The 56,065-nt window shown below is 59.8% G+C and carries 40 protein-coding genes, 2 pseudogenes and 1 riboswitch; of the genes and pseudogenes, 8 read left to right on the forward strand and 34 right to left on the reverse strand.

The window, feature by feature from the left end; all coding sequences use genetic code 11:
* Nucleotides 1-107, forward strand: a pseudogene (locus R0J92_RS18290) (IS5/IS1182 family transposase); the annotation flags it as partial.
* A 14-nt stretch (nucleotides 108-121) separates the two neighbouring features.
* A pseudogene (locus R0J92_RS18295) lies at nucleotides 122-1,091 on the forward strand (IS5 family transposase).
* Nucleotides 1,092-1,369: 278 nt separating this feature from the next.
* Here the strand turns inward: R0J92_RS18295 and R0J92_RS18300 are convergent.
* The 4 genes from R0J92_RS18300 to R0J92_RS18315 all read right to left on the reverse strand — a co-directional run bounded on the left by R0J92_RS18300 (nucleotide 1,370) and on the right by R0J92_RS18315 (nucleotide 6,017).
* The gene (locus tag R0J92_RS18300) at nucleotides 1,370-2,467 is read right to left on the reverse strand and encodes a sensor histidine kinase (RefSeq protein ID WP_411052662.1); all 1,098 of its coding nucleotides are present in this window, start codon (nucleotides 2,465-2,467) and stop codon (nucleotides 1,370-1,372) included.
* Complete coding sequence (locus R0J92_RS18305) at nucleotides 2,460-2,927, reverse strand: response regulator (RefSeq protein ID WP_106164615.1); 468 nt, start codon at nucleotides 2,925-2,927, stop codon at nucleotides 2,460-2,462. The genes R0J92_RS18300 and R0J92_RS18305 overlap by 8 nt, the downstream gene beginning before the upstream one ends.
* A 2-nt stretch (nucleotides 2,928-2,929) precedes the next feature.
* Nucleotides 2,930-5,206 carry a sensor histidine kinase gene (locus tag R0J92_RS18310; RefSeq protein WP_411052663.1) on the reverse strand — a complete coding sequence of 759 codons (2,277 nt, stop codon included), beginning with the start codon at nucleotides 5,204-5,206 and terminating at the stop codon, nucleotides 2,930-2,932.
* A gap of 79 nt (nucleotides 5,207-5,285) precedes the next feature.
* Nucleotides 5,286-6,017, reverse strand: coding sequence for a response regulator (locus tag R0J92_RS18315; RefSeq protein WP_106164617.1), 732 nt, complete (start codon nucleotides 6,015-6,017; stop codon nucleotides 5,286-5,288).
* A 512-nt stretch (nucleotides 6,018-6,529) separates the two neighbouring features.
* Nucleotides 6,530-6,736: riboswitch (cobalamin riboswitch) on the forward strand.
* A 137-nt stretch (nucleotides 6,737-6,873) separates the two neighbouring features.
* Here R0J92_RS18315 and R0J92_RS18320 point away from each other — a divergent pair.
* Both R0J92_RS18320 and R0J92_RS18325 read left to right on the forward strand, forming a co-directional pair.
* Nucleotides 6,874-8,100, forward strand: coding sequence for an aromatic ring-hydroxylating oxygenase subunit alpha (locus R0J92_RS18320; protein ID WP_411052664.1), 1,227 nt, complete (start codon nucleotides 6,874-6,876; stop codon nucleotides 8,098-8,100).
* Between the two features lie 6 nt (nucleotides 8,101-8,106).
* Nucleotides 8,107-9,174 carry a hybrid-cluster NAD(P)-dependent oxidoreductase gene (locus tag R0J92_RS18325; RefSeq protein WP_106164619.1) on the forward strand — a complete coding sequence of 356 codons (1,068 nt, stop codon included), beginning with the start codon at nucleotides 8,107-8,109 and terminating at the stop codon, nucleotides 9,172-9,174.
* Between the two features lie 134 nt (nucleotides 9,175-9,308).
* Here the strand turns inward: R0J92_RS18325 and R0J92_RS18330 are convergent, their stop codons facing one another.
* The 12 genes from R0J92_RS18330 to R0J92_RS18385 form a co-directional block, all read right to left on the reverse strand.
* Nucleotides 9,309-10,898 (reverse strand): 5-guanidino-2-oxopentanoate decarboxylase, encoded by a 1,590-nt coding sequence (locus tag R0J92_RS18330; RefSeq protein WP_411052665.1) that lies wholly within the window; start codon nucleotides 10,896-10,898, stop codon nucleotides 9,309-9,311.
* A 30-nt stretch (nucleotides 10,899-10,928) separates the two neighbouring features.
* The gene (locus R0J92_RS18335) at nucleotides 10,929-11,663 is read right to left on the reverse strand and encodes a TetR/AcrR family transcriptional regulator (protein WP_411052666.1); all 735 of its coding nucleotides are present in this window, start codon (nucleotides 11,661-11,663) and stop codon (nucleotides 10,929-10,931) included.
* Nucleotides 11,664-11,739: 76 nt separating this feature from the next.
* Complete coding sequence (locus R0J92_RS18340; protein WP_411052667.1) at nucleotides 11,740-12,273, reverse strand: biotin transporter BioY; 534 nt, start codon at nucleotides 12,271-12,273, stop codon at nucleotides 11,740-11,742.
* A gap of 39 nt (nucleotides 12,274-12,312) precedes the next feature.
* Nucleotides 12,313-12,903 carry an energy-coupling factor transporter transmembrane component T family protein gene (locus R0J92_RS18345; RefSeq protein WP_411052668.1) on the reverse strand — a complete coding sequence of 197 codons (591 nt, stop codon included), beginning with the start codon at nucleotides 12,901-12,903 and terminating at the stop codon, nucleotides 12,313-12,315.
* A complete protein-coding gene (locus R0J92_RS18350; RefSeq protein WP_411052669.1) occupies nucleotides 12,896-13,576 on the reverse strand; it encodes an energy-coupling factor ABC transporter ATP-binding protein in 681 nt (226 codons plus the stop codon). Before R0J92_RS18350 ends, R0J92_RS18345 begins: the two co-directional genes overlap by 8 nt.
* 89 nt (nucleotides 13,577-13,665) lie before the next feature.
* The gene (modC, locus tag R0J92_RS18355; RefSeq protein ID WP_411052670.1) at nucleotides 13,666-14,778 is read right to left on the reverse strand and encodes a molybdenum ABC transporter ATP-binding protein; all 1,113 of its coding nucleotides are present in this window, start codon (nucleotides 14,776-14,778) and stop codon (nucleotides 13,666-13,668) included.
* Nucleotides 14,775-15,482, reverse strand: coding sequence for a molybdate ABC transporter permease subunit (modB, locus tag R0J92_RS18360; protein ID WP_411052671.1), 708 nt, complete (start codon nucleotides 15,480-15,482; stop codon nucleotides 14,775-14,777). The genes modC and modB overlap by 4 nt, the downstream gene beginning before the upstream one ends.
* A complete protein-coding gene (modA, locus tag R0J92_RS18365) occupies nucleotides 15,479-16,255 on the reverse strand; it encodes a molybdate ABC transporter substrate-binding protein (protein WP_411052672.1) in 777 nt (258 codons plus the stop codon). The genes modB and modA overlap by 4 nt, the downstream gene beginning before the upstream one ends.
* A 526-nt stretch (nucleotides 16,256-16,781) precedes the next feature.
* Entirely contained in the window at nucleotides 16,782-18,197 is a 1,416-nt protein-coding gene (locus R0J92_RS18370) for a hypothetical protein (RefSeq protein WP_411052673.1), read from the reverse strand.
* Nucleotides 18,194-18,613, reverse strand: coding sequence for an ExbD/TolR family protein (locus R0J92_RS18375; protein ID WP_411052674.1), 420 nt, complete (start codon nucleotides 18,611-18,613; stop codon nucleotides 18,194-18,196). The genes R0J92_RS18370 and R0J92_RS18375 overlap by 4 nt, the downstream gene beginning before the upstream one ends.
* Nucleotides 18,614-19,069 (reverse strand): ExbD/TolR family protein, encoded by a 456-nt coding sequence (locus tag R0J92_RS18380; protein WP_411052675.1) that lies wholly within the window; start codon nucleotides 19,067-19,069, stop codon nucleotides 18,614-18,616.
* Between the two features lie 13 nt (nucleotides 19,070-19,082).
* Nucleotides 19,083-19,742, reverse strand: coding sequence for a MotA/TolQ/ExbB proton channel family protein (locus R0J92_RS18385; RefSeq protein WP_411052676.1), 660 nt, complete (start codon nucleotides 19,740-19,742; stop codon nucleotides 19,083-19,085).
* An 897-nt stretch (nucleotides 19,743-20,639) separates the two neighbouring features.
* Between R0J92_RS18385 and R0J92_RS18390 the strand changes: the two genes are divergently transcribed.
* From R0J92_RS18390 to R0J92_RS18400, 3 genes are all read left to right on the forward strand, one after another.
* Nucleotides 20,640-21,107 (forward strand): DUF1036 domain-containing protein, encoded by a 468-nt coding sequence (locus R0J92_RS18390; protein WP_411052677.1) that lies wholly within the window; start codon nucleotides 20,640-20,642, stop codon nucleotides 21,105-21,107.
* 13 nt (nucleotides 21,108-21,120) lie between these two features.
* Nucleotides 21,121-22,392 (forward strand): hypothetical protein, encoded by a 1,272-nt coding sequence (locus R0J92_RS18395; protein ID WP_411052678.1) that lies wholly within the window; start codon nucleotides 21,121-21,123, stop codon nucleotides 22,390-22,392.
* Nucleotides 22,393-22,580: 188 nt separating this feature from the next.
* Nucleotides 22,581-24,209, forward strand: coding sequence for a hypothetical protein (locus R0J92_RS18400; RefSeq protein WP_411052679.1), 1,629 nt, complete (start codon nucleotides 22,581-22,583; stop codon nucleotides 24,207-24,209).
* Between the two features lie 41 nt (nucleotides 24,210-24,250).
* Here the strand turns inward: R0J92_RS18400 and R0J92_RS18405 are convergent, their stop codons facing one another.
* From R0J92_RS18405 to R0J92_RS18455, 11 genes are all read right to left on the reverse strand, one after another.
* Nucleotides 24,251-25,321: a hypothetical protein gene (locus tag R0J92_RS18405; protein ID WP_411052680.1), complete on the reverse strand. Its 1,071-nt coding sequence runs from the start codon at nucleotides 25,319-25,321 to the stop codon at nucleotides 24,251-24,253.
* Nucleotides 25,318-27,975: a type VI secretion system ATPase TssH gene (gene tssH, locus R0J92_RS18410; RefSeq protein WP_411052681.1), complete on the reverse strand. Its 2,658-nt coding sequence runs from the start codon at nucleotides 27,973-27,975 to the stop codon at nucleotides 25,318-25,320. Before tssH ends, R0J92_RS18405 begins: the two co-directional genes overlap by 4 nt.
* Nucleotides 27,976-28,003: 28 nt before the next feature.
* Nucleotides 28,004-29,101, reverse strand: coding sequence for a type VI secretion system baseplate subunit TssG (gene tssG / locus R0J92_RS18415; RefSeq protein WP_411052682.1), 1,098 nt, complete (start codon nucleotides 29,099-29,101; stop codon nucleotides 28,004-28,006).
* Nucleotides 29,098-31,023: a type VI secretion system baseplate subunit TssF gene (gene tssF / locus R0J92_RS18420; RefSeq protein ID WP_411052683.1), complete on the reverse strand. Its 1,926-nt coding sequence runs from the start codon at nucleotides 31,021-31,023 to the stop codon at nucleotides 29,098-29,100. Before tssF ends, tssG begins: the two co-directional genes overlap by 4 nt.
* Nucleotides 31,020-31,667 carry a type VI secretion system baseplate subunit TssE gene (gene tssE, locus R0J92_RS18425; RefSeq protein WP_411052684.1) on the reverse strand — a complete coding sequence of 216 codons (648 nt, stop codon included), beginning with the start codon at nucleotides 31,665-31,667 and terminating at the stop codon, nucleotides 31,020-31,022. The genes tssF and tssE overlap by 4 nt, the downstream gene beginning before the upstream one ends.
* Nucleotides 31,668-31,732: 65 nt before the next feature.
* Nucleotides 31,733-32,230 carry an Hcp family type VI secretion system effector gene (locus R0J92_RS18430; protein WP_106164639.1) on the reverse strand — a complete coding sequence of 166 codons (498 nt, stop codon included), beginning with the start codon at nucleotides 32,228-32,230 and terminating at the stop codon, nucleotides 31,733-31,735.
* Nucleotides 32,231-32,286: 56 nt separating this feature from the next.
* Entirely contained in the window at nucleotides 32,287-33,780 is a 1,494-nt protein-coding gene (gene tssC, locus R0J92_RS18435; RefSeq protein WP_317384050.1) for a type VI secretion system contractile sheath large subunit, read from the reverse strand.
* A 15-nt stretch (nucleotides 33,781-33,795) separates the two neighbouring features.
* Nucleotides 33,796-34,320, reverse strand: a complete 525-nt coding sequence (gene tssB, locus R0J92_RS18440) for a type VI secretion system contractile sheath small subunit (RefSeq protein ID WP_106164641.1) — start codon at nucleotides 34,318-34,320, stop codon at nucleotides 33,796-33,798.
* A gap of 118 nt (nucleotides 34,321-34,438) precedes the next feature.
* A complete protein-coding gene (locus R0J92_RS18445; protein WP_411052685.1) occupies nucleotides 34,439-35,785 on the reverse strand; it encodes an ImpA family type VI secretion system protein in 1,347 nt (448 codons plus the stop codon).
* A gap of 18 nt (nucleotides 35,786-35,803) precedes the next feature.
* Nucleotides 35,804-37,138, reverse strand: coding sequence for a type VI secretion system-associated FHA domain protein TagH (tagH, locus tag R0J92_RS18450; RefSeq protein WP_411052686.1), 1,335 nt, complete (start codon nucleotides 37,136-37,138; stop codon nucleotides 35,804-35,806).
* Between the two features lie 44 nt (nucleotides 37,139-37,182).
* A complete protein-coding gene (locus R0J92_RS18455; RefSeq protein WP_243395038.1) occupies nucleotides 37,183-37,806 on the reverse strand; it encodes a DUF6931 family protein in 624 nt (207 codons plus the stop codon).
* Between the two features lie 268 nt (nucleotides 37,807-38,074).
* Between R0J92_RS18455 and R0J92_RS18460 the strand changes: the two genes are divergently transcribed.
* Nucleotides 38,075-38,608 carry an invasion associated locus B family protein gene (locus R0J92_RS18460; protein WP_411052687.1) on the forward strand — a complete coding sequence of 178 codons (534 nt, stop codon included), beginning with the start codon at nucleotides 38,075-38,077 and terminating at the stop codon, nucleotides 38,606-38,608.
* Nucleotides 38,609-38,729: 121 nt separating this feature from the next.
* Here R0J92_RS18460 and R0J92_RS18465 read toward each other — a convergent pair whose 3' ends face one another.
* The 7 genes from R0J92_RS18465 to R0J92_RS18495 all read right to left on the reverse strand — a co-directional run bounded on the left by R0J92_RS18465 (nucleotide 38,730) and on the right by R0J92_RS18495 (nucleotide 56,036).
* Nucleotides 38,730-40,631, reverse strand: coding sequence for a serine/threonine protein kinase (locus tag R0J92_RS18465; protein WP_411052688.1), 1,902 nt, complete (start codon nucleotides 40,629-40,631; stop codon nucleotides 38,730-38,732).
* Nucleotides 40,628-41,413, reverse strand: a complete 786-nt coding sequence (locus R0J92_RS18470) for a PP2C family protein-serine/threonine phosphatase (RefSeq protein WP_411052689.1) — start codon at nucleotides 41,411-41,413, stop codon at nucleotides 40,628-40,630. The genes R0J92_RS18465 and R0J92_RS18470 overlap by 4 nt, the downstream gene beginning before the upstream one ends.
* Complete coding sequence (tagF, locus tag R0J92_RS18475; RefSeq protein WP_411052690.1) at nucleotides 41,410-42,138, reverse strand: type VI secretion system-associated protein TagF; 729 nt, start codon at nucleotides 42,136-42,138, stop codon at nucleotides 41,410-41,412. The genes R0J92_RS18470 and tagF overlap by 4 nt, the downstream gene beginning before the upstream one ends.
* 3 nt (nucleotides 42,139-42,141) lie before the next feature.
* Complete coding sequence (gene tssM, locus R0J92_RS18480; protein WP_411052691.1) at nucleotides 42,142-45,741, reverse strand: type VI secretion system membrane subunit TssM; 3,600 nt, start codon at nucleotides 45,739-45,741, stop codon at nucleotides 42,142-42,144.
* Nucleotides 45,742-45,805: 64 nt separating this feature from the next.
* Nucleotides 45,806-47,485 carry a type IVB secretion system protein IcmH/DotU gene (gene icmH, locus R0J92_RS18485; protein ID WP_411052692.1) on the reverse strand — a complete coding sequence of 560 codons (1,680 nt, stop codon included), beginning with the start codon at nucleotides 47,483-47,485 and terminating at the stop codon, nucleotides 45,806-45,808.
* Nucleotides 47,485-48,816, reverse strand: coding sequence for a type VI secretion system baseplate subunit TssK (gene tssK, locus R0J92_RS18490; protein WP_106164650.1), 1,332 nt, complete (start codon nucleotides 48,814-48,816; stop codon nucleotides 47,485-47,487). Before tssK ends, icmH begins: the two co-directional genes overlap by 1 nt.
* A 152-nt stretch (nucleotides 48,817-48,968) precedes the next feature.
* Nucleotides 48,969-56,036, reverse strand: coding sequence for a hypothetical protein (locus R0J92_RS18495; RefSeq protein WP_411052693.1), 7,068 nt, complete (start codon nucleotides 56,034-56,036; stop codon nucleotides 48,969-48,971).
* Nucleotides 56,037-56,065: the final 29 nt, after the last annotated feature.

The following is a 56,065-nucleotide window of genomic DNA, read 5'->3' on the forward strand; positions in this document are numbered from 1 at the left end:
AGAATGCGCGCCGCATCGCCACACGCTACGACAAGACCGCTGAGAGCTTCCTTGGCTTCATAGACATCACGTCCATCAGCCTTTGGGTGCGCCTTTTGTCAACATGACCTCGCTGTGCAGCATGAGCAGACCTCCGAAGACGACATACAAGACGACCAATTGGAAGAGCTACAATCAGGTGCTGAGGTAGCGCGGTTCGCTGACCGTCTGGTTCGATCCCTCTATGCAGTGGGAGGCGGTGCCGTCCGGGCGGCACGGACGCCAGCAGTCCTATAGCGACGCCGCGATCCAGGCCTGCCTGACCCTGAAGGTCCTCCTCGGGCTGCCACTCCGCCAGGCGACAGGGTTCGTTGCGAACCTGCTGGAACTGTCCGGCCTTGGCTGGTCCGTGCCTGACTTCAGCCCCCTGTCGCGTCGCCAAAAGGCCTTGGACGTCACCATCCCGTATCGGGGCTCCAATGGCGCGCTTCACCTGCTCGTCGACAGTACCGGCATCAAGGTGGAAGGTGAAGGCGAGTGGCACACGCGCAAGCATCCCTCTCACACATGCAAGCATATGTTGCCGGGCAATGGGTGGCTCGCGACGCAGGGTTTGGCGCAAGATCCACCTCGGGATCGACGAGGAAACATTGGAGATCCGGGCGGTCGAGGTCACCTCCAGTAATGCCGGCGACGCGCCGATGCTGCCGGACCTGCTTGCCCAGCTCCCGGCGGAGGAGGAGATCGCCACCGTCACCGCCGACGGTGCCTATGACACCCGCGCTTGTCATGATGCCATCGCGGCCCGCGGCGCGGCGGCGATCATTCCGCCGAGGAGGACTGCGAGGCCTTGGAAGCCGGACACGGCCGGAGCCCGGGCGCGAAACGGGATCCTGCGAGCATCGAAGCACTTGGGTCGGGCGCTGTGGCGAAACTGGAGCGGATATCACCTCCGCAGCAGGGTGGAGACGAAAATGAACTGCGTGAAGCTGCTCGGCCAGAGGTTAATATCACCGGACTTCGACCGCCAGGTCGCCGAAGTTCAGATCCGTGCAGCGGTCATGAACCGCTTCACCGCTCTCGGCATCCCTGTCACCGTGGCCCTAGGATAAGTGTGTCCGGGGAAAGGGGAACTCTGGCTGCTAGCTGATTTGTGCAACAGCGCCTATGAAAATGCCTGAAGTCTTATCCCCCTAGGAGGCTCTATTGCATAAATCCCGCACGCGATCTTTGCGCAACAAAGCGCCGGGAAGCGGGAAGTGCGCTCACATAACGATTTGTGCAACAAATCTGTCGCGAGGTGGTGTAATATAAATTGAGCTCGACAAGTGACGTTTGCAGCTGGAGTTTCGCATAAAGGCAACCCGCTACACCGAGGGTGCGTCAAAAATCACCTGTCGTGCGCTGCATTCCTGTAATTATTACGCAAATTGAGAGTGAAATTGATTCTTGTGCCTCTCGATACATCCGGGTCACACCATATTGCGCCGTCGTGGCGTTTCGCGATTTTGGCACATGTTGCCAACCCCAGACCGCTCCCCGGAAGGTCGCTGCTGCGCTGAAGACGCTTGAAGGGCTCGAAAATCCGGGTACGATATTCCTCCGGCACGCCCATCCCGTTGTCCCTGATCGAGAATTGTACGCTGGAGCCGTGCGCCTGCGTCGAGACAACGATGTGAGGAGGCGTGTCACTGCGGTACTTGATCGAATTGCCGATCAGGTTTTGCAGAAGCTGCGAGATGTCTGGCGGGAAACAGAAAACTTCGGGTTCCTGCAAATCCAGTTCGATACTGGCGTCGGAACTGGCAATATCCTGCGCGACGGCCATACAGGCGGCTTCGACCAGGCTTTCAGTTGACACTAGTTCAGGAGTGCCCTCGCTGTGCGGGTTTATATGGCTCGCCAAACGCTCAATCAGATCAGACATCTTGGTTACGGAACGTTTCATGAGGTCGAATTCTCGTTTTACCTCGTCGAGATCTCCGGCTTCAAAATCCTCAATGATCTGATCGCTCAGGAACTTGATGGCGCGAATTGGTGCCCGCAAATCATGAACGAGAACATCGGAGAACTGCTGGAGCTCTTTCTGGTGTTCTTCGATGCGCCACCGCATACGAGCAATCTGCAGACCATTGCCGATCATTCGATGCAAGGCGCCTGGCGTGATCGCCGATTTTGCTATGTAGTCAGCGGCACCGCTCAGGATCGCGCTCTTGGCAATGTCTTCGTCGCCCTGTCCTGTCATTATAAAAATTGCGCAATGGGGCCAGCGCCGAAAGAAGACCGACATGAGATCCAGGCCGGATTCCCCTGGCAGCAGGTAATCCAGAAAGATTACCTCAACCTCTTCGTCAGCGAGAGTTCGGGCCTCATCACCATTTTCAGCTTCCAGTATTGTCACGGCAGGGTATAGCGCCGCGAGGTGTCGCCGGATCAGCTTGCGATCACCACCGTCATCATCAACGATAAGTATGCTTTTTTCAACCATGTGGTGAGCTCCGCGTCTCTATCACCGGCAGCTCTACGATCCGCCAAAAGTTATCCATCACAGCCATGAGTTCGATAAACATATAGCCTGCGCGAGATTTTAAGATGTAGCCGGCAACGTGATTGGAATAGGCGGCAGTGATGTCCCGCTCGTCGTCGGATGTGGTCAGAACGAAGAAGAGGGTCCTTTGGAGGCGGGGGTCGTCTCTCAGCGCTTCCAGAAGTTCCAAACCGGACATGCAGGGCATGTTGATATCGCTCAAGACAACGAACTGAACGGGGGGATCCTGATCGCCTTCCCCCTTGAGGAAGGCGAGGGCCTCTTCACCGTTCCTGAAACGTTGAATCTTGTTCGCGATGCGCGCTTTTGAAAAGGCTCGGCGAATGGCCTTGGCATCTCCATCATCGTCTTCGACGAGAATAATCTGAACGTCACGGGAGTCGGAGTGGTGGGATTGCATAGCTACGCTGCCTGATCCTGTTGAGGTTTTTCGAACGGCCAGAAGAATTCGAAGATGGTACCGCGTTCGCCATCAGATAGTATTTTGATATCTCCGCCGGCTACATCGATGTACTTTTTTACAAATGCGAGGCCCATGCCGCTGCTTTCAAGCTGATCTCTGGATTTCAAGGTCTGAAACACCTTGAAAATTCGCTGATGGTAGACGGGTTCTATACCTGGGCCGTCATCTTCGACGCGGAAACGCCAACCCGCCCCGCATTGCTCCACATTGACAGTTATTTGCCCGACATCGCGATCATGGTGCTTGATACCGTTTCCGATGAGGTTGACGAAGATCGTTTCCAGGGGAAACTTCCGCATATGCAGGTCAAGAAATCCATCGGAGAAAGAAATGCTCATGCCGTCAGGCACCTCAAGCAATTGCAGAAGTTCTTCCGCCATGGTCTTGCCGGGTATTCTGGTCTCTGGTTCCGCGACTCTGCCAATCCTTGAGTGTTGCAGCAGGTCATTCAACAAGCGTTCCATCCTGCTGGTGCGACTTTTCAGCAGGTTCATGCTCTCTCGCGTGTCATCCGTCAAATAGGGTTCCAGATCTTCTTCGAGCCAAACCACGGCGTTGCTGATAACCCTGAGTGGGGCCTTCAGGTCATGCGAAGCGACATAGGCGAATTGATCGAGTTCGGCGTTGGATCTCTGCAAGGCCGCGATCAACGCCTCTGAGCGTTCTGTGGCGGCCGCCCGTCTCGTTACATCCCTAATCATGGCAATAAACCGCCCCTCACCTGCATATGTGGCGTGCTGCAATGTCAGATTGAGCACGATACGGGAGCCATCCGATCGAGTCATCGTGAGTTCGCGCATTCCAGCCTCCTCGGCGGCATGCGCATGTGCAGCATCTTCTAGCAACCCTTGCGTAGCCTCTGCGTCAAAACCCAAAAGTTCCAAGAGGCGTGCGCCGCGTAATTCCGGTTCAGAGTTGCCGAGGATACGGCTGGCGGCGGGGTTTGCATCTTCGATGCTCCCGTCCTCGGATAAGGTCAGGATGCCTTCAGAGATATTGCTCAGAACCATGTCGAGGCGCTGTGTTTCGTGGATCAAGTCATTGGTCAGGCGTGTGAAATTCTGCGCTATGTCGGAGATTTCATCGTTGCCGCGGTACCTGTTGCTCAGTGGGTGAAGGGTCTGGCTGCTCTCGTTGATCTCAGACAGCAATACTTGCAGGGGGCGGAGCAATTTTGCAGAGAAGAGGTACCCGAGACCCGAGGCAAGGATGGTCAGCCAGAGCGCGTTGCCGACGTTCCGCCAAAGCTCATCCCGTGCCGCAGAGTACAAGTCATGCAGGTCGACCGTGGTTGCGATTCTGAACGTAAATGGGACCTTTTCATTTCCGGTGTTGACCCGGCTGATGTACACGCCAATTTGGTCTTCAAAGTGAACCAATCTACGTTCTGGAAAACTGGCAAGTTGTTCTAAACTTATCGTGTCTGGTTTGCCTTCGATATTGGCGTAGAAGTTTCTGTCGCCATCAGCGACAGGGATGCCCGCGATTTCAGAATTTTCAACCGAATAAAAGGTTTGTCCCAAGTCTTCGGAGCTGGAAGGGAGAGTAAGCAGACTCGCAATATCTGCGTTTACCACGATCGCCCCGAGCAGGTTTCCGTGTTCGTCAACAACGCGTTTCATCGACCGCAGCATCGGAGGCCCCGATACCCTTTGGTGCTCCCGGTTGCGGGTAACGTTCGAAAACAGAATGTCTGAAGTGGGATCGGCGTGCAGAGCTTTGATATATGGTTCTTCGCCCTTGGATTGAAGGTCGTCTTGAGGAACGACTTGGACATCTCCATTGTCTTGATCTACGCGGGCGAATTCAGACCAGTTGTTTTCTGCCAGGATCAGCCGAATCTGACTGTAGCCACTGCGATTGCCGATGATGCTGATGAAAAGCGTTTCAAGCCGAGCGCGCCAGTCGGCGAGTGTTGACCCATCCAGCGGATCGCGGTTGTCGATCGCTTCGCGGGTCCGGATGATTCCCGAAATTGGCGGGAAGCCAACGATCATCTCGGAATCTTGGCGCATTTTTGTCAGCGTATCAACGATGTAGCGCGTGTGTGTTTCGTGATTGCGCAGTATCAGCTCTTCTGCGTGAGCGTGAATACGTTGAATGGTGTCTTGATAATTGATGGCGAAGAAGACACTGAAAGACGCTCCAGAAACAAGGCATACCACCAGCGCGACTTTTAGCTTTATAGAGATCCACCTTGGCGACACGATAGTCACCTCTCCGGATAAGGAATTCAAACCTGCGCTACAGTAAAACCGCTGCGCCTAACTCATGTGTATGCCGGGGCGGGTACCCCTACTGAAGGCGTTTTCGCAACTCGGTGACCGTAAGGCGACGACCCTCGCCCACGACGCTTTCAAGATCGTCCATAAAGGCGACCAGATCCTTTGCACCGCGTTCAAACATCGACAGGTTCGAGAGCAGCGTCGGGTCGATGGCATCATCGCTGCGCGCTTGCATCTTGACCGCTCGCACGCCCATCATGCTTCGGCGCAGTAGCTCGCGCATTTCTGGCCCACAGCTCACCATGAAACGTTCGAAAATCGACTTTAGCTCTGACTCTGACGCGCGCGCATCCGTGAGCGCCCCGTAAAGCGCACGTCGTTCGATGGCCGACGTCACCGATTTTATCAGCGCATCAACCGTGAGCTCGTCCTTGACGATATAGTCGGCACACCCTCTGCGCATGGCTTCGACTGCAACATGGTAGTCGACCGAGGACGTGAGCATGATCGGAACCGCGCCGACCTGATCTTCGTGCGACAGCAGGATGCCGAGCGCGTCGAGACCTGTATCCATGCCCAGATCGTGGTCGATGAAGACCAGATCGAAGGCGTCCACATCGAGGCATTCACGCATTTCAGCCAGGTTTGCAGCTTCGGTAAAATCTACCATGAGCCCGGCTTTGCGACAGATCTTCAGCAGTCGCATACGATCAATTTCGTCATCATCAATGGACAGGACGTTCAGGAGAACCGGTTTCGCTCCCGACATCAGTGCGTAGTCTTGTACGTTCATTTTCGACATGTTTTGACCTTTTACTCACAACAAGTTGCGGTTGAAGCCGTACTGCTCCTTGCACCGCACCTGAATGTTATCCCCAAAGATAACGTGTTTTCAAAAGAAAGACTTGTCGAATTGAATTAATGAACTCCTGCTTAAATGCGGAAAGCCGTATCATTTAATTCGCCAAACCATCGCATATGTTGCTTTTATTGGAGCGTTTGCGCCCACTTGATGATGGTAAAACGGACGAAAGCACGTCTCGATGTTCTGAACACCGACATCGTGTGCGGCATGGATACGCAGCGCGCCCTTACCATCTGCGGCATGCGGTCAGGACCATCGAAGATCCCTGTGCGACCCCCGTGTTCGCCACGCCGACTGCATCGGCGCGTATTGAGCGCTCCGTTGCGGTCATGTCCGTCTTGGGGGGCAGTGTGGACGACGCCGAGCAAGAATTGTGGCGCGGACGTCGCGCTTGTCTCGAACTCAATAAACAATGTCGCAATTCGCGGATCTGGTTTTTCGAATCTCGGTACAACTCAGTCCCAAGAGGTGCTGCGCGGAGCGATCCGTGTGGAGAATTTGGGAAGCCGGTGAAACTCCGGCGCTGCCCCCGCAACGGTCATGGAACCCGCGCGCGCGACATCAGCCACTGGGTGGAGGACCCCGGGAAGGCGTTGCGCTCCGACCAATTGGTCAGTTCCTGAGCCCGGAAACCAGCCTCAACAGATATCGTCAACCGCGGGCGGCGGTTTGGGCATCTTGCAGGGCGCGGCTTCCTCCGCCGCGGCCTAACGGGTTCCCTGTGCCGTCCGAACAACCAACCAACCGCAGTCGCGCCGCACATGTCGGACGCAGGCGGCAGGGGAGTCAGGAAATGAACAGCAATATCAATGCGCTGATCGCAAATCACCAGCCGGGGCACGGGCTGGCGCAGGCATTTTACAACAATGCTGATGTGTTCCAGACCGATCTGCAGGAGATTTTTTACAAGGAGTGGCTGTTTGCCATTCCCGCCTGCGAGCTGGAAAAATCAGGCAGCTACGTCACCCAGCAGATTGGAACGTACAACGTGATCATCGTGCGCGGTTCCGACGACGTAATCCGTGCGTTTCACAACTCCTGCCGTCACCGGGGATCGGTGATCTGCAAAGCGAAGAAGGGCAACAACCCAAAGCTGGTCTGCCCCTATCACCAGTGGACCTATGAGCTGGATGGTCGCCTGCTGTGGGCCCGAGACATGGGACCGGACTTTGATGCCAGCAAGCACGGTTTGAAGACAGTGCACTGTCGTGAACTTGCCGGGCTCGTCTACATTTGCCTTGCGGATGAGGCGCCGGACTTTGAGCATTTTGCAGAGATCACACGCCCCTACCTGGAGGTGCACGACCTGTCGAATGCCAAGGTTGCATATGAGAGCTCGATCGTCGAGCAGGGCAACTGGAAACTGGTCTGGGAAAACAACCGTGAGTGTTATCACTGTGGCGGCAACCACCCGTCGCTGTGCCGGACATTCCCGGATGATCCATCGATCACCGGTATCGAAGGCGGCGAAACGCCCGCAACTCTGCAGGCGCATTTCAACCGTTGCGAGCAGGCAGGGATGCCGGCGGAATTCTATCTGAACGCTGATGGTCAGTTTCGCGTGGCCCGCATGCCGCTGAAAGAGGGCGCCGAGAGCTATACGCTCGATGGTAAGACCGCTGTGCGACGCTGGCTGGGGCGGGCGCCGTTCGCCGACGCCGGATCGCTGTTGAAGTTCCACTACCCGACCACCTGGAACCACTTCCTGTCGGACCATTCCATTGTGTTCCGGGTCACTCCGATCAGTGCGACCGAAACCGAAGTCACCACCAAATGGCTGGTCCATAAGGATGCTGTTGAAGGGGTGGACTATGACCTCAACCGACTGACCGAGGTCTGGATCGCAACCAACGACGAAGACCGCGAAGTGGTCGAGTACAATCAGATGGGCATCAATTCACCTGCCTACGAGCCCGGTCCCTATTCCCAGGTTCAGGAAAGCGGCGTGCTGCAGTTCGTGCAGTGGTACCTCGATACCCTCAAGCGCAATTGCGCCCCTCAGACCTTGGCGGCGGAGTAACAGAACATGCCGAAAATCAGTGAACGCACAATCTGGAAAGATACTGAGATGCTGGAATGCGTCTCCATCATTCCAGAGATGGAGAACACCGCCTCATTCACCTTCAAGGCGCCATCCGGGGCGTTGTTCGACTTTGATCCCGGTCAGTTCATGACGTTGGAAATCCCGGTTCCGGGTGGTCCGTTGCACCGGACATATACAATCTCCTCGTCGCCGTCGCGGCCACGCAATGTGACGATCACAGCCAAGGCCCAGTCCAACAGTATCGGCACTCGCTGGATGCTCGACAATCTGCGGCCCGGCAGCCGGATCAAGGCGATCGGTCCCGCCGGCCTGTTTACCAATGCAAACAGTTCAGCAAAGAAATTCCTCTTTATTTCTGCGGGGTCCGGCATCACTCCGATGATGTCGATGACCACCAATATGTGGGATGATGGCGATAATCTGGACATCGTGTTTGTGAACTGTGCCAAACGCCCGTCGGAGATCATATTCCGTCAGCGACTGGAGCAGATGGCGAGCCGCTCAGAAAAGCTGGACCTGAAGTTTGTTGTTGAAGAGCCGGACCTCTATCGGCCCTGGACCGGATATCAGGGTGTGTTCAATCAGCTGATGCTGGGCCTGATGGCCCCGGATTATCTTGAGCGCGAGGTATATTGCTGCGGGCCGGAGCCTTTCATGCAGGCGGTGCGGGATGCGTTGGCCGGTCTTGGTTTCGATATGGACAACTACCATCAGGAGAGTTTCCACGCGCCGGTTGCGAATGAAGCCGAACAGCCTGATCTCGATGATGTTGTTCTCGATGACGAGACCTCGGCAGAAATCACATTCGCAACATCCGGGGTGACCGCCAAAGTTGCGGAAACGGACACGGTTCTGGCTGCGGCACGGGCCAACGGGCTGAACATTCCGTCCGGCTGCACATTCGGGGTCTGCGGCACCTGCAAAGTGAAGAAAACCGCTGGCGATGTGCACATGGTCCACAATGGCGGCATTTCGGATGACGACATCGAGGCCGGCTATATTCTGGCGTGTTGTTCCAACCCGATCGGCAAGGTTTCTGTCGAAATCTGAGCCTGCGGACGGTCAAAAGAATCCCCCGTCGCGCCTAGGTGCAGGGCGCGACGGGATTTGTGACGCGGGAAACGACCAGCTCACAGCCGAGCGCGAAAGCCGCATTGGGCGCGACGCAGTCGCCGCAGACGTTCTCAAGCGGTCGGCGAAGAGTGGCCCTGCATGTCGATTTCCAGAAGCAGAGGGCCGTCAAGCGGCAGGATCTGCGTTAGTGCATCACGCAAGTCGTCTGGAGATGTGCGCTTGAAACCAAGTCGATAAGACGCAGCGACGGCCTCAAAGTCCGGTGCGCCCGGATGGCAACCTGTGGCGGTGATGCCTGCACCTTCCATAGCATTTGCGATTTCGAGAAAGGCATTGTTGTTCCAGACAACAAAGAGGATCGGCAGGTTCTCATCGCTTGCCACGCCAAGTTCCGGAAGGGTGAATTGCGCGCCACCATCTCCCATCATCGCCACGATTGGAGCAGTGGGATCCGCCAGGGCCGCCCCGATGGCTGCGGGAATGGCGTATCCCAGCGCGCCAAATCCGGTGGCGCCATTGAACCAACCGCCAGGGCGATCATGATCATAGGCCAGATTGGCAGCATATATTGCTTGGGTTGAATCCCCCACCATAATGGAGCCGGGCAGGGCGTCTCGGAGTGTCTCCACCTGGCCAATAAGCGCACCGTAGCTTGGCGCAAGGGCCTCAACTTCGGCCAAAGCTGCGGCACGGGTTTTGTGGGCACGCTCCGCGCCGTCGCCGGGCACGCGTGCTGGAATTGTGCTGGCAAGCTGCGTCAAACAAGGGCCCACATCGCCCACCGCAGTAGCCTCTGCCGGATGACGGGCGAGCTGTTCTGCGCAGATGTCGATGCGGAGCAGGGACGCCATGTCGGGATAGGCCCCGGTGGCATACATATCGTAGTCCGTCGGGCCGAGCTCGGTTCCAAGCGCCAGCACGCAGTCGGCCTCCTCGATCAGGTTGCGGACGGTTTGCAACGAGGGGCTTGCCGCCACCGTAAGCGCATGACCGTGCATCAAGCCGCGCGCGTTCACGGTCTGGATGACCGGGGCGTCGAGCTTCTCGGCAAGTTCGGCCAGGGCTGCGTCCGCGGTACGGCAGCCCCCGCCAGCGAGGATCACAGGGCGCTCGCTTTGCGCAAGCCGTTGCACGATGGCGGAGAGGTCAGGCACAGCGGCTGTCGTGGGAGCAGAGATTTTGAGCGCATCTGGCCCTTCAAGGTCCATGACATCGGTCGGAACTTCGATATGGACCGGGGCAGGGCGCCCGCTCAGCGCACGGAATGTACGATCCAGCGCGCCTTCGAGGTCATTGGCGGCGCAAACCTGTTCGGCATGTTTTGCAACAGTTTGGGAGAGCTTCAGCTGGTCAGGCAGTTCATGCAGCAGCCCCAGCCCCTTGCCAAGGCTATCGCGCCGGTTGACGCCGGTCACCACGACCATCGGAATACTGTCGGCCCTCGCCTGAGCCATTGGGGTCAGCGTATTGACGAGACCGGGCCCGGTGATGACAAAAACCACGCCGGGCTTGCCCGAAATGCGCGCGTATCCGTCCGCCATGAACCCTGCGCCCTGTTCGTGGCGGGGGGTGATGTGCCGGATGTCGGCGCCCTCGATCCCGCGATAAAGCTCGATCGTATGGACGCCGGGGATGCCAAACACAACGTCGACACCGCGATCCACAAGGTTCTGTGCCAAGGCCTGGCCGATCGTTTGCATGAGTTCTTCCTTGTCGTACTGGTGCTTGGTTCAGTCTGTTGGAGAGAGACCAAGAATTGCAAAAAGTGTCGCTTCGGCGACGTCGGTCAGCCGGTGCGCGGGCAGCATCTCAGGCAGCATCGACCCTTCAAGCCAGAGACCGTCGAGGACCGCGTTGCAGGCGATCGCCTTTTCTTCCACCGTTTTGGGGTCTGCAGGCGCGCCTTGTGCTCGCAGGGCCTCGGTGATCAGAGGTTCCAGCGCATCACGGAAGCCGAGATAGGTGTCGATGTGAATTTGCTTCATGCGCGCGTCATGCGGGACCATCTGGATAAAGCCCGCCCAAATTTGCAACCCTTCACCGCTTGCAACGGGCGCTGAGAGCGTGTCGCGGACACATTGGCGCACACGGTCTGCAATCGGACGCGAGACATCAGTCGCCGACGAAAGAGACAAATGCGCCATTTTGCGCATATGGTAGGAATACGCCGCGTACATCAGATCTTCTTTGGTACGGAAGTGATGGCGGATCAGGCTGAAGGCAACGCCAGCTTCGGCCGAGATTTCGCGAACGGTCGCCGCAGAAACGCCTTTACGGGCAATGACCCGCAAGGTCGCTTCGATCAGCTGCTCGCGACGATGTTCGGGGCTTTCCCGGCGAAATTTCGGTTTACTGTCTGACATATCATGCCCTGCTGTTTGTTGCACAATCGTGCAGCAAACATGGGAGATCAAGTATAATTTTAGTTTTGTGTCTGGATGCACGTCCAGGCAGGGGATCTTCACCCCCTGCCTGAATTATATCCCGTAATATGAATTATGTTAAATCGATGCCTGCGCGATGCGAGCGCGCTTGGCGCCACTACAGATTTGGAATGGCCTTGCGCACCTCGCGCAGGATCAGGCTGGCAAGCACCGCCTTGATGACATCGCCCGGCAGGAAGGCCGCGGATGCGACAAGCGCCTGCCAGACCGAGAGTTCGGCGATGACAGCCAACCAAGGCACCCCAAACAAGTACACGACGCCAACGCCGCCCAGGAGCATGAACACTATCGACGGGAAGAGCGGTGGGCGACCTGCATATCTGTCGAACAAATAGCCAATCACAAAGGCCCCGACCGGAAAGCCGATGAGAAACCCGCCGGAGGCTCCGAAAAAGACGCCTAGCCCGCCACGACCGCCGGCCAGAAGTGGCAATCCGACTGCGAGGAGCGCGAGAAACAGAATGATTGCCAGCCCCCCCCGCTTGGCCCCCAAGAAGGCACCTGCCAGCATCACCCCCATGGATTGAGCGGTGATTGGCACGCCCATCGGTAGGGTGATTTGAGGTATGACACCAAGCGCGGCTGTCAGCGCAGCGAACAGGGCGATCAGTACGATGTCCTTCGTGGTCATGAATGGGGCTCCTAACTTCATGATTAGACGTATTTTTCGTCAGAATCCGCGCGCGTCTATGGCATCCGAAATGTCTTCGGACATCTTCAAAGTACGCACGATAGCGGGAATTGTGAGGGCGAGGATATTGCGCTCAAGGCCGCGTGCGTATTGCGCTTCGCGTACCTCTCGAACGACAGATGCCAGGACTGGAATAAACCGCAACGTCAGCGAAATCGCCAAGCTGATCCCGCGCGTCCGCAGGCCGAGGCGGCTGAGTGGACGCAGGCCAGCCTCTATGCCGTCTATCATCTCGCTGGATCGCGTCGTGAGCGTGAGTAGACCTGCCAACATCAGCAAGACTGCAAATCGTATGATGACGAACAGGCCCACCCACCAGCTGTTGAACAAGGCCTGCGCGATCATGATCAGCACAAAAATCCAAATCACTGGTCGGACTTGCGCCCAGGCGCGTCTGAGCGGCAGACCTGCGGCGGCGTAAAGGGCAAGTGTGACGGCAAGAAATGCTATCGAGAACAGTATGTTATCTACCACAAAAAGGAGACTTCCGGATACAGCCAGGCCAAGAATTTTCCATCCGGGCTTCATGGTATGCAGGCGCGAGTTCCCCTCCGAATACAGGTCAAGCATCCAGCATTGCCTCGACATAGCGGTTCAGTGCCGCGTTCGGGACATCGTCTGCCAACACCCGACCGTTTTCGAAAACAAGCACGCGATCAAAATCTTTCACGAGATCAAGGTCATGCGTGACAACGATCGCGGCTTGCTCAAGCGCGTCGATGGCATTGCTGATGCGCAGCTTGTTGCGCAGGTCAAGCAATGTGGTCGGCTCGTCCAGGACAACATAGTCCGGATTCATCACCAATACGCCAGCAATGGCGAGAAGCTGCTTCTGCCCTCCACTTAGATTATGCGCCGGGTGTTTGGAGTGCGCGCTCAACCCGTATCGCTGCAGAATGTCACGCGCCATCTCGGTGCGTGTGTCCGGCGGAATTCCGAGATTCTTCAGGCCAAAGGCCACGTCTTCTTCAACGATCGGAAAGACGATCTGGTTGTCGGGGTTCTGAAAGACGAACCCAACCTTGCGGCGAATGTCTCGCGCCCGCTTTCGGGTGTCGAGCCCGTCGACTCGGACACTCCCCTCTGTGGGTGTGCGCAGCCCATTCAGCAGGCGTGCAAAGCTGCTCTTGCCGCTGCCATTGCTACCGACGATCGCGATACGCTGTTCTGACAGCGACAGCGAAATATGCCGCAGCACCGGACGGTCATCCAAAGTCAGGCTAACGTTCTGAATTTCGATCATGTGGCGCGCGTCCCATTTGTCCCGGCACGATGCTCGGCTGCTGATCTGCGCTATACGGGATGGAGGCGGACTTGAAAAGTATAGATTATCTATGAAATATCATCTGGCGTGCGCTGTTGAGCTCCGCCGATATCCTGCTGGGCGATCGCGACAGACTTCATAATCGCATAGGCCTCTACGCCCGGTTGCAGGCCAAGCGCCGAGACGGAGCGCTGGGTGACACGTGCCAAGATCGGACCGGCGGCGGTTGCAAGCGTGACCAGTGCGCCGGGCCCGTCCCCAGCCCGGATTGCCGATATCGTTCCGGACAAGACGTTGAGCGCCGAAAGCCCGACTGGTGGCGTGACAGAAAGAATGATCTCATGCGCAGAGATCCGCAGCCGCAATGACGCACCAATTGGCTTATTCACTTTTGGCACGAACAGCTGAATTCCGTTGGACTGCAACTCGCTCAACCCGTCGGCGTGATGACTGACCAACCGGGCCACGATGATTGAGCCGACGCTACGAACGCCTGTCGGGACCACGCGGGGGTCGGACAGGACTTCGGCGGCGGAACCAAGGTGGGTGACCTGACCGCTATCGAGAACCACAACGGTTGTCGCAAGCCGCGCGACCTCGGCTGCAGAGTGGCTGACATACAGGACAGGAAGTTTCAATTCATCTCGGATGCGCTCAAAATATGGGAGTATTTCGAGCTTTCGGGTCTGGTCCAGGGCGGTGAGCGGTTCATCCGCAAGCAGCAGTTCCGGGGCTGCCAAAAGCGCGCGGCCAATGGACACACGCTGCTTCTCGCCACCGGATAGATATGCCGGCATGCGGTACAGAAGCTTCTCCAGCCCGAGAAGATCGACGATCTGTTCGACCTCCCTGCCCTTGCGCAGCTTTGGCGCAAACCGTTGACCGTAAAGCAAATTCTTTTGCACGCTCATATGCGGAAAAAGGCGGGCGTCCTGAAATATATACCCCAGCCGCCGCTTGCGTGGCGGGAGCGCAATCTTGCGGTCAGAGTCGAACAGGACACGCTCGCCAATCTTGATACGTCCATGGTCTGGCCGGATCAGACCCGCCACGGCGTTGATGAGGGTTGATTTTCCAGAACCGGACCGCCCGAACAGCACTGTTAGCCCGCTTGGCGCCGCAAAGTTCGCCTGTAGCTGGAACGCCCCCTGCCGGACAGAGAGATCAATTTCAAAACTCATGCGTGTCTCAGTTTCTGTGCCAATCGGCGGCTTAAGACTTCTGACACGATCAGGGCGGCGAAGGAAATCACGATGGAGATCACCACCAGCCGCAGGGCAGAGGCTTCACCGCCCGGCACCTGCAGGAAAGCATAGATGGCGGATGGCAGGGTCTGCGTCTCACCGGGAATATTGGCAACGAAGGTGATCGTGGCGCCGAACTCTCCCATCGCCTTGGCAAAGGCCAAGACGGCTCCAGCGATGACGCCAGGCAGGGCCAGCGGCAGTGTTACCGTAAGAAATACCATCACCGGATGGGCGCCGAGTGTCGCTGCCGCATGCTCTAGCCCGGGGTCGACAAGCTCGAAGGAAAGGCGCAGCGCGCGCACCATGAGCGGAAACCCCATAAGCCCTGCGGCAAGGGACGCGCCAGTCCACCGGAAGGCGACACTGAGACCGACAGGGTCCAGGAATCGCCCGATCGGCCCATATGGTCCAAAGGCCAAGAGCAGCAGATAGCCTGTCACCACTGGCGGTAGAATGAGCGGCAGATGTACAAGCCCATTCAGGAGGTGTTTGCCGGGAAATTGCCACCGCGCGAGGGCGTAAGCAACTGCGATGCCAAACGGCAAGCTGATCACCATCGCCCAAAATGCCACTTTGAGTGACAGGCGCACGGCCAGCCACTCCTCTGGCCCGAGCCAATAAGGGACGGTTCCACTCAACGGTGTTCCACCGGGGTGAACCCTTGCGCCTCAAACACCTGATCTGCGGTTTGGGATGTCAGAAAGTCGATGAACGCACGGCTTCTATCATTGGTGTTGATTGCGGCAACGGGATAGATAATCGGCGGATGCATGCTGTCTGGTATGGGAAATGCGACGGTCACGCGGTTCTCGGCACGGGCATCTGTTTGATAAACGATCCCGAATGGGGCGGCACCGCTGGCGACAAGCGCAAGCGCGGAACGCACATTGTCCGTCTGGGCGACTTGAGCTTGTAGATCTTGCCAAATATTGGCGGAACTCAGTGCAGCCTTGCCGTAAATTCCCGCGGGTACGGCGTTGGTCTGAGCCATCGCCAGTTTGCCGGTGCCGAGGGCCGTTTGCAGATCAGCCAAGCTGCTCAGCGCCGGTTTGCCCCGCGCCGCGATCACACTCAAGCTGTTGCGTAGCAAATCCAGACGTGTCGTCTCGTCGATACGCCCTTGCCGCGCTAGGTCATCCATCCATCCGACGTTTGCCGAAATGAAGACGTCAGCCGGCGCGCCGGCGCCAATCTGGCGCGCAAGGAGCGATGAACCTCCATAAGAAATTGAAACTTCGGTCGCGGTGTCCGTTTCGTACATTGCCGCGATCTCATCCAGTGCGGTCTTCAAACTCGCAGCCGCAAACACTCTGAGCGGTTCAGCTGTCGCGACACTGGGCAAAACAATCATCGGGATGAGGCATAGAACCCGCATCCAGCGCACCAAGTTATTGAGTTTGAAAGGTGTCATACGCGCGACCGTTTAGTGTTTGCTCGCGAGACTCTAGGGAGAGGTTCCAGTCGGCGCAACACCCAGGCCACGCGCATTGCCTTGCCCCCCGCTGATCGCGCATTCATAACGAGCACGGCCCATGAATACGTTAGTGGTAAGGCCAATGGAATGTGCGGAGGTCCGGCAGATTGCCACCGGTTGGCTGTGGTTCTATGAAAACTGACGCTCGAGAATGGGCAGCGGCGGGAGGACACCCGATCAAAAACTGAAGCGGGGTCCGCTAGAGTCTAAGACTAGGCACCGCAAGAACGGAACGATTGCCCTTTGATAGCCTCGGGTGCAGCAAACACATAAATGCAATTGGATTTTCCGATGCCGATCTCAAGAGCACTACGCCTCTCATCATGGGACAAATGTCAGCTTGTCTTCTTAGCGGTGATTTGGCCCCGCTTGGCAATCGGTTCATTTCCTGCGCGCGGTTGGCTGAGTGACGGGGCCTTTTCCAGTGGCCCAACCTGATCGGGCTGCCTTGGAACGGTGCCGTTCATTGCAGTACGAACCCTGTCAAGGCCATCGCAATATCCGATCCAAGCTGGTCCTGGGCGCGCTGGAGTGTCTCATGGGCAAGTCCGCCGATGCCACTGCGCAGATCGTCAAAGGGGTTCGATGAGGCGAGCGCCAGAATCAGCTGTGATGTATCGCGCCTTGGGCCAGCACGGGTGACCGGCACTGCGAAATCCACGCGATTGTCGCCAAACCGGCTGAATCGCTGAAGGTCCTGAACAACGCCATTGTTGTCAATGACCAGCAGCATGACATAACGCCCACCGGTGCCGCGCACACCTCCGCGCAGCCAGCCACTGGAGGCGGGCGCCGGGTTCTCAAGCCCCAGTCCGAGCCGGGTTGCAGGATAATTCGGCCCCTTGGCCACGAGATCAAGCCCGGCACATTGGCGTGGATCAATCAACTGGCGGGTCTGCACGAGATCCGCGTCTTCGGGTCCGAGAAGCGCTTTGGCGTAGTCTTGCATCACCCGCTCAGACGCGCCGATCATCTCAAGCCCCAGGCCACCCGTGGACGTTCGGCGTGGCAAGGCCACGAGGCAGTCAGGATGAGCCTGCTCGCGAATACGCCTGATCAAGTCGCCTGCTGCCAAATCAACCGCACGGGCCACGGTGGCGCGCGTCTCTGTGTCGTTGCCTTCGCCCTCGGGGAGGCTGGCTGTGTCACCTGCCTCTGATGCGTCGGTCGACGCATGGTCGCTTGCGCCGACATTGGGTGTCGTGTTCCCGTCAAGGGAAGGGGCTTCGGGCGGTGGGGACGGCCAGTCAGGGCTTTGGTCTTCTGCCGCAGCACCTGGCGGTTGCAATATGGCGAGCTGTGGTCCGCTGCGTGGTGCGCCGCCTGTGCTTTGCCCTCGATCAAGCGGAATGATGGGAGAGCTCGCCTCTGGTGTTTGAGTGGACGCAAGCGGGAGCGGCGCCGCACTCACCGGAGGTTGGGCAAGGTCAAGGGAAGCGGGTGCGTCGGGAACGACCGGGGCATCTGGGGGTGTTATCTCTGCGACGTCCCGTCCCAGCTGCGGAACCGACGCCGGGCGCGCGGGCTGCCTGTCCGGGGCGGGAAGCAATGGGGCCTGTTGGTCTGTATCCGATGGAAGGTCGGGCACTTCAGGGGATGGGGCCGACACCCCTTCGGGCTGGTCATCTGGCGCGTCGGTGCCGGGGGTGTCTGCCGCATTTGCGATGCCCTCTGAGACTTGCGTCCCCGCGAGGCTATCGGTGTCAAGGCGCTGCAACGACACGGTAAAGCTGATTTCTGGCGGTGTGGCGGCTGGATCTGGATGCCAGACCAAAACGCCAATGCCTGCCGCTGCGACCACGGCGTGCGCAGAAAACGCAATGAGGGCAACGCCCCACCAATCTCGCGCAGACTCTTGGGCAAATGGAAGCGCGCTCATGGCATCGCATCCTGCGTATCGCGCTGACGGATCGTGACAAGCACAACTTCGATATCCTGAAACACCGGATCTGCCAGAAGCGACGTCAGCTGCCGTCCCGGCGCGGTGCGATCCATCAGGAGATACACCCGGTCAAGCTCTGCAAGTCGGACGCCAAGCTCTGCCTCTGGGAACGGATCCCCATCAAGGGACATCTTATCATCCAGATCAATTTGCAACATTGGCGTCGGCAGTTGGGATATCGGCAAATCTCGCGTTTGCGACAACCTGATCTCCGTCGGTGCAGACTGGTTCCACAATGCGTTCGTGGCCAGAAAGAACATGATCAGCAACAGGACGACATTGACGATGGCCAATGCCATATCGGGCCTGACGCGCTTTGGCGAAGGGGGCAGCAAAGAGTGTTTTTTTGTCACTCATCCCTCCTTTGGCGAAATGCCAAGCTGTACGGTCTCAACCCCGGCGGCATTCAGGGCGGCCATCACAGAGACAATGTCCTGAATGCGCGCAGCCGCTTCGGGTATCAGAACCACCGAGACCGGGTCCGCGCGGCTCGAAAGCCCCGCACTCAGTGCCTCAAGTTCTGAGAACTCAAAGTGCTGTGCGTTGAAACTCAACCCGCCTGCGGTGATCCGCCAGAGCACGCGATCTTGAAGTGACCCGGCAGCACTTGCGGGCTCTGAACCGTTCCCCGCGCCACGCGCTTCGGGGCCAGCCGGTACCTGTCCGAAGCCGAGAAGCGAATAGGGGGTCAATCCCGACGACAGCATGAAGAAGATCAGCAACTGAAACATCGTATCGGCGAGCGGGATTAACGAAAATCGCCGGGTTCGCCGAGCGGGCGGCAGAAGCGTGGCGCGATGGCGCGGCATTTCAAAGCTCCCGTTACGCCGCGTCTGCGATGCTGCCCGCGCGCCCGAAGATTGCCGCGGAAATCATGGTCTCGGCCAGGACACGTTCGCGTTCGATGCGCGCTTCGAACCAGGACGTAATGAAATCGGCAACAAGCGCCAGGACAAGGCCGGCCGCTGTGGTTGTCAGGGCGGTCCAGATCCCTTGCGCGAGGCTCGCCGGATCAGCCGCGCCCTGTACGGCAGAGAGTTCGGCGAACGCGTCGATCATCCCCAAAACCGTGCCAAGAAGGCCGAGCATCGGGGCCGAGGAAACACAGATTTCGAGGAACCGCATATAGCGCCCCATCTGTGCAAGCTCGACGAGCGCGGTCTGGCGGCCCAACTCCTCTGCATATTCGCTTTCTCCGGGGCGGGCCTGCACGCCTGACATCACGGCCGTGAGAATGCGTCCAAGAACGGAATTTTGCGCACGGGCCCGTTCCATCGCGTCCTGCGAGTGTCCCGCTAGCCAAAGTTTGAGCGCAGCTTCGGCGCCATCCCGCCCCCCCGTGCGCAGTTTTCGAAACTGGCCGACCTTGCGCAAGGTCACTGCAATCATGGCAATCGACAGAAGGCCCAGGGAGATGAAGATTGGCAGCGAAATAGGAGAAATAATACCCGACATTACAAAGTCACCGATCAGAAAATTCATAAAATCACCGTCCTGAAGTCCCTTGGACGATAAGGGCAACATATGCACCAATTCATGTATGGCGCATCGACTTTTTTACAGGAAATGCGTGCAAAGATGCATCTGCAGATCGCTCTACCGATAGACCCCGATCAGATAGTCCGTGGCATGTGTCTTGGGCTCTGCGTCGCCCACAACCCATTGAGGTTGAGCCGTGCTGGATGCATGAGAACTGGTCTCCAACGGCACAACCGGAAGCCTATCGCGCGCAATCGGACGCGGGTAAGTCATCGAGGCCGTGTGGTCGTCCGGTAACGGCACTGATAACGGCACTGAGTCGCTGCGCACTGACATGGTGCCCGTGGGCAAGAGATCTTTGGTCGGTGGAGCCGGCGCAGTGTCTTGAACGGGCGCGATGCTGCTACGTGTGCTGCGCCTGAAGAGTGGTTTTACCCCTTCAGAAACGGTTGCATCCGCTGGCTGCGGCGCCCGTTTCACAACGGAAGAGCCATGGTAGGCAGCAAAACCCACCCCCCCTGCAACACAGAGGACGCAAAGACTGGCTGTGATAGCGACGACCTTAAACATACCGCCAAGTATATCGCCTATGACGTGTAAGAGACAGGGGAAATCGCCTCTGTGAGCATCACCCGCGATTATTCGCGCAATGCTCACGCTATGCTTGGCATGCCGCCCGGCGTTCCGCTTTCGATGCTCTGAAACACCATCGCCTGCTGCATCCTTAGGTTTAACTCCCGTCCGGCATCACGACGTCTTTATTTTTGGTGGCGTCAGTATCTCAAACCTCTTATTTCATCAGGATATAAGGTCTTTGCGCCGCGTAGTTTGTTATTTTTGGCAAAAACAGGCGGTCACACTGAGATTTCAAACGCGCATTGTCCGAAGGAGGTGCCTGACATGTTCTCTGCCTTCGCAGCCCGGTTCTTTCTGGCCACCAGGGCCTTATGTCTGGGCGCAATGGTTGTCTTCGCGGGCGCGCAAGTAGTGGTTGCAGAGGAGAGCCCAGGGTTTCATCTGTGCAACAAGACGCCGGATGTGATCAACGTTGCGCTTGGCCGGTACAAAGATGGCACCTTTGTCAGCAACGGGTGGTGGGTTATCGCGCCCGAGCAATGCGCGGACCTGATCAACCGTGCGCTGAGTGCGCGATTCCTCTATGTGTTGGCGACGGATCCCTTTGGGCAGGTTATCCTTGATGGCGCCACTCCGATCTGCGTCAAGCCAGAGTATTTTGAGATCAGGGGCGATAGTGAGTGTCTGACCCGCGGCTACCTCCAAGGGAACTCCCGTGAAATTGACACCGGCACTGCCGATGGTTTCACGCTCTCAGTCTATCCCGACGGTGCTGTTCCCGATGAGATGTAGTCCTTTGCTTCAGGTGCTGACTTTTCTGCGTGCGCGGGGGCCGTCACCCTGTGGCGCGCTGCTTCTTCTGGCCTGCACTTTCTGGGCGGCACCCGCAGATGCGCAATGGAGCGGGCTTATCTATACGACAGAAGAGGGAACCGACACCCAAGAGAGCGCAGAAAGCGCCGCTGAAGACATCGCGCGCTTGGGGCTCTCGGAGGTGCGCTATGTGCAAGACACCGCGCCATACACACGTCGCCAGGAGCTCGAGGAGATGGCCGTGCGGACACCGGGCGGGCTGGTCATCCTGCGTATCGGTGCGGCATCGGGTGCCGGGGAGGGCGACCTTGAAGACCTGATCGAACAGGCCGGGGCCGCTGGGATGTCCCCTGTGGTCGTTCTTCTGGCCCATTGTGCCTCGGCAGATCCGGGGCCGTTGCGCCAACCGGTCGCCGCCCCGTATTCGCTCGTCGCCTCCATATCGCCTTCAGAAACCTGTCCGGCCGGCCCCGATCCGGTGCTTCAGGCCTTGGCACGCGGGGCGGAGCGCGTCGAAGAGGGGCAAGTGCAACCCCTCTCTGATGTATTGGCTGGCCTATGGCACCAGGGTTTGGCTCTGCCCGGTCACGCGGTTTCATCAGCGCGGCCTGCACAGCTGACAATTTCGGCGCCATCACGCGATGAAGGGTTTGAACAGATCTTGCCTGCGGTTTTTCGCTACGTTCCTCCACCGACAGCGGACCTGAGCGAGATTCCGAGTGAGACGCTCGTTGCCATTCCGCCTGCGCCGGGCGCGCCGCAGCCTTCCGTTATTCTTGGCCTGATCGGACCAGACTACAACAGCCCCGATGCCCAAGACGCTCCAGACGATTATAGAGATCTCGCGGCCAGAACCGCGCTCAGGCGGCAAAACCCGATCACGTTTGCCAGTTTGGTGTCCGAGGGCGCCTTTGACCCGCCAGCAGAGGAGACAGCCCGCGCGATTCAGACAGAACTTGCAAGAATGGGGTGTTACCGTGCTGGCATTGACGGCATCTGGGGCAATGGGTCGCGCGGTGCCGTAAACGCATATTTCAACGAGCGCTCCGATGACGCGCGGGCCGTGACGACAGAGCCAGACACCGCACTCTATCGGCAGATCATCCTGGCCGCCGATGTTGCCTGCCCTGCCCCACGCGCCCGCGTGACCTCAACGCCGTCGGCTCCGGCTCCGACCCAGCGTGCGCCGTCAAGCCAGCCCTCTGCTCCTGCATCGGAGCGCCAGATCCGGACCATCACGCCATCGCTCGGAGTGTTCAGGTGAGCAACGGAACGGATCCCGACCTTCGGATTGATCCGGCGTTCAGTGCAGCAGGGCGCCGTGCCCGCGCGCGGCGTCGGCGGCGTATTTTCCTCCGCGCGGGGGCGGCCTTTGGGCTTTGCGTAGGTATTGGACTTGCCGCCGGAGTTATATGGCAATGGCGCTCGATCCCCAATGCTGGGCCAAGTCAGATGACGCGCGCGCCGGAGCCCGCGCCTGTTTCACCCTCCCAGATCGCGCCGCCACCGGATCCGTTTCGCGCCCTCGTCAACCTGCCTCGTGATCCGCTTCGGCTGAGGTTGGCGCAACCGGAGCTTCAGGAGGATCAGAGCCTTCCGGGGCCCGCCGATTTCGCTCCGGAGCGGGCGGGCCCACTGCGCCCGGATCGGCTGAGATTGATCAATGCGGACCTGTCACATCAGTCCTCAAAACTCGCGCTTCATGCCGCGTCGCGGCTTGAGGATTTTGCTCTCTACCAGGCTCAGCGCAGCCGTGCATTAAGCGGAGCGCAGGCCGCCACCCCGGCGCGCGACCACAAGATCTACACGCGGGCGCCGGGCCAGAGCTACGCCCTTGCCGAAGATCAGATCTTGTGGCTTGCCACGCCGCGTTCAGGGGTTGAGGTCCTGACCGAAAACGGGGTGTCCCAAGAAGAGGCACAAGCGGCAATCCGGGCCCTGCAACCGCTGCTGCCAGAGCCAACGGAGGACAACGACACAGCCCCCCTGATGCTGCCGCAAAACAGCATCCTGGCCTTGCGGTTTGCGAGAGGATCAGAACACGCCTCCGCTCTTGCACAGCTCACGCTTTATACGGATGACCTGTACTGTTGCAGTCTTGCCCGCGGCGCTGCTGGGCAGTGGGTGCGCGCTGCCGACCCCTGGGGGCAAGAAGACCTTGCCGTGCGGGCGCGCGCCGCAAGGCGCGATTTGCCGCCGCCCCAAAGCTATCTTGATGCGCTATACACAAGCGCCCTTCAAAGTGGCCTTTCGGACCATGCGGCGGGGAATCTTGTGGTGATGGTCGCACAGCGTTTCGCGCTTGATCGCAAAGTTGGGGCCGGCGATCACATCACTCTGCTCTTGGCGGGACATGACGCCACAGAGGAAGACGATGACCTGGCACAGGTGCTTTTTGTTGGCCTTGGCGGACCTGCCGGACGAGAACAGAGCTGCTATGTCATGGCAGGGGCAGACGACAAGTATCTTTGCGCGGGCACGATGTTTACTCCGCGCGCGCCGACGGATGATAGCGCCACCGACGACGAGGCGGTCCGCAACCTGGTGTCCAGGATTGTCCACGTTGAAAGTGGCGGAAGATCTGATGCGAAGAACCCGCTCTCAAGCGCGCTCGGGCCGGGCCAGTTCATTATCTCTACCTGGCTGCACATGATCAAAACCTACCACCCCGAGCTGATGCAAAACCTGAGTCGGCAGGAGGTCCTGGATCTGCGCATGGACCCTGCCCTGTCGGTCGAGATGGTGTTCAACCTAACCCGGCAGAACCGAGCCTATCTGGTGAAGAAAGGATTTGGCGTGACCAGTGGGCGTCTGTATCTGGCGCATTTCTTGGGCCCGGAGGGTGCGGTGCGCGCATTGGGAACAGATCCCGACCTGTCGGTCGAGGCGACGCTCGGCTCCCAAGTCGTTGATGCAAATCCATTTCTAAGGGGCAAATCCGTTGCCGACCTTATCGCCTGGGCTGAAACCAAGATGACCGGCAAAGCCCCGACCCAAGCAGCGATTTCGCTGCCCGGAAGCGCGGCCTATACGCGGGACGTTGATCAGATACTCGACACTGCCGGGCTGACGGATGGCTAGGTTCAACACCTATCCATCCTAGATCTTCAGCTGCGCGCCTTTCAGATCCGGCTCAACACGTGCCGCATGATATAGGCCTCGGCTTCGTCACGCGGGCTGCGCAAAGAACCGACGGGACTGTCATTTTCCATCCCGCGGCCCGCCATTCTCACCCCACCGGCAGCCATGGCATTTGCACGTTCCGACGCCGGAGAGACTTTGAGGCTTTCCCCCACAAGCTTGCCGCCCATTTGCGAGATCAACGGCCAGGCGCGGTTTGACATCTGCTGCCCGTGACTATCGACGATGCGGATCGCACCGCGCAACCGTTGCCCCATCCAGCGTGTATTGGCCGCTGCGACATTGCCGATCCCGAAACCCATCAGCTGATTGGTCAATGCCGCGCCAAAGGCTTTGTCGAGATCGGCATCATTCACATAGACCCCTTCAAACGTCTCAGCTCCGGTGTCGATGGCAAGGCTCATTGCGGTTGTGACGGTGGTGCTTGCGCCAGCAGCGCCGGCCGCGAGCGAGATCTGTTTGGTGCCAAGGGGCAGCATGAACAGGGCGCCTTTGACGGCGGCTTTGCTAACCGACCCGGTGTCCTGATAGGTCGCTGTCGCCTGAAGCCCAACGCCGGTCCCCGAAGCCACGGCGAGCGTCAGGCCACCGGTCGAAACCGTGGCAATGACACCCAGCGTCAAGATGGATCCATCACGCACGCCCTTGGTGATCTTGATCGCGGTTTCCGCATGGTCGATCGCAGCCTGATTGATATCCTGTGCGCGGCGATAGACCGATTGGTTGGCCGTCATCAGCCGATTGACATCACGACGCAGGCCAAAAAGGTAGGACTGCGCGTCATCGGCAGCACCGAGCATCAGCGTGGCAAAACGCCGGCCTGTGACGGCTTCGACCTCAGCTTTGCGTTGCAACATCCGGTTCACGTCGGTGTCGACCTGCGCCAGCTCGTTTGCCAGATATAGCTTTTGTATCAGGCTCTCGCGCGTGGTCACCACGCGGGTTGTCTCGTTCATCGCCTTGAGACGGGCGTAATGACCGATCAGCCGCAGCGCGGCGCCCTCATCATAACTCCAACGTTGCCCGGAATCGTCTGTAAATTGCTTTCTCATTGTTCGGCCTCGTCAAACCAATAGGTGAAATTACGTTCCTCGACCCCGATGCGTACGCGTGAAAACTGGTCGCCTGCGACCATGCGTGCGAGGATCTCTCGTGAAAGGCGGGGTAGAATTGTGTTGGTGATAATATTGTCGATCATGCGCCCACCAGAATCCGGATCGTGACATTGCGAGACAATATGATCGATCACCGCTTCATCATAGGTCAGCCCCGCATCATGGGCCGACGCGATACGTGTGGCCACCGCACCGAGTTTCAGCTTTGCAATGCCACCGAGCACATCCGCGGCCAGCGGCAGGTAGGGGATGGTCACGATCCGTCCCAGAAGAGCGGGCGGGAAGACGTCAAGCTGGAACGGCCGCAGCGCATGCGTAACCTCGTCAAGATCCGGCACCTGCCTGCCCTGATCCGCCATATCCATGATGACGTCGGTGCCGACGTTTGATGTCATCAGAATGAGCGTGTTGCGGAAATTGATCTCACGCCCGTTGCCGTCCTCCATGACGCCCTTGTCAAACACTTGGAAAAACAGCTCGTGCACATCCGGGTGTGCCTTTTCGATCTCGTCCAGTAACACGACCGAATAGGGCTTGCGCCGCACAGCTTCGGTCAGCCGGCCGCCCTCGCCGTAGCCCACGTATCCCGGGGGCGCGCCCTTCAGCAGGCTGACCGTATGGGCTTCCTGAAACTCAGACATGTTGATGGTGATCATATTCTGAGTACCGCCATAGAGCACCTCTGCGAGCGCAAGCGCCGTCTCGGTCTTGCCCACGCCAGAGGGACCGGCGAGCATAAAGACACCCAGCGGTTTGTCGGGATTCGCCAGCCCGGCCCGCGCAGTTTCGATCCGCCGCGCAATCGCAGACAACGCGTGGTCCTGGCCAATGACCCGCTCTGCAAGAGCGTCAGAGAGACCCAGCACCGCCTCGAGCTGATCCCGCACCATGCGCCCGGTCGGAATGCCCGTCCAATCGGACACCACCTGCGCTACGGTCTGCGCATCGACATGTGCAAAGACCATCCGGTTTTCGGTTTCGCCCTTTTCAAGCGTGGCGAGCTTGGTGAGCATGGTCTCGCGCAGCTCGGCGCGCGAGATTTCATCGTCGTCTTCCGCGTTTTCCGATGCCAGTGATGCGCGCAAGTCTATGATCTGATCGACCAGCCCTTTTTGAACCTCATATTCACTTTGCAACGCGACGCGTTCGGCCTCGGCGGCCTCCTGCTCCGCCGTGGCTTCCTGGATGCGTGCTTCCGCGTCTTCGCCGAGATCGCCCGAGGCCACTTTGGCGGCAATCTCGGTCGTCAGCGCGGCGATCTTCGCCTCAAGATTGGCAATGCGCGCCGGGAGAGAGGATTGCGATACCGCCACCCGCGCGCAGGCCGTATCCAGAAGCGACACCGCCTTGTCAGGCAGCTGACGCGACGGGATATAGCGTTGAGACAGCTCGACCGCCGCGACAAGTGCCTCGTCGGAGATACGCACAGTGTGATGGCTTTGCATCGGCCCAAGGATCCCGCGCAACATGGTGCAACAGGTCGCAACATCAGGCTCCTCGACGCTGACCGGCTGGAAACGCCGCGTCAACGCGGGATCTTTTTCGAAGTACTGACGATATTCGGACCAAGTGGTTGCAGCGATCGTACGCAATGTGCCCCGCGCCAAGGCAGGTTTCAGCAGATTTGCGGCGTCGCCCGTCCCGGCCTGACCGCCCGCACCGATGAGCGTATGGGCCTCGTCAATGAAGAGGATGATCGGGTCCGGGGAGGATTGAACCTCGTCAATCACCGATTTGAGGCGCTGTTCGAACTCACCCTTCATCGACGCACCTGCCTGCATCGCCTGGATATCAAGCATATAGAGCACGGTTCCCTCAAGCGCGGGCGGCACGTCTCCCGCCGCAAGCGCCTGCGCAAACCCTTCCACCACAGCGGTTTTGCCAACCCCTGCCTCGCCGGTCAGAATCGGGTTGTTCTGACGCCGCCGCAAAAGCGTATCAATGATCTGGCGGATTTCCTCATCCCGACCGACAACCGGGTCGAGCCGCCCGGACTTTGCCTCTGCGGTCAGATCCTGAGCGAAACGGCCAAGCGCGGTTTGACCTGTTGCGCCGGGGGCCGTGCTGTCGCGCGCCGCACCAAGCCCTGCGCCATCCATCGGGCGCATATCGTCCTCATCGGACCCGGCCCAGAGGGTACGGGCATCCTGTGCAAGCTGATCGGCGCTGATTTTTCCGAAAACCGCCGAAAGGGCGCATAGTTGCCGACGCAACCCCGCGTCCGACACCAAGGCCGTCAACACATGGCCAGTGCGGATCTGCGCTTCGCCATAAAACAGCGTTGCATAGGTCCAGGCGTGATTAAGCGCATCGGCAAGATATTCCGAAATCCCGGGAATGGTGGTGACATTGCGATCCATCCCACTCACGACCTGATCGAGATCCTTGAGAACGCGCCCGCGATCAAGATCAAGCGCCGTCAGAGTAAGCGAGACATCACTTTTCTGCTCCGACAGCAGCGCAAACAACCAATGCGCCAAATCAACATGGCGATGGCCTTCGGAACGGGCGTGACGCATGCCTTGCAAGAACGCCTCATAGCCAAGGCGATTCATCTTTCCAGCGTAGGACTCAATTGTGATCTCGGTCATAAAAAAGGCTTTCGGTTAAACGTCGTATTCAGTGTGGGCGCGGTGTTTGCATCATGTCGTCGTCGTCATCGGATAAAAGCGCGAAGCGGCAGCCCCGCACCATCTGCCCCCGCTTCTCCGCATCGGGGGCGATACAGGCCATCCAACCAAGCTGCGTTGTCTCGCCCAGCACGGCGGGTGCCAGCTTTGGCTCTGGCAACCAAAGCGCCACATCGACTTCAAATGTCCGGCCAAGATACCAAAGACAGAGATCCGACAGTTCCTGGTGGCCCTCCGCCCCTGGCAAGAAACGATGATACTGTTCCATGTCCGGCAGATGCAGGTGAATGCAGATCTTCGACGTGATCGTACGCACTTGCGCGCCCAGATGAATATCCGCGCCCAAGCGCGAACAGCCCAATCCCATCCGGGTTTGCGCGCCGTCCTCCAGGCGTAGCCAGGTCGGCACCATTTCCTCGATTTGAACGCCAATACCTGCGCCAAAGCAAAGCTCCAGCATCTGCCGGAGTTTGACCGGGCTCTTGACCCGCCCCGCCGACAGCGGCGCAAGCCACGCCCGGGTGAGCGCAGGCACGTCGCTGGTCTTGGCCCCCTCCGGGGTGCCAGTGCCGCTAAAGGCCTGCAACCAGACGCTAAATCGGTCATCCTTATGGTCAAACTGCGTTATCGGGCGCGCATTCGACCAGACGCGAAAGAACAGCTCTTGAAAGCGCGCTGCAAAAATATCTGCAAAGGCGGTGAAGCTGTCATCTCCACTCTCAAACCACCGGGCGACCTCTTCGGTCCAACTGAGCGGAAGCGCCCCAAATGCCCCGAAGAACCCCATAAACTGCGCACGCACCGAGGGGATCGACCCCGCGCCTGTGGTTTTCCGCAGGCCCACCCGCGCCAGATCTTGCAGCGGAAAGGAGAGGAACGGATCCTGCCCGAGCCGCACCAGTGATTGCGCGAGCCGAGCATTACGTCCGATGCGCGGGCTCCCGTCTGGCGCCTCACGTTCAATGCGGCGCAAAAGCGCAAGAAACCCATGCCCTTGCGCCGCTGCGGCTTCCCGCTCGCGGATGTCAGACCAGCCCGGCTCCGCGGAGGCCTTCGGGGGTGAGCGATCAGCCGTCTCGACAGTCATAACAGGGGTCCCTGCCCCGTTCGTGCTGGCCAGGTCTTGATATGGCCGCGCTGGCGGGTTTCGATCACCACCTGCGTAAAGCTGTTTACGGCCGCATATTCGGACAGGAACCGATCTAGGACCGCGCCGATGACGATCACGCCTGAGCTTTCATAGTCCTCCTCGTTAAACGTCAACGTCACTTCCAGCCCGCGCGCCGCGTGAAAGCCATCTGCCATCTCGATCGTGCGGGTGATCGGACGGCTTCGGACGCCGATCAGCCCCCCAACGGCTGCGCGGGCCGTTGAATCGCTGTGATCCGCAAACAACGACAACATCTCGCGCAGCGCACCGGCGGAGTTGTCGCCGCCGCGTCCTTCAAGCCCGAGCTGATTGAGCGACAGATAAGAGATCAATCTCCAATAGGCGTGCCCCTCCTGCCCACGCGGGCCAACGGCGGCCGTGTTTTGGCCCATCGGATAGCGAGGGGGCGTCGGAGCCACCCGCACCGCAAAGCCAATACCCTGATCGTCGTTGAGGTAGAAATCATTCCTGTCTTCGGAAAGCGGCAGCTGTTCTGGCAAGTGGCGATTTGACGCCAGCGTACGGAGGTGCAGCCGCTGGATCTCTTCCCCTCCGGGCGGCTCATACAGCGAAAGATAGGTCTCCGTTCCGCGATATTGCGAGCGCGGCACGCCGTACCGGCGTTCGCGCGCACTCATGCGCCGTAGCCGATGTCTTGCCGTGTAAAAATAGCTCTGGCGCGGATCCGGGCCATCCTTGGCAAGCGCATAGAGTGGACGGACTTCAGCCCGAGTCTGAAGCGAGGAAAAATGCGCCTGCACATCCAGAATATCATGGATCTCATAGTGGGTGACCGGTGTCGAATTGGGCATCACCACGAACTCGGAATGCTTGTGATCGACACGCACGGTCGCGGCACTTTCCTCAAACAGATTGATCGCAGGCACGCAGCGCAAGGCCATGTGGTCCGGGCCCAGACGCGTTGCGAGGGTCTCGTCCGCCTGCGCGAACTCAAACACAACCTGGAACTCCGAGCCGGGCATCGCCTTGATGTAGCGTTGCAGCCCTTCAAGCCGTACCGCCAGAAACTTGCGTGGAAAAATGAAAAACTCCCGCAGCAACGCGTAACCGTCAAACAGCCGCGTATGATTGGGCAAGAGCCGCTCGTCCCTGTCAAACCCGCCTTGCGTCAATGCTGACGGGGGCAGATGAACAAAAACGGGGTCCCCTTGCGGCGACAACCAACGCAAGGAAATGCGAGTGGTGCCCGCAACGAGTTGTTCATAGAGCGCGGTCGCCTCTGCCATTGGCCCGGTCAGATGGATATCCAGCCGGTCCAGAGCAAGGTCACGGATGCGCGCGCCATCCATCTTGCCCGACGGGCCGACGCGCGCAAAATCCACCGCCAGCCCTGCGCGCGTGCCCGGGGCCACATCCTGACCAAGCGCCCCCAAAGGTCCCGGCGCGGCAAAATATTGCAGTCCCGTCAACTCAAGCGGCCAGATCGTAAGCGGACCGGCAAGCGAAAAGCGGCAAGAAATCCTCTTGTCTGCATCTCGAAAGCGCGCGTCCATATAGGCCCCCCGCGGGATCGCCAAACCGTCGACAATTGCGTCGGTATCATCTGGTATCTCCGCCTGCGCGAGCATGACCGACGGGATAGGTGCCAGGGCCTGCGGCAGGAGTTGATCAATCAACGCCTCGGTAAAGGTCGAGAATTCCTCATCAATTTTGAGCTGGACGCGCGCCGCCATAAAGGCGGTGCCCTCCAGAAGGCCGGCGACTGCAGGATCGAGGTTGTCGGCCAAAAGCCCGCCCAGACGGTCGGCGAGCCCGGGGTAGTCCGCCGCGAATTCCGCCGTGCGCTCTCTGAGCAAAGCAAGCTCGCGATTGTAGCTATCGCGGAAGGCGCGTTTCATGCGTTCACCCTCAGCGTTGACATGCGCATCTTGCCCGCACCGAAATCAACCTCAGCGTCGAAATCAACGGGGACATCAACCGGATCCCCGGCGATCTCGGCCTCAACTGCGATCTTGATGCGACGATGGCTATCGGCCTCAGCCTCCAGCACGCTGACATGTAGTGTTTCCGGGACGATGCGCGGTTCGTGGCGCAGCAGGCTTTTTTGGATAGAGGAGATGAGATCTTGTCGTTGGAGCTGCGTCAGCGAGACGCTTGAAAGATCACGAAACCCGTAGTTGACGACAGATCCCGCCACATGTGGCGCGTCCGAGAGATCACACACCGCATCAAGGCGGATCGTGTTCAAAAGCGCATCGAGATCAATGGCAAGATGAGCACGGAGCTGGTCGGCGGTCACGCCTTCGCGGCGCGGGCGCGAACGCCTCGTAATCGCCACTTCGTCGTTTGGATCGGAAAAGTTGCGGCGCCGCGCATCGTGTTCTTCGAACGAAGAGCGAAAGACCTGGAATATCGACACCTTCGCACGGTCATGGGCGTTAGCGTGCTGAAGCTCGGATGCGCCATTTGCCGGGGTCCTGCTCGCCATCATTCTCTTCTGGTCAATATGCTGAATTGGGGACGCGCACATCGACGCGACCACATCATGTGAATACCGAAGCCGGGAACCGGCTTCGGTAAAATTTCATTCTGGAAAAAAGACCGAGGTCACGCAGACCATTCGATGTTTTCAGCGATTTCCCAGCCAGCGGAGCTCTCGGGACCGGCGCCACCATCTTCTTCCTGCAGCGTGTACGTCACTTGGAACGCGCGGAAGTTCAGGGTCAGGGTTTCCTGAACACGGTCGAGACCGTCTTTCATGCCGCCCGTGGTATAGCTGGAGATCATGACGTCTTTGATGTCGATTTTCAGGTAATCGACAGGTGCAACGCCACCCGATTTACGGACCACAAGCTGACCGCCGGTGATGTGCTCACCCGAGCAGCAGCGCTTGACGAGGTCGTGCGTGGCCGCATCAACATACTTGGTGATGGTGATGTCTTGAACATCTACCTTACCGCCGCCACCACCATGGCCCTGATGGGTCGTGCCGGATTGGCTCAGCCCCCAGTTCCAAGAAAGGACATCAATCCAATCTTTGTGTTTATCATCATGGGATTCACCCCGGATGTTGTTTTCAAGTTTCAAAAAGCAATCAATTGCCATCGCGCGGTCTCCTGATTTTCAGCGCTTTAATACTCCTCCTGCTTTACGCAAGGAGGTTACTTACCAGTCGGCAAACGAGACACCAGTGACATACCAATATCCACACCTTCCAACTGGAAATGAGGTTGAAGGTAGAACTTACCCTGATAATATCCAGGGTTGAGTTCATCTTCAACAATCTCAACTCTAGCGGCAGCCAAAGGTTTACGGGCTTTTTCCATTTCGCTCGCGCTTTCGGCGTTCCCGGCAACGTATTTGTTGATCCAGGTTTGCAACTGCTTTTGCAGCTGTTGCCGATCCGGGCTTTGCCCAATCTTGTCGCGAACCATTACTTTCAAATAATGACTGAAGCGCGACACGGCAAAGATGTAGGGAATGCGCGACGAAAGATTATCCGACTGAGTCGCCTGATCATCGACGTATTTCTTTGGCCGATAGAGCGATTGAGCACCGATAAATGCCGCTTTATCCGTATGTTGACGATGGATGAGCCCCATAAGCCCGGCCTTTGACAACTCCCCTTCGCGGCGGTCGGTAACCGACACCTCGGTGGGGCACTTCATGTCTTTCATCCCGTCTCCGGTATCAAAGAGATGGGTTGGCAGGTTGGCCACTTCGCCGCCGGACGTGACACCACGAATGCGCACCGTCCAGCCATGCTCCTTGAAGGCGCGGTTGACGTTGGTTGCCATCGCGTGGGCCGCGTTCATCCATGCGTATTTCTGGCCATCATGGCCGTCGGTCTCTTCAACGAAGTTGAATTCTTCGACAACCGAATTGGAATTCGGGCCATAAGGTTCACGGGCCAAAACGCGCGGCGCCACCAGACCAACAAACCGAGAGGTCTCACTGTCACGCAGGCTATTCCACTGCGCGTATTCCGGCGTTTCGAAAATTTCCGACAGATCTGGCGGAATTGAGATTTCATTCCAGCTGTCGAGACCCAGAAGTTCCGGAGATGTGCCCGAAATGAAAGGCGCCAGAGCCGCTTCGGATATTTTCCCCATTCCCTTAAGCAGATTCACGTCAGGTGAGGAATGGTCAAAATAATAATCGCCAATCAGAACGCCAAATGGCTTTCCGCCCAGCGTACCGAGATTTTGCTCGTAAACGATATTGAACAGGGGCGACTTGTCCCATTTCGCACCGGAATAGCGACGCATCATCGCCTGCAATTCCGATTTCGAAATATTGAGAACTTTCACCTGAAGCGATGCGTCGGTTTCGGAATTATTGACGGTATGCGCCAATCCGCGCCAGCTCGCCTCAAGTTTCTGAAACTCGTCAGCATGCATGATTTCATTGACCTGATCGCTGAGCTTTTCATCAAGCTTTGCAATCATCGCATCAAGCGTATCAATTACGTCTTCAGAGACAAGATCCTGAGAAATGAGAGCTTCACGCGCGAGCGCCCCCACGGCACTGTCCACCTCTTTGGCGGCAACATCGCTGCGTGGTTTGATTGTCTGCTTCAGGATATCGGAAAATTCAGATAATTCATCGAGCCCCGCCGGAGCTTGATCTGTCTGAGTTTGCGCTTGATCATTCATGGGTTCAATCGCCTCTTACTCTTCATCGCTATTTTCAGATACACGCTCAGCGCGATCTGCCAGAGCAGCAAGCAGCTCTGGATCCTCAAGCAGGCGTTTAATATGTTCTTGCGCTTTGGGCTTGGTGCTCATGTAGCGCTGCAAGTTCGCCAGCTGCTCGCGCGCCTCCAAAAGCTTGCGCAACGCAGGCACTTGGCGGGCAATCGCAGCCGGTTCGAGATCGTCCATAGACCGAAGTTGAAGATCGACCCCAATTCGCGCATCGGAACTGTCGTCGAGTTTGTTTGCAACCATAAAGGTCGTGCCAGGTTGAACCGAGGCCATATACTTGTCAAGTGTTGCGCTCGTGACATCACTGAACGTCCGGTCCTCGACTTCCGGTTTCTCAACACCCGGATTATTGCCTGAGAGATCAGACATCACACCTGCGACAAACGGCAACTCGACCATTTTCTCGCTGTCATATGGATCTTCATATTGGATCTGCACGCGTGGCGGGCGATTTCGCTTGATGAACCCGGATCCCGAATCTGATGCCATGGAAAATCAACTCCTGATAAATCTTCATTCGCCTATAGAAGCAACGCTTTCACACGGGATATGTCAATTCATGACCGTGCACGCGAGGGGAACATTCAGTGAAATTTCCCGAATTTTTTCATGGCGCGCTCTTCTCGGCACCGCCCAGGAGATCTGTTAATATGGATTCGAACTCCTGATCGACATAACGCCTTGCCCGCGAAAGCAAAAGCGGCACCGGGCTGGATTTCTCGGCATGGCGAAAATACGCCTCTACACCCAAAAGCACATCGGCGGCTTCTTGCCCACTTGGAATGGGTGAAACTTTAGGCGGGCGGGATCGTGAGTCCCGTGTTGGATCAGTCGGCTGCGTGGTGCTGAGAGTTTCCAGCCGATTGTAGTCAATGACAAAGCCGCTGGCGGGTCCAAAATCGATCTTTGCCTCTGCTGCGCGCCCCGGCAGAAGCGTTGTGATCGCCTCGACCAGAGTTTTACCGATCAAGAGCCGGGCCTGAGTAACAAGCAACAGCGCTGCCGAAGACGGCTCCTCGCGCCGGTAGTAATGCTCTACTTGCTCCAACAATGCGCGCGCGTGGTCATGGCTTTCCACCTTGGGGGCATTTACGGCAGCAGGCATGATGGGCGCGCCCGCTTCCGATGGCGCTGTCGCCGAGGGGTCTGCCGCGCCTCCAGCTGCCCCGCCGCCGTGGGGGGCGTCCTTGACAAGATCGGGCCTCGCCTTCTTCACGGCGGCGATCATTTCGGTCAGCACATCGTTCAGGGGATCAAGCTTTGGGGTCTGCCCCCCAGTGCTGCGCTGCGACGCGACATGGATACGGTCAAGCGCCGCCTGAATGCGACCAATCGCCTCGAGTACGAATGAAATCCGCGCCCCGTTGGCAGGATCACGCAAAAGCCCGTAGAGCGTGTCCGCCTCTAGATCCTGCTCCTTTTGAAGCGGCTTTAGGTGCCCCTCGGCAACCTTGATCCGGCGCAGGCTGACATCTCCCGAAGCGCTCAGCGGCAAAAAGGTCAGCGGTTGCAGCAAGGCCATCTGCGAAGCCAAGTCAGTGATCGCCTCGCGCCGCTCGCGTGCGGCACTTTCAATTTGTGGGTGCAAATCCGGGCCAAAAACTTCCAGACACCCAGCAATCATTTCGAAAGTATCGGCCAGATCACCGATCTCGCCGGCGAGCGCCTGCCATTTTGCGCGCAGCACCAGAAGGCGGAGATCCCTCGACCGCGACAAAAGCGAATCGATCTGAGTGATCTCGGCCTGGAGATTCACATCTGCGACGGGGTCAAATACCTTGTCAGGCTGTTGTTCGCTGCCCGGAAGTTCCGTGCCGGGCGTAAAATAACGCTCGGGCAAACGCCCTTCGGCATCAAAGTAATATTCGCCGTAGGTGTCGTCCCAACTCGCATCGAGATCGGGGCCGCAGGGGGCATCCGCGCTGATTGGGATCAGAATATCATCAACTATCATCGTACCGTCTTGTCCTAATCAGGTTGCGCTGTTCTCATCATCGCCATGTGCCTGCTGATAGGCCCGTGCAAAGGCCTCCAGAAAGACGCTGAGCATTCCGTTGTCGCCACGGGCCACGCGGGCGTCCCAAAGGGCGACATAGGCCTCCCAGGCGCGGCCGCGTTTGGATCCGGGCATCAGTTTTCCGGTCGGCAGTTGCTCTTCGATCTCTTCGGGCGATAGCCCTTCCAGCACCGCCGCGAGCGCAGGCTGGAGCGCGGCAAAGATCGCCTGCTGATGCTGCTGGATATCCCGCAGCGCGGCTTCGAAGCCATCTGCCCCGGTCTGGAATCCGTCTCGGGGCTTCAAATACATGGCCTCCAACGCAGAGCTTGTATCCTGCATGAATTTCAAGGGGTTGTTCCCATCGGCGTTTCGCATCGTGCGCTCACCCGCCCGCGTGAACTGTTTCATATGCGAACGTTCGCGCAAGATCGCCATGACCAGGTCAGCATTGACCCGGCTGCTTTCCCCCAGCATCCGTGCGAGTGCCACAGGATCCACATCCGACACATTTTCAGGGTCAAGCCCCGCCCCCTCGCAAAAGGCGCGCAAGACCGCCACCCCCTGCCCGTCCTCCGTCTCCCGCGCAGGCGGCGCTTCTGGGGCAAAGGGGCGCGGCTCGGCAGGCATTGCGCTGCTGGTCGGGACGGGCTGTCCGGTGTCGGCTCCGCCTCCTGGAATGGGCAGAGGCGGTATCGCGTTGGCGCCAGTAGGCAACTGATCCTGCGGCGCCGCCTCAGGCGTCAGGTTTGGCCAGTCCACTGGCGCAGGCGCGGGCACATCCGTCACGAATTGTGGCGGGAGCGGCGCAGGCGCGGGATCTGGCATCGCGACAAAGCCATCCAAAGGTGGCGCGACATTCGATTGATATGCTGGCGGGCTCGCATTTGGTACGGCAGGTGCCACCCCGCCAAGCGCAGAAAATCCCCAAGGGTCATCCTCTTCGTCTTCGACAGGAACTGGACTGGGTTGTGCACCAGCGGATGGAGCGTTGTGCGCCGCGCCCTCGACAACAATCACATAGGGGCCAACCAGAATTCGCTCTCCCGGCTGCAACGGGTGCGGCGCGGACAAACGATGCGGAACACCCTGTAGATAGGTCCCGTTCGTTGACATGTCGATCAACCAGTAGCGCCCCTGGTCAGGACGCACCGTGAAATGATGGCCTGAAATATGCAGCGCCGGATCCGGCAGCATCCAATCCATCGTGCTGCGCCGCCCCACGGTGAACTCACGCCCATCAAGCAACAGCGAGATCGGCCCGCCATTTTCCAGGCGATCCGTGTTTTCGATGCGCAACATCAGATGCATGAGTTAATTCGCTTCATCCCAGTCATTAAAAGACAGCCCGCCATTCATTCCGGCACGAAGAGGCGTGCAGCCAGATCAATTGTCCGCGCAAGCAACATGGGGCGCGCATTCAGGTCATGGATCGCAAGCGCCGACAGAACCGCTGTATTGAGCGCTTGCGGCATACGATGCGGGGCAACCGGGGCCGGGTCGTTTGGGGCGATCGGCCCTCCGGACCATCCAACCGCAAGCCCCAGGTAGACAGCCGGGCCACGTACCGGGGCGTACAACGCCGCTTGCATGGCCCGATAGCGGTTGGCGTTGTCAGGCGAGCGGATCCAGTCAGCCGAAAGACCAAGCATGGCGCGCGTTGTTGCATCAGCATCTACGAGCGTCAACCGCAGCACTTCATAGGCCCACCAGATTGCAACCTGGGGGACTGCAGCAAAGGCCGCGAAGGCAACGGCATCTTCAGGCGTCGTAGACCCGCGCAACCGGTGTAGAAAGGCCAGCCCTGATTCCTCATCGAGTGGACGAAGCCGGGTCAGCCGCGCCAAATACAGATCGTTTTGATACAACTCTGACGGACTTTCATACCGCAGGCGCCGAACGGGCGGGCGGGTCTTTTCCGACAGCTGCCCTGGCTCCATCCGAATGTCCTCCATGGCAAAATTACTTTTGGCACGCATGCCTCAATCCACGATCAGAAATAGAAGCTGGCTCAAGGGGACGCAAGAGGCGCTGCGTTCCTGCGCAAGAGCGCGCCGCGGGAAAAAAGCTCTGCCAATCGGCGTTGTGGCGGGGTCTTGCGCAGTCAACACCTGCAAAATATGTGTTCTTGGGGCTGCGTCCAATTCAATTTTAGGATGCAGAGCTGCCCACAACTTTGTAAGTGAAGTCAGAGGTCCTTCCGTGCAAATGGAGGAGGCCAATTCATATAGACCGACAGGATTCGCCATGAATATTTTACATAAAACACTTCCCAGTCTGGCGCTTGTGATGGCGTTGGCAGCTCCTGCGGCCGCGCAGGACGTCGCGGCATCGGACGCCAGCAACGATGGCCCGGATATGACGACTTCGGTCTATCGGGATTGGACATTGCGCTGCCAAAAAGCGGAAACGGGTCCGGCGCCCCTTTGCGAAATCACGCAGTCGCTTCAGCAGCAGGAAAACAAACAATTTATCGCACGCCTCGTCGTGGGAACCCCTCAGGAAACCGATAAAACCCACTTGCTCGCTCAACTTCCTGCCGGTGTCTGGTTGCAAGCGGCCCCAAAACTGCGCCTCGAAGGCGGGTTGGACATTGATTTGGCCTATACGCGATGCCAACAGGTTTGCGCGGCAACCACATCTCTGAGCGAAGCCGAGCTTGACGCGTTGCGTGCATCGACCTCCCCTGCGACGCTTGTCTTCCGCATTCAGGCCGAGCAGGATCTGGAATTCCCGATTTCGCTGCAGGGTTTTGATCAGGCGCTTGCCGCGACGCATTGACCACAGCGAAAAAACACGTTCCCGCCGAAGGCCAGAGCACCGGCTGGTGCTTTTTTCGGCGGGGACGGAAACCTGAATGTGCCACCTGACATTCAGGAAGACACATCTGCCATCACGGCTTCTATTCGTTGTTCTCAGGCGCGGTCTCGCTCCGGGACGGCTGCAAGACGATACCGGCGACACGCACTGCCGCTTCGCCGCCGGTCTCACGGATTTCCCGTTCGATCTGCTCCAGCGCCGCGCCGAGATCGCTGCCATCCTGCAAAAGCGCCGTTCCAACAAGCGCCTTGGGCGTCGCGATCGACAACACCAGCTGCGTTTGTGTTGTTGCACCGCGCGGCGCCGACAGCCCGAAGGCCAGAGCGCGCTGCTGGATCTGCTCGCCAAGATTATACACGCGCCCCTCGGCGTCGATAAGAGCGGTCCAGATCTGTGCGTCGCGCGCACCCGCAAGCCTGCCCTTCACGGTTTGGCCAGAGACGATCTCCGTCGTGGCGACCATCAGATCGAGGTCCGGACCGGGTCGCGCCTGGAAAAGCTTTGCGAAATCAAGCGCGGCGCATTGTGCCGGGCTGACCTGAAAATCCAATATCCCTGGCACGATACCGAACTCGGCCTCGTATGCGGAACTTAGCTCTGGCATGGCGTCTGGCTCCTGCGTCATGACCGAAATCATGCCAGCCCGCGGTCCGGTTGCGATGCGGTGGGCATAGGAACACCCCGCCTCAGCATAGCGCGCCAGAAACGCCTCTCGCCCCACTTCTTGGCGCGGCGGCAAGCTGTCCACGGCCGCGCCGACAGCCGGTCGATTGGCAGACGGCGCAATCCAACCCTCCTGCCAACCATACCAGCCCGCGCCGCCAAGTATCACGACAAACACCAGAACCATTGCGAACAACAACCGGACGGGCATCGGATCTCGGGGCGCCACGTCGGCAGGTGCGACTGGTGTCGCAGCCGCCGGGCCGGGCGGCAACACGCCGTCCAACCCCGGTGGACGCGTGAGCCCCGGCACCGCGGGCGCAGGGCGACGCGGCCGCGGCTTCTCGGCAATCATCTCTCGCAAGGCCGCCATATCCGCCGGGCGGTCTGCGGGATCAGGTGCCAACATCTGCGCAAGAATGGGACGCACCTTCTGCGGCAGGTCATGAAGGTCGGGCACCCTTGCCCGAGCGTCGATCGCCTCCTCGATCGATGCGCCCATAGCGAGCGGTTTTCCTCGAAGTGCCGCGATGATCAGGAGCGCAAGACCATAGATATCAGCCCGAGGTCCCGCCTCGCCACCGAACAGCCCCAACTGCTCGGGCGCCACATACTTCAACTTGCCGGCAAACTGGTTATCAATCCGCGGACTCGCGAGAATATCAGAGCGCGCGATACCGAAATCGATCAGCTGCGCATCACTTATGCGCCCTGCCGGCAACATGACATTGTCCGGCGAGAGATCCCGGTGCACCACCCCCAGATCATGGGCAGCCCCGAGACCCTCGGCCAGGCGGTACATAAGCTCATAAGCGGCGCAGACACTAAGGCCACGGTCCGTACTCACGTAATCCGCCAGGGTCAGCCCGTCGATGAACTCCATCACGAGGAAATAGCGATCAAGCTGCACATCGCGCACATAATTATAATATCGCACAATGGCCGGGTGGGTCAGTTGGCGCAGGGTGCGCGCTTCGCGCTTGAACAGCAGCGAAGTCTGCGGGTCACGCATGAGATCTGGCAGCACCACCTTGATCGCAACCGGATCGCCAGTGCCGATTTCCACGCCTCGATAAACCGAGCCCATCCCCCCGGACTTCAGCACCCCCGTCACACGGTAGTTGTTGTTGATGAGCGTTCCGACGGGGAGATTGGTATCCTCTTCTGTCGTCTTAGACGCTGCCACGGGTGCGAATTGGGTCGCCTCGTGCTCCCGGTCGGCGGAAGAGAGATCTATGCGCGTGCGGTCCTCATCCTGGGCCCCTTCAGGGTTCGCCTCTTCGGGGCTGTAGAGACGCGTTTTATCACCCTCGTCGCTCATTCCGACCGCACCGAAGGACGGGTGACTTCGTCAAAAAAGTCCGGCGAGCAGGCCACGACGATGACGGTGACATTGTCGCGCGCGCCGCGCGCCAGAACCTCAGCGATCAAGGCGTCACAAGCGTCCTGTGGCGGGCGCTCTGCCAAAATCGCAGCAATCTCCGCATCTTCGAGATGTTCGCACAACCCGTCCGAGCACAGCAAGAACCGATCCCCCGGCAACAGCTCCCCCGACACAATATCGCATTGCGGTCGGGGCGTCACACCGATGGCTCGGGTGATAACATTCTTGCGCGGGAAGTCCTTCGCCTCATCCTCGGAAATCTGGCCCGCATCAATCAGCGCCCGCAGCTCACTATGGTCACGGCTTTGCTGCACAAGTTGGCCACTCCGCATCAGGTAGGCCCGGCTATCCCCTGACCAAACGACGGACCACTCCGCCTCCTGCGCAAGAAGCGCGACAACGGTGGACCCGATGGTCGCCCGGGAGTCCTGCGCCTCGGCGCGGCGACGTATCGCATCATTCGCGCGGATCAAGCGATCCATCAAGCGGGCCTGAAGATCCGCATGCGACACGGGCACGCCGATCGAGTCGAGCTCCGCTGCAATCGCGGCAGAGGCAAAATCCCCAGCCGCGTGGCCCCCCATGCCATCTGCGACCGCCCAAATTCCAAAATCCGGCCGCGCAATCAGGCTGTCTTCGTTGATCTCCCGGCGACATCCGCGATCTGTGGCAAGGCCGGTCTCAAACGCGAAGACTCCATTTCGGAAGTGTGCGATCATCTGCTTTCCGCCTCCGTTGCGTCGTTGCCCGCAGCACCGTCATCCTCCACGGGGTTTGCGGGCTCAACCGCCATGCCGCCAAGGAGCCAACCCAGCGCTGCCGCATCCGGCAACCCAGGACCGGCGAGCCATTGTGCGGCATAGCCCGGCCCGCCCGCGACCCAGAAATGGCTGCGCAGCAGCGTGGCGCGATCCGCTTCGACGGGGCATGCAGCATGCAACAGCGCATCGAGCTTGCCTTCCGGATGATGCGCCGAAACCCACGGACCTTGGCTCACTTTGGCGCTTTCGCCCGGCACGGCAACCTCAAGCCCCTCCAACAGCGCTTGCCCCCCTGTTCCCGGGGTGGCCCGGTCCAAATGGCTGGAAAACGCAACAAGAAGGTCCTGATCCTCCTGCTGCGTCGGCGGGGCGACATCTGCACCTTCGGCCAGCAACAAGAGCGGATACCGCCGCCCGACCTGATCACGTGAGGGGCGCAAGACCCCCGCCAGCGTGGCGCCGAATACGCCACGACCGATCCAGAACCGAAGCTCACGCGCCTGGTCCCAGAAGGCCGGCCAGTCATTGCCTAGCTCATCGCGCAAATCAGGCAGGACCTGATCGAGCCAGCCGCTCAGCCCATCGGCAACAGCCTCACCAAGCCCGGCACGGAGAAAATCCCCATACCCAGGGTGTTTTCCAATCAAACCGATACGCGCCGCGTCAAGAGGGTCCTGATCCATGGCTCACTCCACTGAAACGGGGCAGGAGAACTGCGAAAGCTCGGGCATCAGGAAAGGCACAGTCGTGCTGTCAAATTCCATACGATAGGTGATCGAGCGGCCCCCCACCTCTTGGGTGACATTCGCAACATTCCCGTTCGTCCGAACCCGCGCCGACCGCAAGAAGCTCATGATATCCCAGCGGCCCTGCGAAAAGCGCAGTGTTGACTCGCGGTTGCGCTCCTCCGGGAACAGGCTCAGCGACACGCCAGAGGCCGGCCCGGGCCAGACCATCTGCGCCGCCGTTGAATTCGGCTGCGTGCGCAATGCGTTGCCATTGAGCGACAAGACCGCAAGTTCCACCGAGGGGGACGAGCTTTCATGGGTCACGGATATCTCCACCTCTGGCTCCGGTGCGCCCGAGGCGAAGAAGGCCAGGCGGATGGCTTCTGCCGCGCTGAAGGAGCGCAACAAGGCCGGCGACAAACGCTGCCCGATCGCGCTTTCTGGCGCCGGTTCAAGCCCGTTCGGCCCGCGCACCACATGCGGTTGCAAATAGGTGCTGAAGTAGTGATCCATACGCCCGCCCGGACCAAAGAACTGGCCAAAGATCTTGGGCGCGACCTGACGACCGTTCCGCCCGAACGGAAAGTAAGGCCCGATATTCTGCTGGCAGAAGGCGGCCACATCATCGTTCAACGCGCGTTGGATCTCGCCGAGTGTGGCATCCTGGGCCACGACCGAGAACTCACTTTGCACCTTGTTGAGCATCGCCGCCAAGGGCGTTGGAAGCCCCGAGTTGTTCGACGTCAGGGTGGCCAATGTCTGCCGCAGTATCGTTTCATCCGCGGGCGTAGGCGCCATGGCAGCCGTGCGACGATTTTCACGCAGCGCCTGAAGGTTCGAGAGAATCCCATCGATCGGCCGTTTAGTCACGTCGCCTTCCAGAAGCCGATGCCAAATCGCGAAATCGCTCGTGATACGGTCCACCTGCGCGCGTTGCGAGATATCGTCGGGCGCTGGTGCGCCGCCTCCTGCGGCAGCCTCGGGACGCTCCTGTTCCTTGCCCTTGGCGCGCAGCTGATCCATCACGACGCGTTGGAACACGCCGGATCCGGCATAGACGCGCGAGAACGCCGCATCACCAAGAGCATTGCCGATACCATCCCCGCCACCGGCAAGTGCAGCAGCGGCCGCCGAGGCATCCATATTGTCGATTTCTTCATACAGACGGCTGAGCCGGGTCTGACGATCCACCTCCTGGACGAGACGCAGCAGCGGTGAATCCACGGACGATGACGCTACGCCGAGCGTATCATAGCGCGGCGGGTCCGCAGACATGCGCGCCATGGTGAGACGCGAAAGTACAGTGTTCCACGCGTCGGCGAACGCCTGACGGTACATCCGGTGGAGATCCCGCAGCAAAGACCCCAACTGGCGATCATAATCCACCCTGTTGGCCGCATCTCCCAGGACCCAGCGGTCCTCTTCTAGGCGGGTGCGGGCGCTGCTCAGCTCTTCAAGGAAGAAGCCCCAGTAGCCCTCGAATGTATAGAGCCCCGAAACGCCCAAATCGTTGAGATCACTGCCATCATTTGTCGCAAGGACCTGGTCCACCTGACCGCCGATTGCCGAGGCCAGCTCTACCCTTGCCAGACCCGCGTTGAGCGCCCGGTCCTGGATCGCCGCCCAGGCTTGCTCATCAAGCGGGAGTGTCACAATGGCATCCCGCGCCTGACGCACGATTGCCGGGTCGATGCCGATGATATCTGTGCGCGTGTCGTCCAGCTCAAGCATCGCGCTGAGGTGTTCATTCAACTGGTCGCGGGTCGCGGTTTCACCAAGCGCACGATACTGGCGCCGCCAGAGCGCATCGAAATACCCCTCGATCGCGCCACCATCCGCCGCGCGCGCAGGCCCCTGACCGCCAAGCAGCAGATAGACCTTGAGCGCACGATAAACGCCAGCCGTATCATCATCCGCAATCAGTTGCGGAATGGTGTTTTCCATCCACAGTACCAGACGCGGGCGCAGCATGCGTTCCAACCCGTCCGAATAGGTTCGCCGCGCCGCCTGATGCAGCTCCTCATACCGCGAAAGGCCCATGTCCGCGATATATTCCGGCGCATCTGTGCCCTCAAACCCGGCAGTCACGTTCCGCAATCGCGCAAGCTCTGACAGCACGGTGGACGGGTCCGGATCCGCAATAACCGTCCGCGACAGCTCTTCCCGCGCGATGTCGGAATAGGCCGCAATGTCTTCCTCTGCGTCCTTCATCAGATCCGCGTTCTTCCAAAACGCGTAGCCAAAGCTTGTCATCAAAGAGAGCGCGACCACCGCGATCACGCTCAGACCACCTGTATGCAAAATCTGACGCCGCCGCACCGCACGCCGGTCAAACCCAACCCAGTCGCGCTCTGCGAAGATCACCTTGCGCAAGAGATCATGCAGAAAGTAGCTTTTGCCCTTGCCGGACATGAAGGCGGGACGGAAGCTGGCAGCGGCATCGCTATCCCGTGCCATCGCGCCCAGAACCTGATCAATGGGCGTCCCTTCTTGGGTGCCCGACGTGAAATAGAAGCCACGCAAGATGGCATTGGACTTATAGCGGGTCGGCTCAAAGACATGCCGCAGGAACTCCGCCATGTTTTCCCGCATCAAGGCGATCTGCCCCGGAAAGCCGAAGATGGCGATCCGTGCCGCCGGATCCGGCTCTGCCGTCATCCGGTCGACCAGCGCATCGGACAGCTGCGTCATCAGCCCGTCAAAGGCCTCGGGCACCTGCTCGTGGGTCCGCGTCTTGCGATCACGCGTGGGGAAGGTGTGCCCCCAGACCAGACGCCGCCGCGACTGGCTAAAGGCGCCAAAATATTCCCGAAATCCCGAGATCAGATCGGCTTTGGTAAAGATGGCATAGACCGGAACGTCAATGCGCAGGGTCTCGTGCAGCTCGGCCAGCCGGGCGCGCACAGTTTCGGCGTGGCGCTGGATACTTTCATCCGTGCCGCGCATGATGTCCTCGATCGAAAAGGCCAAAATGACGCCGTTCACCGGCTGATCCGGGCGGCCTTTTTTCAGAATATCAAGGAACGCCGCCCAGGACGCCTTGTCTGCGGCACCGTCACTGTCATGGGTCGTGTACCGCCCTGCGGTATCAATCAGAACCGCGTCTTCCGCGAACCACCAATCGCAATTTCGGGTCCCGCCAAACTCGGCAGCGCGATCAGTCGCGCCATCCTGCCCCGGAAACTCAATGCCGGCGTTCGCCAGAGCCGTCGTCTTGCCCGCGCCGGGTGGGCCGATGATGATATACCAGGGCAAATCATAGAGAAAATTGCGCCCACCGCTCTGGCGCAGCTTCGCCAAGGCGTCCTGCATCCCTTCCGACAGAACCTTCCCGTCGCTGACCGGTGCTGCGACCAGACTGTCCTCGAGGGCCTGCGCTTTCTTGCGACGCGCCCGCACACGCAAATACCAGATCAACCCGATCAATGCATAAAGCACCACGATCACGGTGCCACGCAAGACCGGCCCCGAGATCGCAGCGATCCCTGTCAGCGGGAACCCGAACCAGATCAAAGGCGCCAGGACGATCAGCGCAAAGGCGATCAAAAACCAACGCATCCAGACAGAGCTGAGGGCTTTGCCAATGAGTGCAAAGAATCTTTTCAAACGGCTAATCACTGTCTTATTCCTCTCGCGGGATCAAAATCTCGACCCGGCGATTTTGTGCACGCCCCTGCGCAGTGGCGTTGTCTGCCACTGGTTCTGACGCGCCTTTGCCTTCGACGTCGATCCGTTCGGGGTCTGAAATCATCTGTGACAGCCACGTCGCAACGGTTTGCGCGCGCGCTTCCGAAAGCTCCTGATTGGTTTTGAACCGCCCCGCTCCCGACATCGGCACGGTGTCCGTATGCCCCACCACGCGGACCTGCCCTTGTTCGCGATCAAGCATTTGCGCGACTGGCGTCAAAAGTTCGTCCGCCGCGTCCTGTTCCGCCAATGCTTCACGCCCGGAGGAGAAGCGCAGGGCTTCGCCGACCCGCACCAAAACCCAGTCCGTGCTTTGATCGACGACCACCTGGCCGGCCTCGATCGGCAGCGCAAGAGAGGTGCGGATACGCTCCATCTGCGACGTCTCCGGCGCCTTGTAGGGCTCCAGCACGGGCTCGGTGCGTTCGATCGTGATCGCGGGCAGCTGTTGGTGCAGCGCGAGAAACAGATCGCCAATGTCTGCGGACCGGCGGGTCAGAAGCACCGAGAACGTGCCAAACAGGACCACCACCATTGATACCGCGATCAGCCCCACCACCCAGACCGGTGTCACGGTCCGGCGGCGCCGTGGGTTCATCGGCATCGCCTCCCATTGGGGCGAGACATCATCATCGGGGCGGGGGTTGACCCGGCGCAGGGTTTCATAGATCGCCCTGCGGATCCGTGCGATCTCAACTCCGCCATTGGGCAGAGTGCGATATTGCCCCTCGAACCCCAGCTCCAGGCAGCACAACATCAGCTCCAGGAGCGGATAGCTCTGTCCGGGCGCTTTCATGGCGTGATCCACCTTCTGGAAAAAGCCAACACCAGAGGAGCGCTCTCCGAAGAAACGAGCAACCATGGAATACTGCAGCCACATCCCGCGATCCGCGCCGGGCAGGTTTTGAACAATGTCATCCGCCGTGGCCGAGAGCGCATATTTCGCGTCTCTCACCTGCTCTTGCGGTAGATTCAGCGCCAATGCGCGGGCTTCAAAGTCATTGATCGCGCGCGCGACGTGATCAAGCAGGGGACCGGACTCCATTTCCACCAGCCCCGTCCGCAGCCGCCCGAGCAGGATCAACAACCCCGTTGATTCCGCCAGCAGCGGGTTTGACGCGGCACCGCCCTTGCTCGCATCTGCGGCGCGCAAGGCATCGGCAAGGGCGATCTTCGGCGCAGCCTCGCGGCCCTGCGGATCCGGCGCGGGCCGGTTCAGCTCGGGGAAGATCCCTTCCTCAGGGCTGGATGCACCGGTTTGCGGTTGATACCAGCCCGCAGGCTGACCCGACGGATACCCCTGCCCCGCGCCATGGCCCGACGGCCCCTGCTGCGGCAAGAATGGGTTCGGCCCAGGCGGATGTTGCCCCGGATAGCCCGCCGCAGACGGCGCCTGAGGTCCGGGCTGCGCGGCGGGAGGTGTGCCCTGCCCCGAAGCCGGATTCAGCGCGCCCCCGAGCCATGTATCCTCGTCATTTGGCGGATGTCGCGGCGCTTGACCTACAGGCGCAGGGCCGGCGGGCGCTTGCCCCGCCGGTTTGCCCTCGCCGCTGGACTTGCGCGGCGGAAAGGCAGGCATCGGTTGGCCAAAAACTGTCTTGTCATCATCCGACATCAAGCACTCTCCGGCACCGCCCACAGCTCAAGCTTCATATCGGGCCAATTGCCCGCAAAATGCAGCCCGATCGCGGGGGCTGAGGAAAAATCGCCCCAGAGCTGCGTGGATTTATCGAGTAGGAAATAGACATTGGTCGAAACCACACGGATTTGACGTGGCGGATTCGGTAGATGGACCAGCCCGACACCCGGCAGGTTGTTGTTGATGATCGTTTTCATCTGCGTGGAGGGGCCGACCTTGCAAAGCTGCGGAAACTGGGTTTGCACCTGGCCGAGTGGCAAGCCCGAGCTGACCTCCAACACAAAGGTCGCCTGTGAAAAGAGGGAGCGGTCATTGACAAGCGCCGCGTAGGAGTTGGCGCGCACCTCCTGCAAGGGCAGGCGAATGGCGCGTCCGACCTCTCGCGCCAGAAGCCGCTGAATGGTTGCGACCACCGGCTGGAAACTGGCCTGAGGATCGCTGTGCGAATAGTCCTCATACGCGCGCGTATGGCGCTCCCCCTGGTCAAACGTCGAAAGCTCCCCGGCGAGGCCAATGAGTTTCTCATAGAGGCGCTCGGGGTGCACATTGGCCATGGATTGAAGATGACGCAACACTGGCAGTTCGCGGTTGAGCACCATCAGCATCAGATAGTCGCTGGACTGCATCCCCCCGCCCGAACTCGGATCCGAGGCATAGCGAGAAAGCGTCTCGAGCTTGGCTTCCATCCAGCCGACCACACGGCTGAGATAGCCATCAAACGCCGGGTGAACCGGCAACCGCAACGCGGCAGGCGGGACCCGGTCGTCCAGGGTCACGATCCCGTCGCGCAGATCTAGAATGCGCCCGATCTTCAGATTCTGATATCCCGGCCGCGGCGTCTTACGCAGGCTGAGCTCGAGACGGGGGTCGGCAATTTCCACAACCTGCTCGGAGCGGCTGGCAGAGATGTTGCTGGCCACCGTGTCCGAGGCCAGCACATAGCGGGTCGCGCTGTCTTGCGCGGCGGGTGCGATGTCCTGCCCGTTTATCGTCGCATCTGGAAGCGTCAGCCAAATGTCCAGACCCGCGCCATCATCCGGGACCTCGACCGGTAGCGGCAACGGGGCCACTGACGGCGCATCGAAGGGCGTGCCATCCGGCATAATTCCGCTCACTTCGTTCAATCCGATCTGGCCCAGCTGCGCCTTGTCGCGATCAAAGCGCAGGCTGGACAGCCCCCAGGGGTATGGGCTCAGCACCGCAGTGCGGGTGCGAGACAGATATTCATGATACCGATCGGCCTGCTGTAGGTGATGGGGCTGCAGGAAAAGCCCTTCTTTCCAGGCAACTTTACTGAAGAGTGACATGAATGGATCTTCGCTCCGAGCAATATGTGCAACTGACGCGTGCATAAATCCGACATGCGCGCGCCCTAATTCATCCTGTTGTAAGAGGTGACCTCGTTGGGTCAACCCCTCCCCATTGTGCAACGCGCGCCCTCAAAAGAGCGCGCGTGTTTTCAGAACTGTAGCCGCATCTGCGCGGTGACGCCCCAACCATCGAGTTGATCTCCGAAGCGGCCATCAACACGAATGGAGGTATCCAGCTGACGCGCGGACAAGAAGGCCGAGCCCGGGTCCAAGATACGGGTGTAGTTCAACCCAAGGCTAAGTTCGCCATACTCGCTCAGCAGGTCGTTGCTCGCATCAAGCGGCGCGCCAAGCTTATTGCCCGCTGCATCAAGCTGATAATAGCTCGCACCGGCAACATCGGCGAAATCGCGATAATAGCTCAGCGTGCCGAAGTAATTGAGAGCGGCAAGACCCGACGGGCGCACAGTGCTCCGGGACAGGGTCAACGAGGCAAAGCCAACCTTGTTGGTGATCGGATCAAACTCCAGCACGCCGTCGTCATCAGGATCAGACTTGTCATTGGAGAAATAGACACTGTCCGCCGTTGTCCGACTATAGGCAAAGCCGAGCGTGGGGATGAAATTGATGCCCTCGCCAAGACCCGTCAGCGGGATGGCATAGCCAAGCGAACCTGAGATCGTTGAGCCCGAGCTGTCATAGCTTTGGTCGTCGGCACCGAGGCGCTCTCCGAACGGACCTGCGGCGGCGCGGTTTTGCAGATCATAGCTGGTGCGGTCCGTCCGCGCCTGCAGATCCGCCACCCAACGCCCTTTGGACGCGCCGAGATAAACACCGCCATAGATCTGGTCGAATTCGATATCGTTGCGGCTGGTCACAATGGACTCGTTTAGCGTGGCCGTCCGCGTATCGAAGAAAAAGACGGGCTGCGTGATCGTACCGCGGTTGACGCCGCCAATCACACCGTAGCTCAGGTTCCAACCGCCGATAACGCCCTTAAAACAGCTATTGTCAAAGCCGAACTGCAAACCGCCATAGGTGGCATCCACAACGGATTCAAACTGTCCGAGCTGAGTTTCAGCCGCCCCGGAGGCAGAAACCCGCCCCCCGGTCGCCCTTGCCCATGCGCCATTGCCGCACAGATCGTCCCCTTCACCGGCGGCAGCAAGGCCTGAAATATAAGGACTTGTGGGTCGGTTGATCACGGACCCCATCAAGGATTGCGCCACCGTCAGACCGCTCGCCAGACCTGCAAAGGCCGGATTGGCACCGGACACCAGAGAGACCTGCCCGCCTGACGTATCATTGGACAACGCATATAGAATAGCGCCTGTCGACGGGAGGCCGGTGGAGCTGACACTCAGCCCTCCATTGGATCCATAACTCAACACCGAAAGCGGCGCGTCCAGCGCTGGCTGATCCGCGCCAGAAAGGTTGTTGAACGCAAAGACCACATTCCCCGAGACCGCGCCCGAGACAGAAATCTGGTCCACACCCTGCGCCCCGGTTGTCGCCAAATCAATATCCACCGCAACCACACCTGAAAGGTCCGCGTTGCCATCAATTGTTAACCGGGTCGAGATGTCATCATCCGCCAGGGACAGGACGCCATCGGAGGTGTTGGTGAAGTTCCCGCTGATCGAAGAGGTGCCCAGGGCCTGCATCTGGCCAATGTTGCGCAGCGTGTCAGCAGCCACCCCCGCATCCGTCAAGGCGAGGGTTCCAAAATTCTCCATATCCGCCGCAGCAAACGTCCCACCAACAATGCCAAACGCGGCATCCGTTGCATCCGCACTGCCATTGCGGAACGTGTCGCCAACAGTCAAATCGCCCGCAACGCTGAATGTACCGAAGTTTGCGGTCTCACCCGTAATCCCAGCCGCAGCGCCCGAAGCCACAGCGACAACACCGCCCTCGGCATTGTTGAGACCGCCGGAAATCTGGCCAGCAAGCGCCGCATTGCCACTGTTGTCGAGATCCCCCGCAAGCGTTCCGGAGCGAAGCTCCAACATCGCTGTATTCTCTAGGTCCGCTGCAAGCGTCCCACCGTCAAACAAGAGGTTGGCGGTGTTCTCATAGAGACCCGACGCAAGCGTGAAGGTGCCGTCTTGCAAGGTGACCAACACGTCGGAGCTCTCCTGGCTGACAGCGCCGCCGAGTGAAAGATCGCCAGACACCGTCAGCGCCGCGCTATCGCCGAGCGTGAGGTTCCCCGAGATATCCCCCGATGCCGATGACACCGAAGCTCCGGCAAGAGCCAGGGTTCCAAGAGACGCGCCCTCGGCAACAAAGGTCCCATCCGTAATCGAGACCTGATCCGCCGTGCCGCTCAGGCTGAGCGTGCCAGCGCTCGTCACATCGGCCACGGTTCCCGCGATGCCCAATGTACCGTCGCTTTCCACCGTGCTGGCCCCGGTGACCGTCGCATCTTCGCCCACCACAACAACGGCGTTCGAAATCGAGAGCGCCCCAGAGACAGAGCCACCCTCCAAACTTCCGGTCCCCCCGTCGAAGGTCAGCGCCGCGCTCGCCCCCACGGTTTGGGTGAAGCTCCCCCCGGACTGCGTGACATTGCCGAGGGTGCCGCTGTTGATTGTGCTGCCTGCGGTTTGGGTCAGGTCGGCTGTGAGGGTGCCGGTGTTCTCAAAGCTGCCCGTGTTTGCCAGACCTCCGGCAACGCTCAGCGTGCCGGCGTTGGACAGGCTGCCGCTGTTGCTCAGCTCGTCCAACCCCAGGCGCGCGCCGGAGTTGATCACGACCGTGCCCGCGTTGCGCAGGTCCGTCTGCGTGGCAGACACAACGGTCCCCGCGCCAAGGATAAACTCACCGTCTTGCAGGTTGTTGAAAACATTGGCCGAACCGTCACCGATGGTGACCGTGTCACCGCTGGCGCCTGCCGTTACGATCTGCCCGGCGTTGTTGATCGCCGTATCCGTATCGCCAAGGTTCGCCGCGATCGTGCCCGATCCGTCAAACCGGATCAGCCCGCCGTCGGCATTGTTGATGGCGCCCGCATCCAGAACCGAAGCCCCGTCCGCCAGCGTGAGTGTTCCGCTGTTATCAAGCGTGTTGCCCAGCCCCTCCAGCGTCCCGCCGGCGCCAATGGCGAGCGTGCCGCTGTTGTCAATGCTCTGCGCCGTCAGTTCAGCACCCGCGCCGATGGTCATCGCATTGCTGTTGCGCAGCACGCCAAGCCCCGTCAGCCCGGCGCCAGCCTCGATCTCAAAGCTGCCCGCGTTGGTGATATCAACGCCATTGCCCGCGATCTGAGCCGTCACCCGCGTGGTAGAACCCGCCAGAGTCGTCACGTCCTGTGCCGCCGTAAAATCACGGCCAAGCTCGAGCGTGCCTGCGTTCTCGACCTCCGCGTCGAAAATCACATCGCTCACCACCGCATCTGCCGCAAGCCGGACCACGTCAGCCCCAACGCTGAACGACCCGACGCTGCCGTCGATGGTGCCGTTGATCGTCAGCACCCCGGTGACCGAAAGCGCAGCCCCACTCTGGGTCGCGATGATCACGCCATCATTGGTCACGTCTCCCGCAACCGAAGTTGTGCCCGAGAGCTCGAGCCGGCCCTCCTCCGCGATCAGCACATCATCGCTGAAGCTGCCGCCCTGCGAGACCAGAACCGCATCCGCGCCCACCGAGGTCGCACCGCTGATCGTGCCCGAAGTCGTCACCGTGCCCCCGGTCAGTGTCACATCACCGGTCACCGCCCCACTGTTTGTCAACGCGCCACCCGAGACCGCAACTGCCCCCGAAATCGCGCCCGTGTTCGTCACAGACCCACCCGACAGGTCCAGACCACCGCTCAGCTGCTCTGTGTTCAGGCTGCCCCCGCTCACGGTCGCGCCCCCGGTGATGGTGCCCGTATTTGTGACCGTGCCGCCAGATAGATCCAGGCCGGCAAGACTTCCTGAGGTGTTCAACACCCCGTCCGATACCGCGGTCTGGCCAAGCACCGCGCCGCTATTGGTCACCCAACCTTGCGCGTCTGACAGAGTCAGCGTGCCGCTGATCGCGCCGGTATTGGTCAGCGTCCCCCCTGTTACCGACACCTGGCCAATCACCCCGGTGCCCCCATTCGTGAAGGTCCCGCCGGACAGTGCCAGCGCCCCGGTCACCGTCCCGCTGTTCGATCCGGTCCCCCCGGACTGCGTGACATTACCGAGGGTGCCGCTGTTGATCGTGCTGCCTGCGGTTTGGGTCAGGTCGGCCGTGAGGGTGCCGGTGTTCTCAAAGCTGCCCGTGTTTGCCAGACCACCGGCGACGCTCAGCGTGCCAGCGTTGGACAGGCTGCCGCTGTTGCTCAGTTCGTCCAGCCCCAGGCGCGCGCCGGAGTTGATCTCGACCGTGCCCGCGTTGCGCAGATCCGTCTGCGTGGCAGACACAACGGTCCCCGCGCCAAGGATAAACTCACCGTCTTGCAGGTTGTTGAAAACATTGGCCGAACCGTCACCGATGGTGACCGTGTCACCGCTGGCGCCCGCCGTCACGATCTGCCCGGCGTTGTTGATCGCCGTATCCGTATCGCCAAGATTCGCCGCGATCGTGCCCGATCCGTCAAACCGGATCAGCCCACCGTCGGCATTGTTGATGGCGCCCGCATCCAGAACCGAAGCCCCGTCCGCCAGCGTGAGTGTTCCGCTGTTATCAAGCGTGTTGCCCAGCCCCTCCAGCGTCCCGCCGGCGCCAATGGCCAGCGTGCCGCTGTTGTCAATGCTCTGCGCCGTCAGTTCAGCACCCGCGCCGATGGTCATCGCATTGCTGTTGCGCAGCACGCCAAGCCCCGTCAGCCCGGCGCCAGCCTCGATCTCAAAGCTGCCCGCGTTGGTGATATCAACGCCATTGCCCGCGATCTGAGCTGTCACCCGCGTGGTGGAACCCGCCAGAGTCGTCACGTCCTGTGCCGCCGTAAAATCACGGCCAAGCTCAAGCGTGCCTGCGTTCTCGACCTGCGCGTCGAAAATCACATCGCTCACCACCGCGTCTGCCGCAAGCCGGACCACGTCAGCCCCAACGCTGAACGCCCCGACGCTGCCGTCGATGGTGCCGTTGATCGTCAGCACCCCGGTGACCGAAAGCGCAGCCCCGCTCTGGGTCGCGATGATCACGCCATCGTTGGTCACGTCTCCCGCAACCGAAGTTGTGCCCGAGAGCTCGAGCCGGCCCTCCTCCGCGATCAGCACATCATCGCTGAAGCTGCCGCCCTGCGAGACCAGAACCGCATCCGCGCCCACCGAGGTCGCACCGTTGATCGTGCCCGAGGTCGTCACCGTGCCCCCGGTCAGTGTCACATCACCGGTCACCGTCCCACTGTTTGTCAATGCACCACCCGAGACCGCAACCGCCCCCGAAATCGCGCCCGTGTTCGTCACAGACCCACCCGACAGCGTGATCGCGTCTGTCACGGTCAGAGTGCCGCTATTGGTCACCTCGCCATCAGACTGAAGCGACGCCAGCGTCAGCGCCGCACCCGTGCCAATGTTGACATCGCCCGAATTTGACAGATCGAGACCGGTACCAGAAAGCGTATCGCCCGCAGCAACATCCAACACACCCTCGGCCTCGATGTTCAGACCGCTTGCGGCCGAAATCAAAACCGTGCCGCCGCCCGCCGCGGTCTGCAGCCTGCCGTCTTCGGCAATCACGAACCGGTCCGCTCCGGTCAGGGAGGCGCCGGCGGCAAGTGTGGCGGTTCCGCCAATGCTCAAGTCCGCCGCGCTAAAGGCCGCATTTTGCCCCAAGTCCAGACGACCAGCACCCGCGTACTGAGCCAGGCCAGTCAAACCCGTGTCATCTGCGAGCACGAGCGTCCCGTCATTGCTTAGGCTTTGATCTGTGCCGGAAATCTCCGCCGTAACGGTAACCTCGCCTGTATCAACGATAGTCAGGCTGTGGGTCAGATCGCTCGAAAGCTCCAGCGACCCTGCAACCCGCAACGCCGCATCAAGGCTCACATTGCCGGTGATACTGGACCCGGTCACGACCTCGATCTCATCGGCGGTGATCACCAGCCCCGAGGTTCCGCCGACCAAATCACCGACGTTGACAAAGCGCCCGCCCGTCACCGTCAATGTTGTCGCAACACTGTCGGAGGAGGCAAGACGGCCCAGGTTGGTCACGTCACCGCTGCTGGTGATTGCCCCTGACAGCGTCGCGCTGGCATTCTCGGAAATCATCAACCCCGCGAAACTGCCGCCATTTGTGGTGAGACTGGCCGTATCAGACAGGGTGACAAGACCGCTTGTTGTCCCATTCTGGATCAGCGAACCGTCCCCGGACATCGTCAGCGCATTGACGATTGTACCGGTGTTGGTGACACGCCCCGCACTGGTGAACGCGCCGGTCACGGTCAACGTCCCGTCATTGGTCAGGTTGCCAGCGTTCTGCAGATCGCCAGTGACCGATGTCATCCCAGAGAAATTGGCCTCCGCAGCAGCAGCAGGCAAATCTTCACCGTTGATGGTCACATCGCCATCAAATGTCCCATTGTTGGCACTCAGCACCGTGCCCGCCTCGGCGAGGGTCATGCCCCGGATGATCGCGGTGTTGCTGAACGTACCATCGCGCACTGTCACATCACCGGTGATCGTGCCGGCATTGCTGAGGGTGCCGCCATCAACCGTGATGGAGGAGTTCGCATCCATCGTTGTGCTCAGCGTCAGCGTCCCGGAGGAGACCGTCACCCCCTCAAGCCCGTCAAAGGCACCGCCAAAGGTCACATCACCAGTGGTCTCAAGCGCAAGCGCCTCCTCCGTCCCATCAAAGGTTCCGTTGAATCCGCCCGCCCCGGTCGAGGCGATCACAAGATCCGTCGTGCCATCTAGCCCGTCCAGCTCAGAGGTGAAAATGCGCCCGTCACCCGACAGGGCTGAAATGGTCGTATCTTCCCCGGCCAGATCAAGCGCAGCGCCAGCCGCAATTCTAAGCGGCGCATCCGCAAGCAGCGCAACCGCCCCGCTTGACCCCAACGCCACCGTGCCCGCGTCAATCGACAGGGCCGCGCCCGCGCCGCTTGTCACATTCCCCGACGCCAGCGTCAGAACAACGGAGCTTGCCGACAGCGACAGATCGCCGTCCAGCGACAGATCGCCGGTCAGCTGTGTCGTGCCGTCGCTGGTGATCTGCGCGCTCACCCCCGTCGCGACCGAGAGATCATTACTCAGCACGGCAACATCCGCGAGGCTCAGCACAGGTGCCGCATTCGCCACGCCTGCATCCGCCACAAAGGCAATGCCGC

This window comes from Tritonibacter sp. SIMBA_163 (assembly GCF_046535935.1).
Classification (GTDB): domain Bacteria; phylum Pseudomonadota; class Alphaproteobacteria; order Rhodobacterales; family Rhodobacteraceae; genus Epibacterium; species Epibacterium scottomollicae.

Bases quoted from the DNA above. Each gene is read 5' to 3' on its own strand.
- R0J92_RS18300 (WP_411052662.1), bottom strand. From the start codon at position 2,467: ATGGTTGAAAAAAGCATACTTATCGTTGATGATGACGGTGGTGATCGC.
- R0J92_RS18305 (WP_106164615.1), bottom strand. From the start codon at position 2,927: ATGCAATCCCACCACTCCGACTCCCGTGACGTTCAGATTATTCTCGTC.
- R0J92_RS18315 (WP_106164617.1), bottom strand. From the start codon at position 6,017: ATGTCGAAAATGAACGTACAAGACTACGCACTGATGTCGGGAGCGAAA.
- R0J92_RS18320 (WP_411052664.1), top strand. From the start codon at position 6,874: ATGAACAGCAATATCAATGCGCTGATCGCAAATCACCAGCCGGGGCAC.
- R0J92_RS18325 (WP_106164619.1), top strand. From the start codon at position 8,107: ATGCCGAAAATCAGTGAACGCACAATCTGGAAAGATACTGAGATGCTG.
- R0J92_RS18330 (WP_411052665.1), bottom strand. From the start codon at position 10,898: ATGCAAACGATCGGCCAGGCCTTGGCACAGAACCTTGTGGATCGCGGT.
- R0J92_RS18340 (WP_411052667.1), bottom strand. From the start codon at position 12,273: ATGACCACGAAGGACATCGTACTGATCGCCCTGTTCGCTGCGCTGACA.
- R0J92_RS18345 (WP_411052668.1), bottom strand. From the start codon at position 12,903: ATGCTTGACCTGTATTCGGAGGGGAACTCGCGCCTGCATACCATGAAG.
- R0J92_RS18350 (WP_411052669.1), bottom strand. From the start codon at position 13,576: ATGATCGAAATTCAGAACGTTAGCCTGACTTTGGATGACCGTCCGGTG.
- modC (WP_411052670.1), bottom strand. From the start codon at position 14,778: ATGAGTTTTGAAATTGATCTCTCTGTCCGGCAGGGGGCGTTCCAGCTA.
- modA (WP_411052672.1), bottom strand. From the start codon at position 16,255: ATGACACCTTTCAAACTCAATAACTTGGTGCGCTGGATGCGGGTTCTA.
- R0J92_RS18370 (WP_411052673.1), bottom strand. From the start codon at position 18,197: ATGAGCGCGCTTCCATTTGCCCAAGAGTCTGCGCGAGATTGGTGGGGC.
- R0J92_RS18380 (WP_411052675.1), bottom strand. From the start codon at position 19,069: ATGCCGCGCCATCGCGCCACGCTTCTGCCGCCCGCTCGGCGAACCCGG.
- R0J92_RS18385 (WP_411052676.1), bottom strand. From the start codon at position 19,742: ATGAATTTTCTGATCGGTGACTTTGTAATGTCGGGTATTATTTCTCCT.
- R0J92_RS18390 (WP_411052677.1), top strand. From the start codon at position 20,640: ATGTTCTCTGCCTTCGCAGCCCGGTTCTTTCTGGCCACCAGGGCCTTA.
- R0J92_RS18400 (WP_411052679.1), top strand. From the start codon at position 22,581: ATGACGCGCGCGCCGGAGCCCGCGCCTGTTTCACCCTCCCAGATCGCG.
- R0J92_RS18405 (WP_411052680.1), bottom strand. From the start codon at position 25,321: ATGAGAAAGCAATTTACAGACGATTCCGGGCAACGTTGGAGTTATGAT.
- tssH (WP_411052681.1), bottom strand. From the start codon at position 27,975: ATGACCGAGATCACAATTGAGTCCTACGCTGGAAAGATGAATCGCCTT.
- tssG (WP_411052682.1), bottom strand. From the start codon at position 29,101: ATGACTGTCGAGACGGCTGATCGCTCACCCCCGAAGGCCTCCGCGGAG.
- tssF (WP_411052683.1), bottom strand. From the start codon at position 31,023: ATGAAACGCGCCTTCCGCGATAGCTACAATCGCGAGCTTGCTTTGCTC.
- R0J92_RS18430 (WP_106164639.1), bottom strand. From the start codon at position 32,230: ATGGCAATTGATTGCTTTTTGAAACTTGAAAACAACATCCGGGGTGAA.
- tssC (WP_317384050.1), bottom strand. From the start codon at position 33,780: ATGAATGATCAAGCGCAAACTCAGACAGATCAAGCTCCGGCGGGGCTC.
- tssB (WP_106164641.1), bottom strand. From the start codon at position 34,320: ATGGCATCAGATTCGGGATCCGGGTTCATCAAGCGAAATCGCCCGCCA.
- R0J92_RS18445 (WP_411052685.1), bottom strand. From the start codon at position 35,785: ATGATAGTTGATGATATTCTGATCCCAATCAGCGCGGATGCCCCCTGC.
- tagH (WP_411052686.1), bottom strand. From the start codon at position 37,138: ATGCATCTGATGTTGCGCATCGAAAACACGGATCGCCTGGAAAATGGC.
- R0J92_RS18455 (WP_243395038.1), bottom strand. From the start codon at position 37,806: ATGCGTGCCAAAAGTAATTTTGCCATGGAGGACATTCGGATGGAGCCA.
- R0J92_RS18460 (WP_411052687.1), top strand. From the start codon at position 38,075: ATGAATATTTTACATAAAACACTTCCCAGTCTGGCGCTTGTGATGGCG.
- R0J92_RS18465 (WP_411052688.1), bottom strand. From the start codon at position 40,631: ATGAGCGACGAGGGTGATAAAACGCGTCTCTACAGCCCCGAAGAGGCG.
- R0J92_RS18470 (WP_411052689.1), bottom strand. From the start codon at position 41,413: ATGATCGCACACTTCCGAAATGGAGTCTTCGCGTTTGAGACCGGCCTT.
- tagF (WP_411052690.1), bottom strand. From the start codon at position 42,138: ATGGATCAGGACCCTCTTGACGCGGCGCGTATCGGTTTGATTGGAAAA.
- tssM (WP_411052691.1), bottom strand. From the start codon at position 45,741: ATGCGTTGGTTTTTGATCGCCTTTGCGCTGATCGTCCTGGCGCCTTTG.
- icmH (WP_411052692.1), bottom strand. From the start codon at position 47,485: ATGTCGGATGATGACAAGACAGTTTTTGGCCAACCGATGCCTGCCTTT.
- tssK (WP_106164650.1), bottom strand. From the start codon at position 48,816: ATGTCACTCTTCAGTAAAGTTGCCTGGAAAGAAGGGCTTTTCCTGCAG.